47 protein-coding genes and 1 pseudogene are annotated in these 57,671 nt (G+C 68.8%); 27 read left to right on the top strand and 21 right to left on the bottom strand.

All coding sequences use genetic code 11. The features are described from left to right. The first annotated feature begins 35 nt into the window (after window positions 1-35). From QNJ12_RS00245 to QNJ12_RS00200, 10 genes are all read left to right on the top strand, one after another. On the top strand, window positions 36-521 hold the full coding sequence (locus QNJ12_RS00245; RefSeq protein ID WP_300617275.1) for a hypothetical protein: 486 nt from the start codon (window positions 36-38) through the stop codon (window positions 519-521). A 133-nt stretch (window positions 522-654) separates the two neighbouring features. After that, on the top strand, window positions 655-2,346 hold the full coding sequence (locus QNJ12_RS00240) for an ABC transporter ATP-binding protein (RefSeq protein WP_300617271.1): 1,692 nt from the start codon (window positions 655-657) through the stop codon (window positions 2,344-2,346). 38 nt (window positions 2,347-2,384) lie between these two features. Then, window positions 2,385-3,122 (top strand): 4'-phosphopantetheinyl transferase superfamily protein, encoded by a 738-nt coding sequence (locus QNJ12_RS00235; RefSeq protein ID WP_300617483.1) that lies wholly within the window; start codon window positions 2,385-2,387, stop codon window positions 3,120-3,122. A gap of 142 nt (window positions 3,123-3,264) precedes the next feature. Continuing rightward, on the top strand, window positions 3,265-4,410 hold the full coding sequence (locus QNJ12_RS00230; protein ID WP_300617269.1) for an acyl-CoA dehydrogenase family protein: 1,146 nt from the start codon (window positions 3,265-3,267) through the stop codon (window positions 4,408-4,410). Between the two features lie 3 nt (window positions 4,411-4,413). Then, window positions 4,414-5,997: an amino acid adenylation domain-containing protein gene (locus QNJ12_RS00225; protein ID WP_300617267.1), complete on the top strand. Its 1,584-nt coding sequence runs from the start codon at window positions 4,414-4,416 to the stop codon at window positions 5,995-5,997. After that, a complete protein-coding gene (locus tag QNJ12_RS00220) occupies window positions 5,994-6,251 on the top strand; it encodes an acyl carrier protein (protein ID WP_300617264.1) in 258 nt (85 codons plus the stop codon). The genes QNJ12_RS00225 and QNJ12_RS00220 overlap by 4 nt, the downstream gene beginning before the upstream one ends. A gap of 18 nt (window positions 6,252-6,269) precedes the next feature. Continuing rightward, on the top strand, window positions 6,270-7,535 hold the full coding sequence (locus QNJ12_RS00215) for an NAD(P)/FAD-dependent oxidoreductase (RefSeq protein WP_300617261.1): 1,266 nt from the start codon (window positions 6,270-6,272) through the stop codon (window positions 7,533-7,535). A gap of 71 nt (window positions 7,536-7,606) precedes the next feature. Next, the gene (locus QNJ12_RS00210) at window positions 7,607-11,842 is read left to right on the top strand and encodes an amino acid adenylation domain-containing protein (RefSeq protein WP_300617258.1); all 4,236 of its coding nucleotides are present in this window, start codon (window positions 7,607-7,609) and stop codon (window positions 11,840-11,842) included. Next, window positions 11,835-15,830, top strand: coding sequence for an amino acid adenylation domain-containing protein (locus QNJ12_RS00205; protein ID WP_300617255.1), 3,996 nt, complete (start codon window positions 11,835-11,837; stop codon window positions 15,828-15,830). Before QNJ12_RS00210 ends, QNJ12_RS00205 begins: the two co-directional genes overlap by 8 nt. A gap of 187 nt (window positions 15,831-16,017) precedes the next feature. After that, window positions 16,018-16,554, top strand: a complete 537-nt coding sequence (locus tag QNJ12_RS00200) for a hypothetical protein (protein WP_300617253.1) — start codon at window positions 16,018-16,020, stop codon at window positions 16,552-16,554. Window positions 16,555-16,892: 338 nt separating this feature from the next. Here QNJ12_RS00200 and QNJ12_RS00195 read toward each other — a convergent pair whose 3' ends face one another. The 3 genes from QNJ12_RS00195 to QNJ12_RS00185 all read right to left on the bottom strand — a co-directional run bounded on the left by QNJ12_RS00195 (window position 16,893) and on the right by QNJ12_RS00185 (window position 18,275). Next, window positions 16,893-17,087 (bottom strand): hypothetical protein, encoded by a 195-nt coding sequence (locus tag QNJ12_RS00195; RefSeq protein WP_300617250.1) that lies wholly within the window; start codon window positions 17,085-17,087, stop codon window positions 16,893-16,895. Window positions 17,088-17,111: 24 nt separating this feature from the next. Continuing rightward, window positions 17,112-17,429: a PspC domain-containing protein gene (locus QNJ12_RS00190; protein WP_300617247.1), complete on the bottom strand. Its 318-nt coding sequence runs from the start codon at window positions 17,427-17,429 to the stop codon at window positions 17,112-17,114. 171 nt (window positions 17,430-17,600) lie between these two features. Then, on the bottom strand, window positions 17,601-18,275 hold the full coding sequence (locus tag QNJ12_RS00185) for a hypothetical protein (protein WP_300617245.1): 675 nt from the start codon (window positions 18,273-18,275) through the stop codon (window positions 17,601-17,603). A gap of 102 nt (window positions 18,276-18,377) precedes the next feature. Here QNJ12_RS00185 and QNJ12_RS00180 point away from each other — a divergent pair, with 102 nt between their 5' ends. The 4 genes from QNJ12_RS00180 (at window position 18,378) to QNJ12_RS00165 (ending at window position 21,345) form a co-directional block, all read left to right on the top strand. After that, window positions 18,378-18,734: a helix-turn-helix transcriptional regulator gene (locus QNJ12_RS00180; protein ID WP_300617242.1), complete on the top strand. Its 357-nt coding sequence runs from the start codon at window positions 18,378-18,380 to the stop codon at window positions 18,732-18,734. Window positions 18,735-18,786: 52 nt separating this feature from the next. Further along, on the top strand, window positions 18,787-19,758 hold the full coding sequence (locus tag QNJ12_RS00175; protein ID WP_300617239.1) for an SRPBCC family protein: 972 nt from the start codon (window positions 18,787-18,789) through the stop codon (window positions 19,756-19,758). Between the two features lie 267 nt (window positions 19,759-20,025). After that, a complete protein-coding gene (locus QNJ12_RS00170; protein WP_300617236.1) occupies window positions 20,026-20,829 on the top strand; it encodes an HAD family hydrolase in 804 nt (267 codons plus the stop codon). A 93-nt stretch (window positions 20,830-20,922) separates the two neighbouring features. Then, window positions 20,923-21,345 (top strand): VOC family protein, encoded by a 423-nt coding sequence (locus QNJ12_RS00165; protein ID WP_300617233.1) that lies wholly within the window; start codon window positions 20,923-20,925, stop codon window positions 21,343-21,345. A gap of 329 nt (window positions 21,346-21,674) precedes the next feature. On the opposite strand, the gene QNJ12_RS00160 is transcribed toward QNJ12_RS00165, so the two are convergent. The 4 genes from QNJ12_RS00160 to QNJ12_RS00145 form a co-directional block, all read right to left on the bottom strand. Then, window positions 21,675-22,352, bottom strand: coding sequence for a response regulator transcription factor (locus QNJ12_RS00160; protein WP_300617230.1), 678 nt, complete (start codon window positions 22,350-22,352; stop codon window positions 21,675-21,677). Next, window positions 22,349-23,668 carry a histidine kinase gene (locus tag QNJ12_RS00155; protein WP_300617227.1) on the bottom strand — a complete coding sequence of 440 codons (1,320 nt, stop codon included), beginning with the start codon at window positions 23,666-23,668 and terminating at the stop codon, window positions 22,349-22,351. The genes QNJ12_RS00160 and QNJ12_RS00155 overlap by 4 nt, the downstream gene beginning before the upstream one ends. A 110-nt stretch (window positions 23,669-23,778) precedes the next feature. Beyond that, window positions 23,779-24,525, bottom strand: coding sequence for a hypothetical protein (locus tag QNJ12_RS00150; protein ID WP_300617224.1), 747 nt, complete (start codon window positions 24,523-24,525; stop codon window positions 23,779-23,781). Next, the gene (locus tag QNJ12_RS00145) at window positions 24,522-25,472 is read right to left on the bottom strand and encodes an ABC transporter ATP-binding protein (protein ID WP_300617221.1); all 951 of its coding nucleotides are present in this window, start codon (window positions 25,470-25,472) and stop codon (window positions 24,522-24,524) included. The genes QNJ12_RS00150 and QNJ12_RS00145 overlap by 4 nt, the downstream gene beginning before the upstream one ends. Before the next feature lie 343 nt (window positions 25,473-25,815). Here QNJ12_RS00145 and QNJ12_RS00140 point away from each other — a divergent pair, with 343 nt between their 5' ends. After that, window positions 25,816-27,867 carry a hypothetical protein gene (locus QNJ12_RS00140; protein ID WP_300617218.1) on the top strand — a complete coding sequence of 684 codons (2,052 nt, stop codon included), beginning with the start codon at window positions 25,816-25,818 and terminating at the stop codon, window positions 27,865-27,867. Window positions 27,868-27,955: 88 nt separating this feature from the next. On the opposite strand, the gene QNJ12_RS00135 is transcribed toward QNJ12_RS00140, so the two are convergent. Continuing rightward, window positions 27,956-28,156 (bottom strand): hypothetical protein, encoded by a 201-nt coding sequence (locus QNJ12_RS00135; RefSeq protein WP_300617215.1) that lies wholly within the window; start codon window positions 28,154-28,156, stop codon window positions 27,956-27,958. Window positions 28,157-28,246: 90 nt separating this feature from the next. Between QNJ12_RS00135 and QNJ12_RS00130 the strand changes: the two genes are divergently transcribed. From QNJ12_RS00130 to QNJ12_RS00120, 3 genes are all read left to right on the top strand, one after another. Beyond that, on the top strand, window positions 28,247-29,155 hold the full coding sequence (locus QNJ12_RS00130) for an SPFH domain-containing protein (RefSeq protein WP_300617212.1): 909 nt from the start codon (window positions 28,247-28,249) through the stop codon (window positions 29,153-29,155). Between the two features lie 15 nt (window positions 29,156-29,170). Continuing rightward, a complete protein-coding gene (locus tag QNJ12_RS00125) occupies window positions 29,171-29,341 on the top strand; it encodes a hypothetical protein (protein ID WP_300617209.1) in 171 nt (56 codons plus the stop codon). A 119-nt stretch (window positions 29,342-29,460) separates the two neighbouring features. Beyond that, entirely contained in the window at window positions 29,461-30,339 is an 879-nt protein-coding gene (locus tag QNJ12_RS00120; protein WP_300617206.1) for a PaaI family thioesterase, read from the top strand. A 457-nt stretch (window positions 30,340-30,796) separates the two neighbouring features. On the opposite strand, the gene QNJ12_RS00115 is transcribed toward QNJ12_RS00120, so the two are convergent. From QNJ12_RS00115 to QNJ12_RS00105, 3 genes are all read right to left on the bottom strand, one after another. Next, a complete protein-coding gene (locus QNJ12_RS00115) occupies window positions 30,797-32,146 on the bottom strand; it encodes an alpha/beta hydrolase (protein WP_300617203.1) in 1,350 nt (449 codons plus the stop codon). A gap of 153 nt (window positions 32,147-32,299) precedes the next feature. Further along, window positions 32,300-32,980, bottom strand: a complete 681-nt coding sequence (locus QNJ12_RS00110; protein ID WP_300617200.1) for a response regulator transcription factor — start codon at window positions 32,978-32,980, stop codon at window positions 32,300-32,302. Beyond that, on the bottom strand, window positions 32,977-34,137 hold the full coding sequence (locus tag QNJ12_RS00105; RefSeq protein WP_300617197.1) for a sensor histidine kinase: 1,161 nt from the start codon (window positions 34,135-34,137) through the stop codon (window positions 32,977-32,979). Before QNJ12_RS00105 ends, QNJ12_RS00110 begins: the two co-directional genes overlap by 4 nt. A gap of 168 nt (window positions 34,138-34,305) precedes the next feature. On the opposite strand from QNJ12_RS00105, the gene QNJ12_RS00100 reads away from it, so the two are divergent. Next, window positions 34,306-35,061 (top strand): ferric reductase-like transmembrane domain-containing protein, encoded by a 756-nt coding sequence (locus tag QNJ12_RS00100; protein WP_300617194.1) that lies wholly within the window; start codon window positions 34,306-34,308, stop codon window positions 35,059-35,061. Window positions 35,062-35,225: 164 nt separating this feature from the next. Here QNJ12_RS00100 and QNJ12_RS00095 read toward each other — a convergent pair whose 3' ends face one another. The 4 genes from QNJ12_RS00095 to QNJ12_RS00080 all read right to left on the bottom strand — a co-directional run bounded on the left by QNJ12_RS00095 (window position 35,226) and on the right by QNJ12_RS00080 (window position 39,593). After that, a complete protein-coding gene (locus tag QNJ12_RS00095) occupies window positions 35,226-36,278 on the bottom strand; it encodes a mechanosensitive ion channel domain-containing protein (RefSeq protein ID WP_300617191.1) in 1,053 nt (350 codons plus the stop codon). A gap of 194 nt (window positions 36,279-36,472) precedes the next feature. Then, window positions 36,473-37,603, bottom strand: coding sequence for an aromatic ring-hydroxylating dioxygenase subunit alpha (locus QNJ12_RS00090; protein WP_300617188.1), 1,131 nt, complete (start codon window positions 37,601-37,603; stop codon window positions 36,473-36,475). Between the two features lie 335 nt (window positions 37,604-37,938). Further along, the gene (locus tag QNJ12_RS00085; RefSeq protein ID WP_300617185.1) at window positions 37,939-38,874 is read right to left on the bottom strand and encodes a hypothetical protein; all 936 of its coding nucleotides are present in this window, start codon (window positions 38,872-38,874) and stop codon (window positions 37,939-37,941) included. Next, window positions 38,856-39,593: a hypothetical protein gene (locus QNJ12_RS00080; RefSeq protein WP_300617182.1), complete on the bottom strand. Its 738-nt coding sequence runs from the start codon at window positions 39,591-39,593 to the stop codon at window positions 38,856-38,858. Before QNJ12_RS00080 ends, QNJ12_RS00085 begins: the two co-directional genes overlap by 19 nt. Before the next feature lie 225 nt (window positions 39,594-39,818). Between QNJ12_RS00080 and QNJ12_RS00075 the strand changes: the two genes are divergently transcribed. Then, window positions 39,819-42,113, top strand: coding sequence for a hypothetical protein (locus tag QNJ12_RS00075; RefSeq protein WP_300617180.1), 2,295 nt, complete (start codon window positions 39,819-39,821; stop codon window positions 42,111-42,113). A 694-nt stretch (window positions 42,114-42,807) separates the two neighbouring features. Here QNJ12_RS00075 and QNJ12_RS00070 read toward each other — a convergent pair. Then, window positions 42,808-44,028 (bottom strand): HNH endonuclease signature motif containing protein, encoded by a 1,221-nt coding sequence (locus QNJ12_RS00070; RefSeq protein WP_300617177.1) that lies wholly within the window; start codon window positions 44,026-44,028, stop codon window positions 42,808-42,810. 128 nt (window positions 44,029-44,156) lie between these two features. On the opposite strand from QNJ12_RS00070, the pseudogene QNJ12_RS23655 reads away from it, so the two are divergent. Continuing rightward, window positions 44,157-44,599, top strand: a pseudogene (locus tag QNJ12_RS23655) (class I SAM-dependent DNA methyltransferase); the annotation flags it as partial. A 39-nt stretch (window positions 44,600-44,638) separates the two neighbouring features. Here the strand turns inward: QNJ12_RS23655 and QNJ12_RS00055 are convergent. Further along, complete coding sequence (locus QNJ12_RS00055) at window positions 44,639-46,213, bottom strand: long-chain fatty acid--CoA ligase (RefSeq protein ID WP_367281731.1); 1,575 nt, start codon at window positions 46,211-46,213, stop codon at window positions 44,639-44,641. A gap of 125 nt (window positions 46,214-46,338) precedes the next feature. Further along, complete coding sequence (locus tag QNJ12_RS00050) at window positions 46,339-46,599, bottom strand: hypothetical protein (protein ID WP_300617171.1); 261 nt, start codon at window positions 46,597-46,599, stop codon at window positions 46,339-46,341. A gap of 90 nt (window positions 46,600-46,689) precedes the next feature. Here QNJ12_RS00050 and QNJ12_RS00045 point away from each other — a divergent pair, with 90 nt between their 5' ends. The 5 genes from QNJ12_RS00045 (at window position 46,690) to QNJ12_RS00025 (ending at window position 54,325) form a co-directional block, all read left to right on the top strand. Beyond that, complete coding sequence (locus QNJ12_RS00045; RefSeq protein ID WP_300617168.1) at window positions 46,690-48,765, top strand: class I SAM-dependent DNA methyltransferase; 2,076 nt, start codon at window positions 46,690-46,692, stop codon at window positions 48,763-48,765. Next, entirely contained in the window at window positions 48,762-49,976 is a 1,215-nt protein-coding gene (locus QNJ12_RS00040) for a restriction endonuclease subunit S (protein WP_300617165.1), read from the top strand. The genes QNJ12_RS00045 and QNJ12_RS00040 overlap by 4 nt, the downstream gene beginning before the upstream one ends. A gap of 267 nt (window positions 49,977-50,243) precedes the next feature. After that, window positions 50,244-50,804: a hypothetical protein gene (locus QNJ12_RS00035; RefSeq protein WP_300617162.1), complete on the top strand. Its 561-nt coding sequence runs from the start codon at window positions 50,244-50,246 to the stop codon at window positions 50,802-50,804. 222 nt (window positions 50,805-51,026) lie between these two features. Further along, window positions 51,027-52,724: a hypothetical protein gene (locus QNJ12_RS00030; RefSeq protein ID WP_300617159.1), complete on the top strand. Its 1,698-nt coding sequence runs from the start codon at window positions 51,027-51,029 to the stop codon at window positions 52,722-52,724. Further along, the gene (locus QNJ12_RS00025; protein WP_300617156.1) at window positions 52,721-54,325 is read left to right on the top strand and encodes an ATP-dependent helicase; all 1,605 of its coding nucleotides are present in this window, start codon (window positions 52,721-52,723) and stop codon (window positions 54,323-54,325) included. The genes QNJ12_RS00030 and QNJ12_RS00025 overlap by 4 nt, the downstream gene beginning before the upstream one ends. A gap of 134 nt (window positions 54,326-54,459) precedes the next feature. On the opposite strand, the gene QNJ12_RS00020 is transcribed toward QNJ12_RS00025, so the two are convergent. From QNJ12_RS00020 to QNJ12_RS00010, 3 genes are all read right to left on the bottom strand, one after another. Continuing rightward, window positions 54,460-55,266 carry a DUF1828 domain-containing protein gene (locus tag QNJ12_RS00020; RefSeq protein WP_300617153.1) on the bottom strand — a complete coding sequence of 269 codons (807 nt, stop codon included), beginning with the start codon at window positions 55,264-55,266 and terminating at the stop codon, window positions 54,460-54,462. After that, window positions 55,263-55,841, bottom strand: coding sequence for a hypothetical protein (locus QNJ12_RS00015; RefSeq protein WP_300617150.1), 579 nt, complete (start codon window positions 55,839-55,841; stop codon window positions 55,263-55,265). The genes QNJ12_RS00020 and QNJ12_RS00015 overlap by 4 nt, the downstream gene beginning before the upstream one ends. Window positions 55,842-55,951: 110 nt before the next feature. Further along, the gene (locus QNJ12_RS00010) at window positions 55,952-56,962 is read right to left on the bottom strand and encodes a DUF222 domain-containing protein (protein ID WP_300617147.1); all 1,011 of its coding nucleotides are present in this window, start codon (window positions 56,960-56,962) and stop codon (window positions 55,952-55,954) included. Between the two features lie 152 nt (window positions 56,963-57,114). Between QNJ12_RS00010 and QNJ12_RS00005 the strand changes: the two genes are divergently transcribed. After that, window positions 57,115-57,671, top strand: a 557-nt coding sequence (locus QNJ12_RS00005; protein WP_300617144.1) for a type I restriction endonuclease, incomplete at its 3' end; no start/stop codon positions are given.

Genomic DNA, 57,671 nt, shown 5'->3' with positions numbered 1-57,671 from the left:
CCTGATCCACCGGCGCGGCGTGCGACACTCGGCGGGTGGAGCCGGCGACGTCGACGTACGTGGAGCGCCCGCCGACAACAGGGGGCGTGTTCGTCGGCGTCTTCTGGCGCGCGTGGTTGGTCACGATCGCCGGCGGCTTCGCCGTCGGCACGGTCGCCAACTTCGGGTTGATGACGATCGAGGACAGCCTGTCGGTCGGCTCGGCGTCCGCGTTCGGGCGGGTCGGGGCGCTCTTCGGCGCCTTCACCGGACCGTTCCTCGCGTTCGCCGTCGCCGGCGTGGTGGCGCTCTACGCAGTGCCCTACGAGGGTGAGGACGCGACGGTGCGCACCGTGCGCCGGGTCGCGACCGTGCTGGCGGGCTTGTGGGGCGGCGGGTTGCTCGCGCTGTTCTTCGGGTGGGTCGGCTTCCTGTCGGGGGCGCCGCCGTCGCTGATCGTCGCCTGGTGGTCGGCGCCGCTGACGGTCAAGTGGTACGTCGACCGCAACGAGGCCTGGAACGCGTCGATCGGCCGGAACTGACGGGTGTGGCTCGGGTCACCGTCGCCCGGGCATCGCGGCGGGGCGTCGACGAGGGTGTCGAGGCGGGCGGTCCCGGTCGAACAGCGGGGAGCCTGCGGGTGCCCCGAACGGGCGGCAGGTAGAGTTCGCCGCCATGGAGCCCGCAGGGTCGAAGAGCGGGTTGGCCGCACTGGCGCCGTTCCTGCCTCGCAACCATCGCTCGCTCGGTCTCGGTCTCGTGGTCATCGGCGGCGTGGCGGGTGTCCTCGAGGCCGGCGTGCTCGCATCGATCGGCTCGCTCGCCGCCAGCGTCGAATCGGGCGGCGACAACGGTGCCGCCGACCTGCCGGTGCTCGGCAGCCGCTCGGTGGCGGCGCTCGTCATCGGCGGGCTCGCAGCGACGGTCGCAGTGATCGTGCTGCGCGTCGTCGAGGCCCGCGTGATCTCACGGATGGGTGCGTTCCCGATCTCCTGCGTGCGTGATCGCCTGACCCGCGGCTACCTCGACGCCTCGTTCACCCGGCAGCAGAGCGAGCCGGTCGGGCTGACGCAGGACCTGTTGATGACGCATGCAATTCGGGTCGGGCTGGTCGGATACTCCGCCGCCAACGCGATCTCCTCGATCACGATGCTGCTCGTGCTCGCTGTCGCCGCCGCGGTGGTGGACGCCGTGGCGTTCGTGGCGATCGGCCTGATCGCCGGCGTCTTCCTGTTGTTGATGTTGCCCGTGCAGCGGATGGCGCAGCGGATCGGACACGAGCAGGGACAAGCGAGCCTCGACTACGGGCGGAACTCGAACGAGATGTTGAACGCGGCGAAGGAGTACCGCTTCTTCGGCACCGTCGACGACGCTGCGGCTCGCCTCGAGGTCGAGGCCGAACGCGTGTCGCACCTCGCGTACCGGGGCTGGGTGCTGAAGCTGACGACGCCGACCCTGTACCGGTCGCTGGTGTTCGCCGTCCTGCTCGGGGGGCTCGGCGCGTTGCTGACCTGGGGCGACATCCGTCTCGCCGCCGCCACGACGGTCGTGCTGCTGATGGTCCGCGCGCTCCTCGAGAGCCGGACGATCCACGCCTCGGCGCTCGCCGTCCAGGAGTCGCTCCCGTTCGTCCACGAGGTGAACGCACGGCTCGAGCACTACCGGCAGAGCCGGTTCGTCACCGGCGACGTCGAGCTCGCACCTGTCGAGCGGGTCGAGCTCGAGGCGGTCCAGTTCCGCTACGACGCCGCTCAGCCCCCGATCTTCGATCGCGTCGATCTCGTCGTCGGCGCGGGCGAGAAGGTCGGCATCGTCGGGCCGTCCGGCGCCGGCAAGTCGACCGTGCTGGCGATCCTGCTCGGACTGCTCGAACCCGAGGCGGGGCGGGTCACCGTCAACGGCCACGAGTCGACCGACTTCTCGCTGGCATCGTGGTCACGCCAGGTGGCGGCCGTCCCGCAGACGCCGGTGCTGATCACGGCGACCGTGCGCGAGAACATCCGCCTGTTCCGGACGCACGTGACCGACGAATCGATCGAGGAGGCCGCGGCGGCCGTCGGCATCCACGACGAGATCATGTCGTGGCCGCAGGGGTACGAGACGGTCGTCGGCGATCGCGGGGTCCGGGCGCTGTCGGGTGGGCAACGCCAGCGCGTGTGCATCGCCCGAGCGCTGGCCGGTCGCCCGTCGCTGCTGGTGATGGACGAGCCGACCAGCGCACTCGACCGTGCCGCGGAGGAAGTGGTCACGAAGACGATCGACGCGCTCGGTGAGTCGTGCGCGGCGATCGTCGTGTCGCACCGCGAGTCCGCGCTCGCAGCCTGTCCTCGCCTCGTGCGCCTCGAGGACGGCCTCCTGGTCGGCTGACCCTCGCTGTCACGGGCACGCATAGGGTCTGGCCCGTGATGGCGCCGCAGGCGGCCGGCCTGCTCGACGACGACGTGGTGGAGGTCTGGTTGGCGCGTCCCGGCGAGTTCTCCGACCGCGTCGAGCTCGCGGCTCTCGAGCGGTTGCTCGCCGACGACGAACGAGAGCGCCACCGGCGGTTCCGCCGCGAACAGGACCGGCACACGTTTCTCGTCGCCCACGCCCTCGTTCGCACGGTGCTCGGGCGATACACGTCCGTCGAGCCCGCCGAGCTCCGCTTCGTGCTGGAGGAGCACGGTCGCCCGCAACTCGCGCCCGAGCACGGCGGCTCGGTGCGGTTCAACCTCTCTCACACCGATGGGATGGTCGCCTGCGCCGTCACGGTCGGCCGTTCGGTCGGCGTCGACGTGCAGGTCGTCGACGACCGGGTCGCCACGATGGAGGTCGCCCGGCGGGTGTTCGCGCCGACCGAGCTGGCCGATGTCGGCGCGCTGACCGGTGCCGATCGTCGCGAGCGCTTCTTCCGCTACTGGACGCTGAAGGAGGCGTACATCAAGGCCACCGGGCTCGGGTTGTCGACCCCGCTCGACCGGTTCGCCTTCGATCTCGCTGACCCGATCTCGGTGGCGTTCGCCGCCGAGCTCGACGACGATCCGCGTTGCTGGCAGTTCGCCCAGTCGTGGCCCACCGACCGCCACTGCCTGGCGGTCGCCGTGCGCCGTTCGGGTGCTGACGTCGCGCTCCGCGTCCGGGACGCGGCCGCGCTGACGAGCTGAGGGACTCCTCGAGCGGGCGGAGTGGGTGTTCTCTCCCACGAGATTCGCACGAGAGTCGACACCGATGCGACACTGCCTCGCGGATGTGGCAGCTTTCTCGGTTGTCGAGGCGGTCGGCCCCTCCGACCAAAGGATGTGAGGAATGGACTTCGGCTGGACGGAGGAACAAGAGCAGCGGCGCCGCGAGGCGGTCGAGTTCGCCGAGACCCATCTCAACGACGCTTTGATCGCCCGCAACCGCGACGGTGAGTGGTCGTGGGAGGCCTGGCGTGCATGCGCCGAGTTCGGGCTGCTCGGGCTCGCCGTCCCCGAGGCCTACGGGGGCACCGACACCGACATCATGACGACGATCCTCGTCATGGAGGGCATCGGGTACGGCTGCCGTGAGAACGGCCTGCCGTTCGCGCTCAACTCGTTGATGTGGAGCGTGCAGCCCGCGCTCGTGACGTTCGGGACCCCCGAGCAGAACAGCACGTACCTCCCCCGGCTCGTCACGGGCGAGTGCGTCGGAGCGTTCGCCATCAGCGAGCCCGAGACCGGCTCCGACTCGTACGCCATGGCCACCACTGCCGAACGCGTCGACGGCGGCTACGTGTTGAACGGCCAGAAGGCCTACATCACGTTCGCGCCGATCGCCGAGTTCGCGATCGTCTTCGCGTCGACGGCGCCCGAGCTGGGCTCGTGGGGGATCTCGGCCTTCATCGTCGACCGGAGCACCGAGGGCTACACCGCCGAACCCGTCGAGGAGAAGATGGGCCTGCGCACGACGCCGTTCGGCAAGCTGACGTTCGACGGCTGCTTCGTGCCCGAGGAGAACCGCCTCGGGCCCGAGGGTGGCGGTGTCGCCATGTTCACGCGGGCGATGGAGTCGGAGCGGAGCTACGTGCTGGCGAGCCAGCTCGGCCGCATGGAGCGCCAGCTCGACGCGTGCGTCGAGTACGCCCGCGAGCGGCAGGCGTTCGGGCAGTCGATCGGCAAGTTCCAGGCCGTCTCGCACCGCATCGCCGACATGACGGTCCGCCTCGAGACGGCGCGGCACCTGCTCTACAAGGTCGCCTGGCTCGAACAGCAGGGCAAGCCGCTCCTGAAGGAAGCCGCGATGGCCAAGCTCCACATCAGCGAGTGCTTCGTCGAGTCCAGCCTCGACGCGATCAGGATCCACGGGGCGAAGGGCTACGCCACCGAGTTCGAGGTCGAACGAGACCTCCGTGACGGGGTCGGCGGGTTGCTCTACTCCGGCACGTCCGACATCCAGCGCAACATCGTCTCGCACATCACCGGACTCTGAGGGATGGCGGCGGCCCACCTTCCCCAGGTCATCGACGAGTCGGCCGAGCGCAACGCCGACGCGGTCGCCTTCCGCTACGCGGACGAATCGATCACCTACGGCGAGCTGGTTCGCAGGTCGAACCAGCTCGCGAACGTGCTGGTCGCCTCCGGCCTGCGTCCGGGCGAGCTGGCCGGGATCTACATGGACAAGTCGCTCGACACCGCCGTCGCGGTCTTCGGCATCCAGAAGGCCGGCGGTGCGTACGTGCCGCTCGACGTCGAGGCCCCGCCGGCGCGAACGGGCCACCTCGTCCGGGAGTGCCGCCTGCGGCACATCGTCAGCGACGGCCGCAACGTCGACCGGTTGCTCGACGTCGTCGACGGTGTCGACGGCATCGACGCGCCGGTGCACGTCATCGGCCCGGAGACGGCGTCCGTCGGCTCGTCCACGGTGATCGGCTGGAGCGAGGTCGCCCGTGCGGCCGAGACGGCCCCGTCAGCCGGCCCCACCGCCGACGGCCCGGCCTACGTCATCTTCACGTCGGGGTCGACGGGTGTGCCGAAGGGGATCGTGCACACCCACGAGTCGGGCCTGGCGTACGCACGGATGTCGGCCGAGCTCTACGGGTTGCATGCCGGCGACCGGCTGAGCAACTTTCCCCCGCTCCACTTCGACCAGTCGACGTTCGACTTCTTCGCGGGCCCGCTCGTCGGCGCGACGACGGTCATCATCGGCAAGGAGCACCAGCTCGTGCCGGCCAGCCTGTCGGCGCTGATCGAGCGCGAGCGGCTGACGATCTGGTACTCGGTCCCCTTCGCACTGATACGACTGCTGCAGTTCGGGGTGCTCGCCGAACGCGACCTCAGCGCGCTGCGGTGGGTCATCTACGGCGGCGAGCCGTTCCCGCTGAAGTACCTCGCCGAACTGATGGAGCTGTGGCCACACGCCCGGTTCAGCAACTGCTACGGCCCCGCCGAGACGAACCAGTGCACGTACCACCACGTCGATCCGCTGACCGCGCAGGAGCTCGACGCCGACACCGGCGTCCCGATCGGGCGCGGCTGCCCCGGGGTCGAGCTGCGCGTCGTCGATCTCGACGACGACGAGGTCGCACCCGGTGAGCCGGGCGAGCTCCTGATCAGCGCGCCCACGACGATGCAGGGATACTGGGAGGCCCCCGACCTCACCGCCGAGGCGTTCAGGTACCGGCCGGCCAGCACCGAAGCGCCGGACCGTCGCTTCTATCGCTCGGGCGACCTCGTACGTCGAGGGGCCGACGGGCTCCTGGAGTTCGTCGGCCGGGTCGATCGCCAGGTCAAGTCGCGCGGGTTCCGGGTCGAGCTCGGCGAGGTCGAAGCGGTGTTGTTCTCGCACCCCGACGTCACCGAAGTTGCGGTGTATCCGCTGGTGATCGATCATGTCACCATGATCCAGGCCGACCTCGTCCTCCGCGCCGGTGGAGACGTCGATCACATCCGACGACACGCTGCGAGCCGGCTGCCCGCCTACGCGGTGCCGGCCCAGCTCGGCGTCCGCGATCGGCTGCCGCGCTCGCCGAACGGCAAGGTCGACTATCGGGCACTCGCCGCCGGTGCGGCGGGATGAGCCGGCAGGACGCACTCATCGGGTTCATCCGCGAGGCGCTCCTCGGCGGAGCGTCCGATGACGCCGTGACGGCCGACGCCGAGCTGTTGACCACGGGGTTGATCGACTCGCTCGGGTTGATGCGCCTGATCGCCTTCATCCGCAAGGAGTTCGGCACCGACGTGCCCTACGAGGACATCCTCATCGAGAACTTCCGCACGGTGCGCTGCATCGACGACTATCTGACGAACCGACCTGCCGGCGTCGCCGGCTGACGAACAGGGGCAACAACCGTGGCACATGTGGTGATCATCGGAGGCGGACCGGCCGGTTCGGCGCTCGGGAGCTACCTCTCGCTGGCAGGCATCGACAACACCATCCTCGAGCGTGCGATCCACCCCCGGCCGCACGTCGGCGAGTCGATGGTCACGGCGTCGACGAGGATCTTCAACGAGATCGGGTTCTGGGAGACGTTCGACAACGCCGGGTTCGTTCGCAAGTACGGCGCCGCGTGGCACCCGCCGACGGGCCGGGGCGAGTTCGACATCGCCTTCGCGGAGTTCCCGCAAGAGGGCGTCGACGTCGACTACACGTACCACGTCGATCGCAGCAAGTTCGATCTGATGCTCCTGAAGCACGCCGAATCGCTCGGGTCGCGGATCCACCAGGGCGTGGCGGCGCAGCGGGTCGTGTTCGAGGACGGCTTCGCCAGGGGCGTCGAGGTCTGCATCGGCGACCAGCCCGTCACCATCCAGGCCGACGCGGTGGTCGACGCCAGCGGCCGCGACACGTTGCTCGGACGCCAGCTCGGCATCAAGAACCGGGATCCGATCTTCAACCAGTTCGCGATCCACGCGTGGTTCGAGAACGTCGACCGGGGCGTCGAGCGCACCGCCGACTACATCCGCGTCTACTTCCTACCGCTCGAGCGGAGCTGGGTCTGGCAGATCCCGATCACCCCCGAGATCACGTCGGTCGGCGTCGTCGTCCATCGCGACGTGTTCCGCGCCTCCGAGCTGGGCATCGAGGATTTCTTCGCCGAGCAGCTCGGGTCGACGCCCGAGCTGCGCGCCGCGATGGGCAACGCCAGGCGTGTCAACGACGTCAAATCCGAGGGCGACTACAGCTACTCGATGGAGCACTTCGTCGGCAACGGGTACCTCCTCGCCGGCGACGCGGCGCGCTTCGTCGATCCGATCTTCTCGTCGGGCGTCAGCGTGGCGCTCAGCAGCGCCAAGCTCGCGAGCGAGGCGCTGGTCGCCGGGTTCGCCAAGGGCGACGTCAGCGCCGAGTCGCTCCGCGGCTACGAGACCACGCTGCGGGGCGGCGTCGAGATCTGGTACGAGTTCATCCGCCTCTACTACAAGCTGATGCACACGTTCACGTACTTCATCCAGGAGCCCGAGCACCGGCTGCAGGTGCTCGAACTGCTCCAGGGACAGGTGTACGACCGCGACGAGGTGCCCGTGCTGCAGAAGATGCGCGACTTCATCGACGCGGTCGAGCGCTCGGACGGCCACCTCCTCAAGGCCCACCTGACCGACATGCCGATCGGATGACGTCGTTCCTGGATCGGACGGCGACCCAGGATCGATCGCCGAACGCAACCGAGATGGATCCCGTGCGGCCGTTGAGCAGTCGCCAGCGGATGATCTGGACCGCGCAGCAGCTCGATCCCGGCGTCCCGCTGTTCAACATGATCAGGACGTTCACGATCAACGCCGAGCTCGATGTCGACGCGTTCCGCGCTGCGTTCGGGGCACTCGTCGACCGGTGCGACGCGTTGCGAACGGTCATCGACGAGCGTGACGGCACGCCGGTTCAACGCGTCGTCGGCCGGTACGAACGGGAGCTGCCGCTCGTCGACCTCAGCGGCGCGGACGATCCCGAGCTCGCGCTCGCCGAACAGATCGCGGAGCGTGGCGACCACATGTTCGAGCCGGGGGACCTGCTGTTCGACACGGTGCTGTTCAGGCTCGGCCCGGCGCGGTTCGTGTGGTTCCTCAACCAACATCACCTGATCGCCGATGCCTGGTCGGCGTCGCTCCTGCTCCGGTACCAGGCCGACCTCTACGAGCGGGCTCGGGACGGGCGTCTCGACGAGGCGCCGACGTTGCCGTCGTACGGCGACTTCCTGGCTGCCGAGGACGAGACCCTCTCGTCGGACGAGTACGCCGAGGCAGCACAGGCCTGGAGCGACAAGCTGCAGGAGCCGTTCGAGCCGCTGTCGTTCTACGGGCGAGCCTCGGCCGATGCGGGTCCTGCGACGGTTCGCATCGAGGCGGGCATCGACGGGGACCGAGCCGAGCGGCTCGCACGGTTCATGCAACGCCCCGACATCGCCGCGCTCTCGCCCGAGCTGACCGGTCTCCGAATCTTCCACACCGTGCTGTTCGGGCTGCTCCACCGGCTCACCGGTCACGATCGCCTCGCGATCGGCACGCCGTTCCACAACCGGCTGAACGAGCAGTTCCGGCACACGGTCGGCCTGTTCATGAACCTCTTCCCGCTGACCGTCGACGTGCGACCCGACGAGACGATGGCGTCGCTCATGCAGCAGGTCGGGCGGGAGGCGTTCGAGGGCATGCAGCGCGCCCGGTTCCCGGTCTCGGCGGCACACGAGGCGAACGCGTTCGAGGTCGTGCTCAACTACATCCACGCGCCGTTCGAGCGGTTCGGCGACCTCCCGGCCGAGGCACGGTGGCACCATTGCGGCTACGGCGACCCGGCACACGCGATCCGGGTGCAGGTGCTTCCCGACGCCGACCCCGGATCGTTCCGGCTGTATTTCGATCTCAAGGACGGCGTGTTCGACGACGAGCAGCGCGGGCTGATCGTCGATCACTTCTTCCGGGTGCTCGACGCTTGGTTGGACGACCCCGGGACGTCGCTGACGGCGATCGAGCTGCCGACCGGTGACGAGCGGGCGCGGATCCTGGCGAGCAGCACTGTCGACGGTCCCGCGGCGTCCGACACGATCCCGAGCCGATTCGCCGAGCAGCTTGCGCAGCACGCCGAACGGATCGCAGTGGCCGACGACGAGCAGAGCCTGACCTACGCGGAGCTCGACGCACGGGCCGAGCTGCTCGCCGACCGGCTCACTGCGCTCGGCGCAGGGCCCGATCGGGTCGTGGCGCTGTGCTCCGCGCGGACCGTCGACATGATCGTCGGGATGCTCGGCATCCAGAAGGCAGGGGCGGCCTACATGCCGCTGGCGCCCAACGACCCACCGGATCGACGCCGCCGCATGGTGGCGTCGTCGAATTCGGTGGCGGTGGTCGTCCACGAACCGACGGCACACGTGGTGGCCGGACTCGACCTGCCGATCGTGCGGATCGACGACCCGGAACACGGTGCATCTGCAGCGGCTCCACGGTCCGAACTGCGGCCGCACCACCTCGCATACGTCCTCTTCACGTCCGGGACCACCGGCGAGCCGAAGGCCACGATGATCGAGCACCGCAACGTGGTCAATCTCGTCGGCGGGTTGCACGAGCGGGTGTACGGACCGTGCGTTCCGACCGCCGGCGAGGGCCTCCGGGTTGCGCTCGTCGCGCCCTACGTCTTCGATCCGTCGGTCCAGCAGATCTTCGCTGCACTGCTCGGCGGCCACACGCTCGTCATCGTGCCCGACGAGGCGCGGACCGATGGCGATCGGCTCCGGTCGTTCCTCGAGGCGCACCGCATCGATGTGAGCGATGGGACGCCCGGACACGTGATGATGCTCGCCGGTGCCGGAGCGGGTGACCTCGCGTCGCTCCCGGTCCAGCACTTCATCATCGGTGGCGAGGCGCTCGCCAAACCGCTGGTGCGTCGGTTCTTCGACCGGTTCACGACACGGGTACCGGCCCTCACCAACGCGTACGGACCCGCCGAGTGTTGCGTCGACAGCGTCACGTGGAGCGTGACACCCGACAATCTCGACGACTTCGACACCGTACCGATCGGGCGGCCGATGCCGGGAGCATCGGTCTACGTCCTCGATCCCCACGGCAACCTGCAGCCGTTCGGTGTCGCGGGCGAGTTGTGCATCGGCGGGTCCGGCGTCGGTCGTGGCTACGTCGACGGGGACGAGGCCTCCGACGAGCGGTTCGTCGACAACCCGTTCGGGCCCGGCCGGCTGTACCGAACCGGCGACCTCGCCCGCCAGTCGGCCGACGGCGTGATCGAGTTCCTCGGTCGGCGCGACTCGCAGGTGAAGGTCCGGGGCCACCGCCTCGAGGTCGAGGAGGTCGAAGCAGCGTTGCGGCGCTTCCGCGTGCGGCGAACCCACGTCCCGGTCACGAGCGCCGCCCCGGCGGCGCCCGTTCGGTGCAGCGAGTGCCTGCTGTCGGAGCAGCACCCCGGCGTGGTTCTGGACGAGGCCGGCGTGTGCAGCGTCTGCCGCGAGTTCGTCGAGGTCGGATCGGAGGCCGGGCGGTACTTCGGCACGATCGACGATCTCGCCGGACGACTCGCCCGTGCGGCGGACCGCGGAGCGGGTGAGCACGATTGCCTCCTCCTGTACAGCGGCGGCAAGGACAGCTCCTACGTCCTGCACCGACTCGTCGAGATGGGTCTGCGGGTGCTCGCCTACACGTTCGACAACGGCCACATCTCACCGGCGGCGTTCCGCAACATCGAGCGGCAGACCGCTCGGCTCGGCGTCGAGAGCGTCGTGACGGCCGAGGCGCGGATGGACGACATCTTCGTCGAGAGCCTGAACGACGACAGCACGGTCTGCTCCGGCTGCTTCAAGGCGCTGACGACGGCGAGCACCCGGCTCGCCCACGAGCGCGGCATCAACGCGGTCGTCACCGGTCTCTCACGCGGCCAGATCTTCGACACGAAGGTCGCGGGGTTGCTCGGCCAGGGTGTGCGAGACGTCGGCGAGATCGAGGAGAAGCTGCGGCTCTTCCGCATGGCGTACCACGCGAACCGGGATCGCACCGCCGCCCTGCTCGACGTCGATGTCGAAGGCATCGATCTCGACGAGATCGATTTCGTCGACTTCTTCCGCTACGACGACATCGCGACCGGTGGGGTGCGGGCGTACCTGCAAGAACGCGACGCGTACTGGCGGCAGCCCGATGACACGGGCTTCTGCTCGTCGAACTGCAGGATGAACGACATCGGGATCGCCGTGCACTCGGCGGACGAGGGCTACCACAATTACGAGGCCCCGCTCAGCTGGGACATCAGGTTGGGTGTCACCACACGCGAGCAGGCTCTCGAGGAAGTCACCCCGGTGACCAACGTCCGTCACGTCAATCGCGTGCTGGACCGCATCGGGTACTCCGTGCGCGAGATCCACGACGCGGCGGTCGTCGCCCACCCCGACCCGTCCGGCAACCTGCAGCTGTGGGCCTACTTCGTCGCCAGTCAATCGCTGTCGGTCGCGGAGTTGCGGTCGCACCTGGCGCGCGCCCTGCCCGAGTACGCGATCCCCGCGCGGTTCGTCCAGGTCGATCAGATGCCGCTCAACGAGAACGGGAAGATCGACAAGGCGCGCTTGCGGCCCGACGACGATCGACCGACCCTCGGTCACCGACCGGTCCAGCCGAAGACGCCCGCGGAACGGGAGCTCGCAGCGGTCTGGTCCGACGTGCTCGGCATCGACGCCGTCGGCGTCCACGACAACTACTTCGAGCTCGGCGGCGACTCGATCAACGCCATCCAGATCGTCGCGCGGGCGGGTGCGGTCGGATGGCAGATCGCGCCGCGCCAGATCTTCGAGCAGCAGACCGTCCACGGACTCGCCTCGGTCGCCACGCCCGTCGCCGACGACGAGGACTCGCCGGACGACCGTCACGAACCCGAGCCCTTCTCGATGGTCTCGCTCGCGCCCGAAGAGCTCGAACGCCTGGGGAGCCTCTTCGATGAGTGAGCATCAGCTCGACGGCGTCGCCGACATCTACCCGATGGCGCCGACGCAGGCCGGCATGGTGTTCCACACCGTCGCCGACCCCGAGCGGAGCGCCTACACCGTCCAGGTCGTGACGACCCTGCGCGGCCCGATCGTGGTCACCGCGCTCGAGCGCGCATGGCAGTCGATGATCGACCGCCACGACATCTTGCGGACGGCGTTCGTCTGGGAGCGGATCGGTCAACCACTCCAGGTCGTGCGGCGAACCGCCACCGTCGACTTCGCGATCGTCGAGTTGGCCGCGAACGACGAGGCCGGCCGGACCGCTGAGCTCGAGCGTCTGCTCGAGGCCGACCGCCGGCGGGGTTTCGATCTGGATTCGGTTCCGTCGTCCCGGGTCAGGCTGGTGACATCGGGGGCCGACGACCCGACGATGGTGTGGAGCTTCCACCACGCGATGCTCGACGGTTGGTCGGCACAGATCGTCCTCTCCGAGTTGCTCGACGCCTACGGCGCGATCCTCGAGGACCGCGAGTGGACGGCGCCGACGGGTCGACCGTTCAAGGATTTCGTCGCGTGGCTGGAACGCCGCGACCTGGCCTCGTCGGAGTCGTTCTGGCGAGATGAGCTCGCCGGGTTCACGACGCCGACCGCATTGCCGATCCGGCGGTTCCGACGCGAACGTGCCGGACCTGGCGGAGCGCAGCGGCGCACCACGATGCGACAGCTGCCGACCGAGACGGGCGATCGGCTCACGGAGTTCGCCCGGCGGCATCGCCTCACGCTCGCCACGGTCGTGCAGGGCGCGTGGAGTCTGGTCCTGAGCCGGTACAGCGGTGCCCGCGACGTCGTGTTCGGCGCGACGTCGTCCGGGCGGCCGATGGACCTGCCGGGCGTCGAGCAGATCGTCGGCATGTTCCTGACGACCGTGCCCGTCCGGTCGACGGTCGATCCGGCTGACGGCGTGGTTCCGTGGCTGGCACGCATGCAGGCGCACCAGCTCGAGATCGCCGACCACGAGCACACGTCGCTGGTCGAGATCCAGCGATGGTCAGACGTACCGGCCGGCGTCGACCTCTTCGACAGCATCGTCGTCGTCGAGAACGTGCCGAGCGATGTCGCGACGAGCGGCATGGTCGGTGGAACGCGCTACCTCGATGACAGCAACTTCCCGCTCGCACTGATCGTCCTCCCGAGGGACGTGCTCACCTTCAAGCTCGTGAGCGATCCGACGCTGTTCGCGTCCGGTGCGATCGACGCGCTGTTCGGCCACTTGCTCAACGTGCTCGGGGAGATCCTGCAGCACCCCGACGCCACACTCGGCGAGTTGGGCATGGTCTCCGAGAGTGAGCGAGACCGCATCGGCCGGTGGAACGACACCGGGATGACTGCCGATCCCGTGCCATTGGTGCACGAGATGATCGAGCGGGAGGCTGCGGCCCGTCCTGATCGCCTCGCAGTCGCGTGCGCCGGCAGCTCGGTGACGTACGGCGAGCTGGCGCGACGGGCTGACGCGTGTGCACGGGCACTGCGCGAGGCCGGCGTCCGCCCGGGGAGTGCGGTCGTGGTCCACCTGGAGCGCTCGGTCGAGCTCATCGTGTCGATCGTCGGTGTCCTGCAGGCCGGCGGTGCGTACGTCCCCGTGGACCCTGCCTACCCGTCGCGGCAGCTGCGAGAGATGGTCGAGGACTCCGAGGCGGCGTTGATCGTCACGTCGCCGAGCACGGACGGTCGAGACGTGTTCGGCGACACGGAGCTCGTCACCGAGCTGTCCGACGAGTCCGTCCTCCTGCGGACCGGCCCACCGCCGCCCTCCGGCGAGCGGCGACTCGTGACGGTCGACGACCTCGCCTACATGATCTACACGTCCGGTTCCACCGGTCGACCGAACGGCGTGCCGATCGATCACCGCAACCTCCTCCATTCGATGAACGCGCGGTTCGCCTACTACGAGGAGGCGCCCGACGTCTTCCTGTTGTTGTCCTCGCTCTCGTTCGACAGCTCGGTGGTGGGCGTGTTCTGGACGCTGACGACCGGAGGAACGCTCGTCGTGCCGACCCATGAGCAGCAACTCGACGTTCGTTCGTTGCAGCGGCTCATCCAGGGTCACCGGGTGACCCACACGCTGTGCCTGCCGTCGATCTACCAACTCCTGCTCGATCACGTCGACGCCGACAGCCGTGCCTCGCTTCGCACTGTCATCGTGGCGGGGGAGGCGTGTCCGACCGAGCTCGTCGATCAACACGCCAGGTCCAACCCGGGCGCGGCGCTCTTCAACGAGTACGGGCCGACCGAGGCGAGCGTGTGGGCGACCGTCCACCGATGCGACAGCGCCCACGAGCCAGATCGCGTCCCGATCGGGCGGCCGATCGCGAACACCCAGGTCGTGCTGCTCGACAGCGCACAGCAGCTGGTTCCTGTCGGCGTGCCCGGCGAGATCTACATCGGTGGCGGGGGGCTCGCACGCGGGTACCACCGGCGTCCCGAGATGACGGCGGCCAGGTTCGTCGACGTACCGTCCAGCCGGCTCCCACCGACGGTCGCCGCGCCGGGGGAGATGACCCGGCTGTTCCGAACGGGCGACATCGGGCAGTACCGGCCCGACGGTCTCATCGACTTCCACGGCCGGATGGACGAGCAGGTGAAGGTGCGGGGACACCGGGTCGAGCTCGGAGGGATCGAGGAGATGCTCGTGCGCCGACCCGACGTCGTCACGAGTGCCGTCGTCGCACGCAGCAACGACGCCGGGACGTACCTCGTGGCCTATGTCGAGGGCGCGAGTGCCGTTGACGGCCGCGAGCTCCTCGACCATCTGCGAAGCCGACTGCCCGCCTACATGGTGCCGAGCTCGGTGCTCGTCCTGGACTCGCTGCCCCGACTCCCCAACGGAAAGGTCGACCGGTCGGCCCTGCCGGAGGCGGCACCGCCGGCGTCGGCGCCGCCGCTCGGGCCGCGCGACGAGCTCGAACGGACGCTGCATGCCATCTGGAGCGAGGTGCTGCCGGACGCGAACTTCGGCGTCGACGACGACTTCTTCGAGGCCGGTGGCCACTCGATCGTCGCAGTTTCGCTCGTCGAGAGGATCCGCCAGGCGACCGGTCGGGAGCTCCCGTTGGCATCGCTGCTCGAGGACCCGACGATCACCGGCCAGGCGAGGCTGCTCCGGGACGAGGAGCCACCGGCCGACCCGGGTTCGGTGGTGGCGCTCAACCCGGAGGGCTCGCTGCCGCCGCTGTTCCTCGTCCCGCCGGCCGGTGCCACCGCGTTGATCTTCAGGGAGCTCGCACGGCACATCGGCACCGAGCAGCCGCTGTACGCCTTCCAACCACTCGGCATCGACGGCGACGCCGGACCCGAATCGTCGATCGCCGAGATGGCTGCCCGCTACCTCTCCGACATGCGCTCGGTCGAGCCGGCCGGCCCGTACCGGGTCGGCGGGATGTGCATGGGCGCACACGTCGCCTGGGAGATGGCCGACCTGCTCGCCCGGGACGGAGCCGACGTCGACAGCGTGGTCGTGCTCGATTCGACGGCCCCGGACAACGGGCCGGACTGGACGAGGGCTCGTGGCCGCCCGATTCCGATCCGCCTCGTGCGATTCGCAGTACGCGGCGTCCGGAGCGGCACGCTGGTCCGAAAGATTCGTGCCCGTCTGCGGCGTCGAGTGGTCGATCGCCGGGTCGACAGGGCGTTCATCGCCCATCGGAACGCGCAACGTGTCTACGAGGCGCGACCGCTCGACGTCGATCTGCTCCTTGTGCAGAGCGAGGAGTTGGCCGCGGATCCGGACACCCAACAGCGCTGGCGCCGGCTGGCTCGGGGGCGCGTCGAGCAGTTGGTGGTCCACGACACCACGCACTCGGGCCTCCTCTGGCAGGAGCCGCGGGAGATCGAGCGGCTGGGCGTGCGCCTCAAGTCCCACCTGGGCGACGGCCGTGTGGTGCGTGGCGCGACCGACGGATCGGTGCCCGACCGCGAGCTCGCCGAGTCGAGGCGCGGCTCACCGTAGGCCGGGCCCGACGGACTCGCCGGCCACGATCGATCGCATCGTGCACGCGCTCGACGTCCCCGGCCGCGGCGGGCGGCGACTCATCCAACCGCGCCATGCGGTGGGTTCGGCGGGCGCGGCGCAGGTCGCTGCTCGTCGAGACGTCCGGCCCTGGTGAGGACCGGGCCGTTCAGTGCACCATCGAGGGGTGCGAGCGATCTTCGCAACCGCAGCCGCCGTCGTCGTCTCGCTGGCGGTGCTCGTGTGGACGGCTGGGGCGCTCGGCGCGGCGAGTGCCTGGTTCGCGTTCCTGGTGGTCTGGGTGCCGATGGTCGCGGTCGGGCTGCTCAGCCGTGTGGCGCAGTTGCGTCTGCCCGAGCGCTATCACGCGCTCCGACCGTTCGAGCGCGACGGGCGCGTGTACGAACGTGTCGGCGTGCGCCTCGCGAAGTCGGTGTTGCGCAGGGGCCCGTTGGCCGTCTTCAACCCCAAGTTGCACCTGCCGGCTGAACGGACGCCGGCCGAGCTCTCCCGCCTGGCCCAGCGCATGCGCGACGCCGAGGCGAGCCATGCCGTGCTGTTCGTCGCGGAACTGGCGGTGGTGGGGCACGCACTCGCCCGTGGTTGGTGGACGGCGGCGGCGCTCACCCTGCTCTTCGACGTGCTGATGAACCTCTACCCCGTGATGTTGCAGCGGTACAACCGGGCCGGGCTCGCCGACCGGTTCCAGCTCGCGACGGCCTGAGCGCGTCGCCGCTGTCGCCGTCGCCGTCGCTGAGGCGTCGTTCGGGGCGTCGTTCGACATCTCGACGAGGCTGGATCGGGATCTCCGAGCCTGCCGGACGGCGGACGTGCGATCGGTGCCCGACATGGTGGCGACCACACCTCGCAACTCGTGCGGGGCGTGGCCGTCGGTCGGGCAGGGCCGTTGGCGGCCGGTCCGGGTCGCCGGTGACGACTCCGAGGTGATCTCGATGTCGTCGGCGTGTGCGGGGTCGTCTCCGGCTGCGTCGCCGGCGTCGCGCCGGCCTCCTCCGCGGGGTCCCCGTCCGACACCTTCGAGGCGACGTCCGGGTCTCGACCTCAGGGTCGGCCGGCGGTCAGCAGCCGGGCCGGCAGGGTGATGACGGCCCGGAGCGTCTCGAGGATGCCGCTCACCGAGATCCCGACGATCCGGAACGGGAGCAGCAGCAACCACGCGAGCGGGTAGACGATCAGGACGAGCAGTGCCAGCGGCCATGCGAGCACCAGCAGGATGAGCCACAGGATGATGGTCATGTCGGTCTCCGTTTCCGTGACGTCTCAGGCGGCCTGCCCGGCGACGTCGTCGTCGCCGGCATCGGTCGAGTCGGCGGTCGGGCCAGCGGTCGAGTCGGCGGTCGAGTCGGTGGTCGAGCCGCCGGAGCCCTCGTCCTCCCAGGCGCCTGCGGGGGCGGGGTCGACGAGCCACCAGAGGAGCAGGTAGGCGACGAGCGATCCGCCGCCGAACACGAGGGCGGCGACGAACGCCACGCGAACGAGCACCGGGTCGACGTCGAAGTAGCGGGCGAGGCCCGAGCAGACGCCGCCGATCTTCTTGTCGTCGGTGTCGCGGTAGAGGGTCCGGTCGCGGCGTGCCATGGGGGTTCCTTTGTTCGTGACCGGCCTTGCCGGTCGTGTCGATCTCTGTGCGTCGATGGTCGCGCCGCCGGCACGCCGGCACCATGGGGCTACCCGGAAGATCGATGGTCGGGTGCGCCGGACCCGCACGCGTGCTCGGCGACCGTGACGCTGGACGCGGACCCGGGCGAGTCAGTCCTCGGCCACGAGCTGATGGTCGGGGAGGACGAGTTCGGACGGGGTCGCGACGCGGCGCGCGACCTCGGAGATGAGGTGATGGTCACCCCCGATGTACAGGGACCAGAAGTCGACGTCGGTGGCGACGAACCATCGACGGTCGTCGGGCCAGAACAGGTCGGGGCGTTGCCACCTCTCGGGGGACCCAGGTGTGCGCAGCCGTGTCGCCGCGGCGACCGGGCCCGTCACGAGGTAGTAGCTGCGATCCGGCAGCGCGAATCGTGGGACTTCACGCAACGCAGCGCGGGTCGCGGCGTTCCGCCGTTCGTCGTCCTCGCGCAGCCTCGCGCGCTCGCGCTCGAGCGCCTGGCGAGCTGCCTCGTCGAGTGGCCCGGGCAACGCCACGCGCGTTGCGATCCTGTCGAAGCCGTGCCCCTCCCACACGGCGAACCAGGCTCGGTCGGCGTTGGAGGTGTGCCGCTCACCGACCGACGCGATGATCTGGAAGAGGCGCCGATACGCCGACCACCAGTCCTCGATGTCCGGCTCCGGCGCGTCGACGTGGAGGATCGACGCGTAGTGGTTCGGCACGAGCGCGCCGACGGTGCCCCACGATCCCCGGCACGCTGGCGCGAGCCACTCGGAGGCCGCGACCGAGACCGGGGAGACGACGTCATCGCCGAAGATCACCCTGACAAGTTCGCGCGCCGGGGCCGCCGTCGACGCCGTGGTTTCGCATGCGTTCGGTCCGTCGATTGACGAGTGGCTGCTCGGTGGCTAATGTACAACCGAATGGTTGTACGCACCGAACCGCCAGCGCTGTCGGACGCCGAGGTCGACCGCATCTTCCGCGCGCTCGCCGACGCCACTCGCCGCGACATCGTGCGCCGGACGCTGGTCGGCGAGGCGTCGGTCAGCGTGCTCGCCGCGGACTACGACATGAGCTTCGCCGCGGTGCAGAAGCACGTGGCCGTGCTGGAAGGAGCGGGGCTCGTGACCAAGGACCGCCGGGGCCGTGAGCGCATCGTGCGCGCCGACCCGAACCGGATCGCCCGCGCCCGCATCCTGCTCGCCGACCTCGAGGGGCTGTGGCGGGCGCGGTTCGACCAGCTCGACCAGGTCCTCGCCGACCCCGACACCACCCACTGACACGCCGGCCGACCGCCACCCGACATCACCGCTGATCCGAAGGAGCCCGCCAGTGCCCATCACGTCCGTCACCTCCGACGCCAACGCCCTCACGCTCACCGTCGTCGGCGACTACGCCGTACCGGTCGAGTGGTTGTGGGATGCCTGGGTCGATCCGCGCCAGCTCGAGAGGTTCTTCGGCCCACCGGACTACCCCGCGACGTTCACCCGCCACGACATGGTCGTCGGCGGGCGGAGCTCGTACGTGATGACCGGCGCTGCCGGCGTGACCCACGGGTACTGGATCGTGACGGCGATCGATCCCGGCCGGAGCTTCGAAGTGATCGACGGGTTCGCAGGCGACGACGGCAACCCCAACGACGAGATGCCGACGATGACGATGCGGTTCAGCTTCGAGTCGACCGAGAGCGGGTCGAGGTTCGTCGGCGTGACCACCTTCGCGAGCGTCGAGGCGATGGAGCAGCTGGTCGAGATGGGGATGGTCGAGGGCGCGACGGCGGCGTTCGGACAGATGGACGACGTGCTCGCCGACCTGGCGTCGTTCGCCGCGGGCCGCAGCACCGAGTCGAAGATCCTGAACGACACCCAGGTGCGGTTCACCCGCATCGTGCGCGGCTCGGTCGAGCAGGTCTGGCGTGCGCATCACGATGCCGATCTGGTGCAGCGGTGGATGCTCGGGCCCGACGGCTGGACGATGCCGGTCTGCGAGGTCCCGGGCGAGGTCGGGAGCACGTTCCGCTACGGGTGGGAGGCCGAGGACGGCTCGGGCGGCTTCGGACTGGAGGGCGAGGTGCTCGAGTCGGTGCCGCCGCATCGGGAGGTGACGACCGAGCGGATGGTCGGGATGGAGGGCGACCCGGCCACCAACGAGATGACGCTCACCGCGGTCGACGGCGGCACCTTGCTGATGCTCGTCGTGACCTACCCGAGCTCGGAGGTGCGCGATCAGGCCCTCGCCACCGGCATGGTCGATGGCATGGAGTCGTCGTACGCCCGCTTGGAGTCGACGCTCGTCAACGCCTGAGCCTGTCGAGTTGCGTCGGGCACCTGCGGCGGATCGGCCGGGTCGGGCCCGGGGGTACGCTCGTTGCGTGGTACGCGGGAGACGACCAGCACGTGGCGGGCGGTCGCCGGGGGACGACCAGAGCGTCGGCGATGACGACATCGGGACGATCTCCGTCATGCGCGACGTCATGTCCGGTCACGTCGCAGGTACCCAGGCCGAGGGGCCTCAGGACCATCGTGATCGTCTTCGCCGGCTCGGTCTGAGCGCGTCGCCGCGCTGATGGGCATGGGCATCGATCTGGTCGTCACCGACCTGGACGGCACGTTGTGGGACACCGAGGGCGCGCTCCACCCGCGCACCGAGGCGGCGCTCGACACGCTCGCCGAGCGGGGTGTGCCGCTGCTCGTGGCCACCGGTCGGCGGGCGGGCGCGGCCCGGCGGGCGCTCGGCAAGGTCGGCCTCGCGCCGCCGGCGGTCCTCCTCAACGGATCGCTCGGCATCCACCTCGCGACGGGTGATCGCTTCCACCTGGGCGGGTTCGAGACGGATGCGGCGCAGCGCGTGCTGGCCGCGTTCGAGGCGAACGGTGTCGATCCGTGCCTGTACGTCGAGGGGGAGGCGCCGGCGGTGTTCGTGTCGGACACGCCGTCGACGCATCCCGAGCACCTTGCGTCGTTCGGCGACAGCGTCCGCACTGCGTCGCTCGCCGACGTCGTGGCGGCCGAGCGGATCCTGGCGTTCGGCGTCCTCGGCATCGAGCGCGACGTCGGCGAGGCCGTCGTGGCGTCGGTGGGTGACGTCGCCACGACCCATCTCGACGTCGACCGTCACTACGGCGGCGGTTGGCTGAGTGTGGCTCCTCGAGGTGATTCGAAGTGGGACGGCGTGGTGGCGTTCTGCGGTCGGCACGGCCTCGACGCCTCGCGTGTGCTGGCGATCGGCGATGGCGCCAACGACGTCCGGATGCTGATGTCGGCGGCGGTGGCGGTCGCGCCGTCCGACGCACATCCCGACGCGCTCGGCGTCGCCGACCACGTCGTCGCCCCCGCGGCTGATGGGGGGTGGGCCGAGTTGCTCGACCTGCTCTGACAGGCCCGATCCCGGTCCTGCCGGGCGCGTGTCCGGTTGACCCGGGCTGAGTCGTCGACGCGGAGTCGACGGGAATCGACGAGGAGGAACGTCATGGCCGGCGTCGCCACGTATCTGCACCTTCCCGGGACGACCGAGGAGGCGTTCGAGTTCTACAAGTCGGTGTTCGGCACGGAGTACAACGGGGACGGCATCATGCGTTTCGCCGACGCGCCGGCGGCCGAAGGCGTACCCGACGAGATGGGACAGATGGTGATGCACGTCGGTCTGACGATCCTCGGCGATCATCTGCTGATGGGCAGCGATTCGCCCGAGGCCCAGGTCGGCAACCACGTCAGCGTCATGTTGATGCCCGACACGAAGGCCGAGGCCGACGAGCTGTTCGCCAAGCTGAGCGACGGCGGCTCCGACATCCAGCCACCCCAGGACATGTTCTGGGGCGACTACTGGGGCCAGTGCACCGACAAGTTCGGCGTCATCTGGCAGATCGACGTCGACGGTTCGCAGTCGACCTGAGTGACGTGTGGCGCGAGGCCGCCACACCGAGAGACGACCGGTCGGCGGCGACGTGGTGACTGCCTGCCGGCTCTGCGGACCGCGCGACGTACCGGGCGCACGTGGAGCGGCGATCGACCGACTGCACCGGCTCCCCGCCACCGGTGCTGCTCGTTAGTGCCGTGTCCGGCAACGTTTGCACTGTTGCGCGCCGAGTCGAACGTGCCGCTGGCAAGGCACGGCGACGAAGGAAGTGCCGGCGGCCTTGCCGTGCGCACTTTCGAGGAAGCCGGAACGACGCCAGCGGTGCGTTCGGTCGGCGAACAGGGAAGATGTTGGTGGGTGCGGGACTAGTGGCCGATGTCGTGGTGGCCGGGCGTGACGAGGCCGCTCTCGTAGGCGAAGACGACGGCTTGGGCGCGGTCGCGGAGCCCGAGCTTGGTGAGGATGTTGGAGACGTGGCTCTTGACGGTGGCGGCGCCGATGAAGAGCGTCTCGGAGATCTCGGCGTTGCTGGCGCCTCTGGCCAGCTCGGCGAGGACGTCACGCTCGCGGTCGGTCAGGGTGTCGAGGCGGCGGGCGGAGGCGGTGTCGGCGGCGATGGTCTGGGCGAAGCGTCCGATGAGGCGGCGGGTGATCGTGGGGTCGAGGAGGGCACCGCCGTCGGCGACGGTGCGAATCGCGGGAGCCAGGTGCTCGGGCGGGATGTCCTTGAGGATGAACCCGCTCGCGCCGGCTCGGAGCGCTCGATAGACGTACTCGTCGGGGTCGAAGGTGGTGAGGATGACGACCTTGAGCGGCCAGTCGGCGTGGTCGAGGAGGTCGGCGGTCGCGGTGAGCCCGTCCATCTCGGGCATGCGGATGTCCATCAGCACGACGTCGGGCCGGTCTCGGCGGGTGGCATCGATGGCTTCGAGTCCGTTGCCTGCCTCGGCGACGACCTCGATGTCGGGTTGGTGATCGAGGACCAGGGCGAGGCCCCGGCGGACCAGGGCCTGGTCGTCGACGATCGCCACTCGGATGGTCATGTGGGATCCGGTTCGACGGGCAGGCGGGCAGCGACGTGGTAGCGGTCGGGCGGGCGCGGTCCGGCGGTGAGGGTGCCGCCGAGGAGACTGGCTCGTTCGCGCATGCCGGCGATGCCGTATCCGGACTGCGGGAGCGTCGCAGCTGCGGTGGCGGTGGTTGCGATGGTCGTGCCGATGGTGTTGGTGATGGTGTTGGTGATGCCGATGGCGAGCGTGTCGCCGTCGAGCGCAACGGAGAGCTCGACGGTCGGGTCGGGTCCGGCGTGCTTGACGATGTTGGTGAACGACTCCTGGACGATGCGGTAGGCGGAGAGATCGACCGCCCTGTTGAGGTGGTCGGGGAGGTCCGCGAGCGTGAGGGTGACGTCGGCGCCGGTGTGCGAGAGCTGTTCCACGAGTGTGGGGACGTCGTCGAGCCCGGGCTGCGGGCCGAGGCGGTCGCGGTCGTCGTCGGGCTCGGCACCGTCGTGGCGGAGCACGCCGAGGAGATGTCGGAGCTCGCCGATCGCCTTGCGGCCGGCATGCTCGACGTCGCCCATCGCCTCGATGGCGGTGTCGAGGTCGTCACGAGCGATCGTCCTGGCGGCACCGGCTTGCACCGTCATCATCGAGACCTGGTGGGCGACAACGTCGTGGAGCTCGCGTGCGATCCGGGAACGTTCGGCGGCGACGGCCTCGCGCGCGCGGGCATGTTGCTCGGCTTCGAGGCGCTCGGCACGCTCCTGCAGCAAGGCGAGGTAGTCGCCGCGATTGCGAATCCGGCGGCCGACGTACCACGGCAGTCCGATGAAGATCACGGCGGGCCACACGTCGATCCGCTGGTCGCTGTCGATGACGGAGCCGAGGAAGCTGACGGAGAAGGCGGCGGCGAGGACCGCGAGGCTGTGGCGGTGGTCGGTGCTGTGGCGGCCGACGCTGTAGACGGCGACGACCAGGATGACGTCGTGGCCGTCCCCGTAGCCGGCCAGCGCCCAGACGATCATGACGGCGAGCACGGACGCCGTCACCGCAACGGGCCGGGCTCGCCGCCACCACAGCGCGGCCGCGGCGACGGCCAGCAGCACGAACGCACCTGCCGGAAGATCGCCGATCGCCGCGGCGCCGAACGTGTCGCCGTCGGCGAGCTCGCTGACGGCGACCGAGATCACGGCTGCCGCGAAGACGATCACGGCGAGGGCGCCGTCGGCGGCGTGTGGCCAGCGGGTGAACGGCCCGCGGGTGGGGTGGGGTTCGCCCGCGTCGAACCGCGCCGCGAGGGCGGAGATCCGCCGTGGCGCCGGTGCGCCGGTGTCGTGCGGGTGGTTGACGGTCGTCATGGTTGATCTCCACGCTAAACCGGTGCCGGACGCGGGTCATCCCTCCGGAGGCGGAGTCGAGACCCACCTCCGGAGGGAAGTGCCGGCGAGCACGTCGAGGACGTCGAGGCTCACACGACGTCGCGGTGCTGCACCGACCACGCCGCGGCGAGGGCCGGTACGAGGCCCCAGACGCCGATCGCGGCGACCGCGGCGGCGGTGCTGGTGCCGTCGGCGACACCCGACGCGACGAGTGCCAGCGTGGAGGGGACCCAGTCCGCGAAGTCGCTGGCGAGCTGCACGGCGACCGGCGGAGCGATCACGAGTGCGATGACCGCACCGGTGACGGCACCCCCGGTGTTGCGGATCACGGTGCCGATCCCGGCGCCGAGCACGGCGCCGGCTGCGCCGGCCCACGCCGACGCGGCGAGGACCTGCACGAGGCCGGTCGCCGACACCATGAATCCGTAGTCGGTGAGCGGCAGCGACACGGCGACGGCGATGGCGGTGAGGGCGGCGCCGGCCAGACCCAGGACACCACCGCCGGCGGCGATCGCGGTGAACTGGGCGCGCAGCGCGCGTGGTCGATCGGGCGTCGTCAGGTACGTCGCGATGGTGGTGTTGTGGGCGTATTCGCGGGCCGCGGCCGTGGCGCCGAACAAGCCGGCGAGCATCAAGGCGTTGGCGGCGAACGCGATCAGCGACTGCTGGTCGGTGCCGGTGGAGATGAAGGTCTTCGAGCCGTCCATGTCGGTGCCGGCCACGACGGCGACGCCGTTGATGGCGGCGAGCGCGACGAGCACGGCGCCGAACGCGGCGGGCATGCGGGTGCTGGTGAGCTTGCGGAGCTCGCTGTGGATGAGGTCGATCGAGGTCATGACGCGTGTGCCTCCTGTGGGGCGCGGTCGATGTCGGTGCTGTTGTCGGGGTCGTGTGCGGTGAGGGCGAGGAAGACGTCCTCGAGCGAGCCGGCGTGCGGGGACAGCTCGTGGAGCGCGATGTCGGCCGCATGGGCGATGTCGCCGATCCGATCGAGATCGAGCCCGGAGACGACCAGGGTGTCCCGTCCCGAGGGTTCGACGCGGCCGCCGACCGCGGTCAGCCGTTCCGCCAGCAACCGCGGGTGGGGAGTGCGCACCCGGGCCGAGCTGTCGGTGAGCGCGTCGACGGTGCCGGTGGTGACGAGTCGGCCCTGGTCGATGACGACGACGTCGTCGACCAGGTGCTGCACCTCGGTGAGCAGATGGCTCGACACCAACACCGTGTGGCCTCGTGCCGCCCGGCCGCGCAGCAGATCGCGCAGCTCGCGGATGCCCTGGGGGTCGAGGCCGTTGGCGGGCTCGTCGAGCACGAGCACCGGCGGGTCGGTGAGGAGCGCCGCAGCGAGCGACAGTCGCTGCTTCATGCCGAGCGAGTAGGTGCCGACGCGTCGTCTGGCCGCCTCGGGCGTGAGGCCGACGACGGCGAGCGTTGCGTCGACGCGGTCGACGGTCTGGCCGGATGCGAGGGCGAGGATGCGAAGGTGGTTGCGGCCCGAGCGACCGGGGTGGAAGGCGTTCGGTTCGAGCACGACGCCGAGGGTTCCGGCGGGGTCGGGGAGGTCGCGGTAGCGGACACCGCCGATCGTGGCGGTCCCGTCGTCCGGCTCGGCCAGGTCGAGCAGCATCTTCATGGTCGTGGACTTGCCCGATCCGTTCGGGCCCAGGAAGCCGGTGACGCGGCCGGGCTCGACGGTGAAGGTGAGACCGTCCACGACGGCGTTGCCGCCGTAGCGCTTGGTGAGGTTCGTGACGTCGAGCCGGTAGCGGTCTGGTGGGAATGTCATGGCGTTGGTTCCTCCTCTCGTGCGACGTCCTGATCGCTCGCACGGGTCGTCGGTACTCATCACTCAACTCCTGCCACCCACCGTCTGGAACCGGCTGCGAGCGGATCTGCGACTCCGCCTCGCGGCGGAGATGCGGGTGAGCAGAACCCGTCGCGCGACGGGTCTGCCGGCGCCGTGGCCGATCGCGGCCCGTGCGACCCGTCGACCACCGGTCGGCTGCGGGCGTGTTCTCGCGAGGTCGGTGGGAGCACCCCGACACTCGTCCCAGCCGAACCGGCGCGGCCTGCTGGGTTCGTGGTCACCGGGCGGTCGCCGAACAGACTGCGGGGGTCAGGGGGTGCACATGATCCGCGACCGGGTGTTGTCGGTATTGACCTTCGCCGTCGGCGTGGCGGCCACGTTGATGGTCTTCGCGCAGGACCGGCTGTTCGACGCCGACTCGTTCTCGACCACGGTGGCGTCGACGCTGGAGGACCCGGCGATCAACGAGTACCTCGCCGAATCCGTCAGTGAGGCGTTGATCGAGCAGGTGCCTGACCTCGGCGTCGGCGGACCACTGCTGGCGGACGTCACCGGGACGGTGCTGGAGTCCGACGTGGCGGTGCGGGTGGTCGAGCTCGCCGCCCGTGAGGCGCACGAGGCGATCTTCGTGGGCGGCGACGACTCGCTGGTGCTCGAACTGTCGGACCTCGTGGTGTCGATCGACCAGGCGCTGACGGCGTTGAACCCCGATCTGGCGGACGCGATCCCCGACGATGTGCGCTCGCTGTCGGTCGATCTGAGCTCGGGTGAGGTGTCGGCCGGCACGGTGCGACTCGCCGAGCAGCTCCGGCTGCTGACCGTCGTGCTGGTCGTGGCGACCGTCGTGTTGCTGGTCGCGCTGGTCGTGGTCGAGGCGACGCTGTTCCGGGGGCTCACCCGGCTGGGGCTGGCGCTGGGCTCGATCGGACTGTTCCTCGTGGTCGGGCGCGGTGTCGGGGCGACGGTGCTGGCCTCGTACGGAGACACCGACCTCGAGCGCGACGCCCTCGCGGCTGCCTGGAACGTCGTGGTCGGTGACCTCGCGAACTGGGGGTGGGCGCTCGTCGCGGGCGGCGCGTTCCTCGCCGGACTCGGGTGGGCCGTGCTGCACAGCGGTCACCTCGATGCCGCCGCCCGCGACGTCGCAGGTCGCCTGCTCGGCGAGTCGGAGTCGATCGCCCGCAACGTCGCGCGGGCTGGGGTCGCCTTGTTGGTGGCGGTCTGGGCCGTGCTCGAACCGCTGTCGCTGGTGGCCGCGGGCGTGCGGTGCGCGGGATTCGTGCTGGCGGTCGTCGTCGTCGCCCGGCTGGCCGACGGGCTGAGCTTGGCTCGGCGGCTCGCGTCGCTCCAGCCGGAGGACGACGACGTCGTGTCGCTGCGGTCGGTCGGCCGGCGCATGGTCGTGCCGATGGTGACGGTGGTGGGATTCGGGGTGCTGGGCGTGGTGCTGCTGTCACGGGACGACGATGCCTCTGCGCTCGCCGATCCGGACGGCTGCAACGGCCACGTCGAGCTGTGCGACCGGCGGCTCGACGAGGTGACGCTCGCGACATCGCACAACGCGATGTCGTCGACGGCGACCGGGTTCCTGCTGCCGAACCACCTGACGACGATCCGCGCGCAGCTCGACCAGGGCGTGCGGGGGCTGATGATCGACACGTGGTACGGCCGCCGCGCCCCGGACGGGTCGGTGAGGACGAGCCTCGGGCTGGGCGACACCGACACCCTCGACGATGCCGCACGGGCGGCCGCCGAGGCGGCGCGGGAGCGCCAGACCGCCGACCTGGACGACGAGCGGGTGTTCCTCTGCCACAGCTTCTGCGAGATCGGGGCGCTCGACGCCGTCGACGAGCTGCGCGCCGTGCGCGAGTGGCTCGACGACCATCCGCGGGAGGTCCTCGTGTTCGTCGTGCAGGACGCGACCGAGCCGGCTGACACGGCGGCGGTGTTCGAGCAAGCGGGGTTCGGGGATCTGGTGCTCATCCAGCGACTGGGCGATCCGTTCCCGACCCTGGGCGACATGATCGAGTCGGGCCGGCGCGTCTTCGTGATGGTGGAGGAGGACGGCACCGGCGTCGACTGGCTCCACCAGGCGTTCGAGTTCAGCCAGGAGACGCCGTTCGCCTTCGCGGCGCCGGAGGAGTTCTCGTGCATCTCGAACAGGGGGACGCCGACCAGCCCGTTGTTCGTCGTGAATCACTTCATCACCGTGGCCCGACCGAGCAACCAGACGGTGAACGACTCCGACGTCCTGCTCGAGCGAGCCGAGCGGTGCCGCGACGAGCGCGACCTGCACCCGAACCTGCTCGCCGTCGACTTCGTCTCGAAGGGCGATGTCATGGCCGTGGTCGACGAGCTCAACGGCGTCGACTGAGCGCAGGTGGCGTCGCGTCGGCGCAGTGACGCTCGGTCGCCGGCTGACGTGCCATGGGCGACCGGTCGGTGCCGACGAACCGTCGGAGCTACCCGGCCCAGAAGCCCTTCCGCTCGGAGACACCGAGTGCCTTCCGGCACATCGGGCAGGCGTAGACGGTGCGCTTGCCGAACTTGAACTTCGACGATCCGCTGGCGGCCGGGATGGTCGCCACGATCTCTGACAGCTCGCGCCCGCAGTGCGGACACAGCGGGACGAGATCGGGGTCTTCGACGAGGACGACAGACATGTGTGCTCCTTCTCGCGTGTCCTATCAATATGATATCATACTGATAGGTCGTCTCGACACCGGCGAGACCCCGAGCGCGAAGGAGTGACGATGTCCATCACCGAGACCCCCACCTCGATCACCGAGTCGCGCGGCCGGTCGTTCCGCGGCATCCCGTGGTTGTTGGCCGACGTCGTGCTGCTGCCCGCCGCGGTGGCGTGCTTCGTCGTCGGCGGCGTCACCGGCACCCTGCCGGTGATCCTGCTCGGCATCCCGCTGGCGCTGGCGTTCATCGTCGTCCTGCTGGGCTTCTACATGATCCAGCCCAACCAGTCCGCGGTGCTGACGCTGTTCGGCGACTACCGAGGCTCAGATCGCGAGCCCGGCCTCCGCTGGGCGAATCCGCTGTACATGTCGAAGAAGGTGTCGCTGCGGGTGCGCAACTTCACCACCGAGACGTCCAAGGTCAACGACGCCCGCGGCAACCCGATCGAGATCGCAGCCGTCGTGGTGTGGCGGGTCGTCGACACCGCCCGAGCGACGTTCGGCGTCGACAACTTCACCAACTACGTGCACATCCAGTCCGAGTCGGCTGTGCGGCAGCTGGCGCGCTCGTATCCCTACGACGCCTTCGAGGAGCACGACGTGACTACGTTGATCGGCGACACCGGTGAGATCAACCACAACCTCGAGATCGAACTGCAGGAGCGCGCCGACGACGCCGGTGTCGAGGTCATCGAGACCCGGATCACCGATCTCGCGTACGCCCCCGAGATCGCCGAGGCGATGCTGCGTCGGCAGCAGGCGGCGGCCATCGTGGCGGCTCGTGCGAAGATCGTCGAGGGTGCGGTGCTGATGGTGCGCGAGGCGATCGAGGCCCTGGAGGAAGGCAGCGACGAGCACGACTCGATCCCGCTCGACTCCGATCGCAAGGCGACGTTCGCCTCGAACCTGATGACGGTCATCGCGAGCGACCAACCCACGAACCCGGTGGTCAACGTCGGGACGTTGAACCGCTAGTCCGGCGGGCTCGCCGTGGGGCGCGAACGCAAGCAGTACCTGTTGCGGATTCCGCAGGAGCTGTACGACGTCTACGAGGCGTGGGCGGCCGACGAGTTCCGGTCGGTCAACGCCCAGATCGAGGCGACCCTGGTCGACGCCGCCCGTCGGGCGGGCCGGCACGCGCGCGGTTCGGGGGAGGGGTGACGGCCGGTCGGTGGTGGTTGTCTCGACAGCCGTGCGGGTCGGTTCCAGCGGGCGATTCGGGGGAGGAGTGACGGCCGGTCGGTGGTGGTGGTCTCGACAGCCGTGCGGGCCGGGTCCAGATGCAGCTCGCCGGGGATGCGGAGCGCGACACCGTCGCAGACGACGACGCCATGGGCCTCGATCGAGGCCGGGTCGTCGAGGCGACGCTCGAACCGGTCCGGTCGACGCGCGTCGTCGCGGACTCGTTGGGGCAGGATGGGTCGATGACCGTACCGGAGGGATCGTCACCCGCGACCGGCAACACACCCGATCGGCCGCTCGCGGGCATGCGTCACGTCGAGGTTCCCGATGTGGAGCCGACGACAGAGCTCGCCGACCGGCGCAAGGCCGTGGCGGAGCTCGGCGCAGCGCTGCGCGACCTGACGTCGCAGGCGATCGGCAGCGAGGTCGCGGTCGACGTGATGCGGCGGGTCGCCGAGGAGGCACGTGGGCTGGCGGCGGCGCTCACCGAGCGGCAGCGTCGCCCGGACGAGCGGTCCTCGGTCGACGACCTGGGCCGCGGCCAGCGTCCGTTCAACCCGGTCGTGGGGTTGGGCAACCCCGTCGCGCCGCCGATGCGCGTCGAGATCGTCGACGGTGTCGCGATCGGTTCGTGCACGCTCGACTGGCGCTACGAGGGGCCGTTCACGTTCGCGCACGGCGGCGTCAGCGCGATGCTCCTCGACCAGATCATGGGGTACGCCGCGGCGGCGGCCGACCACCCTGGGGTCACCGGCAGGTTGGAGGTGCGCTACCGCTCGACCGTCCCGCTCGGTGAGCCGCTACGGCTCGAGGCCAGGCTGATCGACGTGCTCGGTGTGCGCGCCGCGGTCCGGGGCTCGATCGGTCTGGCGGCCGACCCCGACACGGCGCTCGTCGAGGCCGAGGGACGGTTCCTGGCGCTGCGGCCCGAGCAGGCCGCCCGGCTGTTCGGCGGCGCCGCGGAACCGGCGGACTGAACGCAGACGTCCACGGTCGACGGTCGAGCGCCGACGGTTCAGCGGGCGACGGGGGCGGGATCGCTGGTCGACGACACCCGACACCGGTGGGCGGTGCTCGCCGGGCGGGCTTCGAAGGACGCGAGATCGTCCCGCGACCCCACCATCAGCCACGAGATCACCAGCAGGGCCTGGTCGGGGCCGACGGCGTGGTGACCATCGTCCACCGTCGGCGCCGGTAGTTGGCCAGTTGGCGTCAGGAGGCTGGCCGTGCGCACTTCGGGGTCCGGCGATCGTGCGTCACGCCGGCGGGCGTCGCGCCCGCCGGCGGTGGAGGGTGCGGTTGACCGGCGCAGTGGACCCCGGTGCCGACGCATCGCAGCGGAGCCCACCCGATCCGTGGCGCGACCGATCTCCGCGTGCGGCCCGGATCCCGCGCCGTGGTTCCGGGCCGATGTCGTCTGCCTCAGGTCGACGGCTACAGATGGTCGAGCACCCAGTCCATGATCAGGTCGGCGTCGCTCTGGTCGGGGGCGCAGTGGCCCTCCTCGCCGACGACCACGAGCTCGCCGTGGGTGCTCGCCGCGGTCACGAGCTCCATGTCCTCGAGCGGGGCGACGTCGTCGTCGGCGGTGTTGACGCTGAGGATCGGCACATCGGTCATCGGCCGACCGGTGCCGAGGAGGCCTCGTTCGACCAGGTCGATCTCACCGGTCGCCAGCGCCAGACCCTCCAGATCGCCCGGCTCGAGGCCGGCCCGAACGGCGTAGGTGTCGATCGTCATGGCCGGGAAGGCCGCGTACACCTCGGCCGGGAGACCGAGCGCCGAGGCGACGACGCCGCAACGGTTGACGGCGGCGACGAGGCGATCGCTCTGGTCGATGGCGAGCTCGACGACGGCGGGTCCGCCGCCGCTCATCGACATCGCGGCGACGCGGTCGGGGTCGAGCCGGTCGTCGGCGGCGATCGCGTCGAGCACGGCGACGTGGACGCGGTCCATGTCGGGGTCGAGCACGAGGTCGCTGCTGCCGCCGTTGCCCGGGATGTCGAACGTGATTGTCGCCACGCCGGCCGGGGCGAGGTGATCGCGGAAGTACGGGTAGTGCTCGGTGAGCACGACGTCGATGCCGCCCGTGATCATCATGACCGGGGCCGGGCCGGCGGTCGTGGCGACCGGGGGCAGGTGGAGGAGGGCGGTCACGTCGGCGCCGTCGACGACCAAGCTGATCCGCTCGACGTGGTGCCCGTCGGCGATGGCCGCGAGCTCGTACTGGTGGATCGAGGCGGCGAGCGCGGCGCCGCCGGCGCCGTCCGGATCGTTGTGGGGGTACGAGGCGATCAGTGAGAGCGCCGACGCCTCGCGGTGGTCGCCGCGTGCGGCGGCAGCGTCGGCGGCGGTCGCGAACTCGTACGTCCAGTGGCCGGGGCCGAACGTGTCGATGGTGTCGAGCAGGTCGGGGTCGGTGCGGTTGCCGTTCGCAGCGGCGATCCGGTCGAGGGTGTCGGTGATCGAGGCCTCGTCGGCGCCGAGCCACGTCCACCGGCTCATCCGGATGTCGCGGTACCACTGGCCGTCGCTGGTACGGCTGTCGACGTCGTGGCGAGGATCGTCTCCGGCGGCATCGACGTCGAGGCGATGGTCGGCGAGCTCGTCGAGATCGGCGTCGAGGTCGGCCTCGTGGTCGGCGGTGGCGACGTGCTCGAATGTGTTCTCGACGGCGTCGGTGCCGATCCGTTCGTCGGACCCGACCGTCGCGACTGCGGCGCCACAGGCGGCGACGCCGAGACCGACGGCGGTGGCGGTGGCGAGGATCGAACGCTGCTTCACGGGGTGTCCTTCCGGATCGGGAGCAGCCGCTGGTGGCTGCTGGGTTTCCTCCGATCCTGCGGGAGGGCGACGCCGTCGGCATCGACCCGGGAGAGTGTTCGCCTACTCCCGGCGGAGTACCGCGACGGCGCGCTGCCTCATCCCGGCGGACGGTCAGCGACCCGGCTGCACGAGGCCGGTCTCGTAGGCGATCACGACGAGCTGGGCGCGGTCGCGTGCGTTGAGCTTGGTGAGGATCCGGCTGACGTGGGTCTTCGCGGTGAGCGGGGAGATGTAGAGGCGTTCGGCGATCTCGGCGTTGGTGAGACCGCGGCCGACCTCGACGAGCACGTCGCGCTCGCGGTCGGTCAGGGTGCCGAGCACGTCGTCGCTCCGGTCGGGGTCGGGGCGGGCCGCGAACTCGGCGATCAGGCGCCGGGTGATCCCCGGGGCGATCAACGCGTCGCCGTCGGCGACCACCCGGATCGCGTCGAGCAGACGCTGGGGTGCGGTGTCCTTCAGGAGGAAGCCCGACGCGCCGGCCCGGAGCGCTTCGTAGACGTACTCGTCGAGGTCGAAGGTGGTGAGCACGAGCACCCGGGTCGGTTCGAGCCGCTCGTCGGCAGTGATCCGCCGCGTCGCCTCGATGCCGTCGAGCACCGGCATGCGGATGTCCATCAGGATGACGTCGGGACGGCTCGTGAAGGCCTGCTCGATCGCCTCGAGCCCGTTCGCCGCCTCGCCGACGACCTCGAGGCCGTTCTCGGCGTCGATCAGCGCGCCGAAGCCGCGCCGGACGAGCTCTTGATCGTCGGCGAGCACGACCCGGATCGACCGGCGTGGGTCGCTCGTCATGTGCCGTGACGGTAGTAGGGCACGACGGCGTTCACCCGGAAGCCGCCGTCGGGCGTCGATCCGGCGTCGAGGCGACCACCGACGGACTCGGCACGCTCTCGCATCCCGACGATGCCGACCCCGGTCGACGGCACGGCTCGGCCACTCCCACCGGCGGACGAAGGCTCGTTGCGGACCTCGACGACGACGTGGTCGTCGTGATGGTCGAGGTGGACGGTCGTCGCGGCCGAACCGGCGTGGCGGGCGACGTTGGTGAGCGCTTCGCGCACGATCCGGTGCACGGCGACGACGGCCGCGTCGCTGACGTCGGCGGGGAACGCTCCCGTCGTCTCGGTCGTGACGGGCACACCGGCGTTGACCGCGGCGGCCGCGAACTCGCCGAGGTCGTCCGGGTCGGTCGGCGTCGGGCGGAGCTCGGCGTCGTCGGTCGAGCGCAGCACGCCGACCATCGCCCGCAGCTCCTCGAGCGACGACTTGCCGGTCGTGTTGATGATCTCGAGCGCCTCCTTCGCCTGGCCGGGCTCGCGATCGAGCAGGTGGGCGGCGACGCCCGACTGGATCGCGATCGTGGAGAGGCCGTGGGCAACCACGTCGTGCAGGTCACGGGCGATGCGGAGCCGCTCGGCCTGCACGCGGGCGGCCGCCTCGGTCTCGATGAGCTCGTCGATCCGGTCGGCGCGGGTGCGCATCGCGTCGCCGACGGCGATCGGGAGGAACGCCTGTGCGCCCTCGGCGAGCAGCTCGATCGCGAACCCGTCGTCGCCGAGCAGTGCGGACGCCACCGCCAACACGACGGCCCCGGCCGAGGCGGTGGCCAGACCGACGCGCCGATCACCCTCGCGGGCGACCGTGTAGAGCGCGACCGCGGTTGCCGGGAAGAGCGCGAGGTCGTTGCCGACGTCCCACGTCACGAACAGGCGTCCGGCGATGGTGGCCGCCAGCACGGCCGGCGGGCTCACTCTCCTCGCCGCGACGCAGCCGGCTGCGATGGCGGCGACCGCGTACGAACGACCGCTCGTCGAGCCTTCCTGATCGAGGTCGAACGCCAACGCGCAGACGGCGAACGTGGTGACGACCACGGTGAGGGCGGCGTCGCCGAGACGCGGGTCGAGCGATCCGAGGTGCGTGGTTGCTCGTGCTCGTGTCGGAGTGCTCATCGGTCGGTCCGGGACCCGTGCGATCGCCGTCTGGGAGGACGTCGTTGAGGCGCGGCTCCTCGGACCAAGTGTGACCGACGCTCGGGAGCAGCTCGTACTCCCCGGGATGTATCCGCGAACACCCGGAGGCGGATTCGTGGTGCGGGTGCGTCGCAGACGATGGCGACCATGACCGCTCGACTCGCAGATCCTCCTGCACCTCCCGTCACCGATCCCCTCACCGATCCGGTCGCAGATCTCGTCGCCGGACCAGTGGCGTCAGAACCGCCAGAACGATGGTGGCGCCGGCCGCTGTGGAACCGCTTCAGCGCACCTCAGCTGGTGGTGCTGGTGCTCGCCACGATCGCGCCGCTGGTGATCGTCGGCGCGGTCGGCGCGGCGCTGCTCGGATTGATCTCGGTCGGCGCGATGGTCGCCGTTGCGCTCGCTGCCGGGGAGAACCCGGGCATGATCACGTTCGGCGCGATGTTCCTCGCCTCCCCCGTCCAGTGGTGGACCGGCCGCAGCCAGGTGCGGGTCCGGAAGTACTTGGGGATCGTCTTCTTCCTGCTCGCGCTCAGCAACGGCGTGATGTTCGCGATCGAGTCCGGCGTGGGGGCGGCACTGAGCGCCCCATTCCTCGTGGCCGGCACCGTCGCCCTTGCGTTGGCCGCGCCGCTGTTCGTGACGAGCAACCGGTGGTCGCAGCGGCGACTCGGGATGCGGCGTTGGCGGCTCCTGCACAAGGCGACCTACGTCGTCGCCGTGGCGCTGATGGCGCACGTCCTGCTGATCGGCGACATCGGCCTCGGGTTCGTCCTCATCTCACTCGGCTTCGCAGCTCGCGTCCCCGCGGTGAAGCGCTGGATCCAGCGCCGAGCCGATCGCCGGCGCGGGATCGCAGACCCCCGGCCCGACACGCCGGCCCTGCAACTGGAGCGCTGACGATGGGCGTGCCTTGCGGGGGGACACCGGGTCGCCGATCGACGCTCTTCCTGGGCCTGTGACGCCCGAGCACCCGTTGCGCGGCGGGCAGGGCGTAGCTGGTGCATCTGCCGAGTTCGGCCGGGTAGACCCGGCGAGCGGCAGGAGCCACTGGGCGGGAACCGTCAGGTCGAGGTGGACTTCGGTGTGTCGGCTCCGTCGTTCTCGTCCTCGTCGCCGTCGATGTCGGCCAGCAGCGAACGGGCGAGGTCGCGCCGGCGGAGGAGGGTCGGGTGCACCTCGCCGGCGGAGTCGTCGATGAGCTGCTCGATCTTCGCAAGGGTCGCCAGGAGGATCTCGCGCGACTCGGCCTGCTCGGCCTTGTCGAACAGCATCGCCTCGGGCAGGTCCTCGTGTGCGACCTCGTGGTCGGCCCTGGCGCGGAAGTGCCGGCGTGGGATGAACTCGACGCCGTTCACCTGGCGCTGGTTCATGAACGCGGGCGAGACGATCTCGATGCCGGCCTCGTGGCAGCCGTCGAGCACGGCGCCGTTGAGGTTGGAGCGCACGGTGATGAGCCGCTTGACGTCGGTGAGCAGGCCGGCGCACCGGTAGACGACGGCGAAGTCGCCGAGCTCGGTGATCTGGACGAAGCCCTGCTCGAGCCCGGCTCGTTCGGCGGCGGCGAGCAGGACCTCCTCGACATCGTGGCGGGGCACGTCGTAGCCGAGGCCGACGCTCGTCGAGAGCACGGTGCCGGAGGTGCGGATCGTGGTGACCGGATGGGTCACGAGAAACATGTTGGGCAGCGTGGTGAGGTCGCGGTCCTCGGTCTGCACCTCGGTGTGGAACAGGCCGCGGGCGGAGACCCGGCCGAAGTGGCTGTCGCACCGGATGAAGTCGCCGGTGCGGAAGCCGCGCACCGAGCGCAGCATCATGCCGGCGATCAGGTTGCCGAGGATGGTGGTGGCCGACAGCGCGATGGCGGCGCTGAGCACGATGCCCAGGAGGGCGAGGATCTGGCCGCGCTGGGAGTCGGAGATCGGCATCGCCACGATGGCGGCGACGAGCCCGACGAACACGACGGCGATCGTGGCGACCTGGTTGCGCAGCGCAACGTTGGCGTGAGGGTCGCGGCGAGCCTTGCGACGGATGACCGCTCGCGCGGCCAACCAGACGACGAGCGATCCGACGACGACACCGGCGAGCGGTATGTAGTCGATGACGTTGTCGGCCACTGTGGTCCTCGGATCTCGTCGCCGACTCGTGCCGGCTGACTCGGATCGGAGCGTAGTGCTCGGCGGCCTGTGCTCAGGGGGAGACCGATGCTGCGAGGAATGGCGATGAGGCGGTCGGCTTGGTCGGTCAGCGGACCAAGCGAGTGTGTCTGATCGGCAGCCGGGCTAGGCCGAGTTCGGGATGATCCACACCCTTATGTCGGTTCTTCGAGGAGGGTGAGCAGCGACCGGTGGTAGTGCTGCAGGGCCGGCTCGTTGCGCCCGAAGGTGACGTGGGTCTGGGCGCCGGCGTAGTAGTTGCGCTGGATGCCGGCTGCAGTGGCGAAGTCCTCGGTGTCGGTGACCTCGACGAGGAGGTCGAAGTTGCGTTCCCAGTGCTGGTCGGACCGGGGTGAGTCGGGTGGGACGTAGATGCTGACGGTGAGGTGCGCCTGCTCGGGCGTCGCGCCGGGCCGCGACTGGTAGAGCTGCACGTGGTCCTGCTGGTGGATCAGGACAGTGTTCGGCATCAGGAACCAGAGGATGGTTGCGTGCGGGAAGAGGCTGCGTTGGTCGACCGGCTGCTCGTCGAGTTCGGTGAACGATCGTCGGACCGCGACCAGCCGGCCGTGGAGGCCAGCGGCGTCGAACAGCGCGAAGTCGGAGTGGATCATCGGTGCGAGCGTGTCTCGATGGAGCACCGCGACGTGGTACGCCTCGCAGAACGTGTCGACGGCCAGCTTCCAGTTGAGGTCGCGCGTGAAGGTCCGGGTGCCGAAGTGGCGGTACGACGCGAGGTCGAAGGGGGCGAGCTCGGCGTCGGCACCGGTGAGGGGCTGGTCGGGGATGCTCCCGTCGCGATCGGCGTTGACCCAGATCAGGCCGCCGCGCTCGAGCACCGGGACTCGAGCGAGATCGGCGGCCGGTCGGTCGTCGAAGTGCTGGTCGCCGCGGCGGGCGGCGAGGGCGCCGTCGAGCTCGTACGTCCAGCCGTGGTAGGGGCAGCGCAGCCGGGCGGCAGCACCGCAGCCGTGGGCGACCTCGGCGCCCCGGTGGCGGCAGACGTTGAGCATCGCATGGACGTCACCGCCTGTGTCGCGAGTGACGATCACCGACCGGTCACCGATCTCAACGGTGGCGTGGGTGTTCGGTTCGGGCAGCAGGCCGGAGAGGCCCACGATCGTGGGGGTCGTGACCAGGAGGCGCCGTTCGCGATCGAACCGCTCGCGTTCGGTGTAGGCGGTAGTCGGCAGCAGCATCGAGGTCGGTGCGGTGTCGGTGCCGCGACCGGCCGTGCGGTGGGCCTGGATGCGTTCGATCAGTGCGAGTTGCGTTCGATGGTCCATGGGATGAACGTCTATGTGATCGCGCCGGCCGCGTCGCCGACGAACTGATCGCTCACCGCTGGTGCTGACAACCATGCGCGTTGCGTCAGGGCGAGGAGGGAGCGGACGAGATGATCGGGCCCAGTGCGGTTCCGAGTCGGGCGGTGCGATCAGGCAGCGAGCGCGCCGCGTCTCGATCGGTGCCTGGGCACCCGACCGTCTCAGGTGATCGCGGGTTCGCCAGTTCCCACTCCATCGTCAGCCGAGCGAAGCTACGAGATGTGCCAGGCACAACGCTCTTCCGGACGAGCTCGCCGGCAGATCCGGGAAGTGACGGCGATCGGGATCGGACTTGCTCAGCCGGTGCCGACGGTCTGGATCTCGTAGACCTCGTACGGAATCGTGGTGGTGACGACGATGTCGGGTTCGCGGCCGGTGCGGCCGTTCGACAGTTCCCAGGTGACGTGCCAGGTCACCGTGACACCGATCTCGGTCACGTCGAGGTCATCGGTGGTCGTGTACGTGTAGCCGCAGGGCCCGGCGTCGAGCGTGTCGAGTTGGCTCTCCGGGATCGGGGTCCCGTTGCCGGCGCAGGTGACGGTCTCACCGTTGCCGAGGTCGAACGAAGTGCTCGCCAGCGTGGCGGTGGTGCGGGCCCAGAGCGGGCCGAGTGTCGCCTCGGCAACCACCGGCGGGATCGGCTCGACGCCGAGCCACAGCCCGAGGTTGATCGCAGCGGCGCCGGCGGGGTTGATGGCGGGTGGCGGCACGTCGATCTCCTCGGTGACGGCGACGGTCGTGCGTCGCAGCAGGATCGACGGGTCGGGTGGCGCGGTGGACGTGTAGTCGATCTCCCCGTCGGCGACGCCGTAGCGGGACTTGTCGCCGTGGCAGTCGGCCTTGATGCGCCACTCGAACTCGCCATCGGACTCGTTCCAGCGGTTGAGGACGCCTTCGGCGTAGTAGTAGGTGACGGTGATCCTGCGGGATTCGAAGAAGACCACCTGCAGGGTCTCGTTGACGATCTCGGTGACGCGGTTGTGGATGTCGGCCTCCTCTTCCGATGAGGCCGGGTAGTACCACGAGCACGGCGGTGGCGGAGCGTCTGGCGGGGGCTCGTCGGTCTCCTGCTCGAAGTTCGACACTGTCGCCACGACTGTTGGCGGCGGCTCAGGTGGCGGGGGCCGATCGCTGTCGATCTCGTCGGCTGATGACGGCGTTGCCGTGGCGCCGAGTGCCCCCACGACGGCTGTCGTGACCAGGATGAGGCGCTTCACGACAGTGGCGGACACTCGGTCGCTCCGTCGTATCGTTCGAGTTGGAAGCCGCCGACCTCGATCCACGCGCCATCCGTGAAGACCAGTTCTGCGGTCTCGTGGTAGGCGTTGATCGAGTCATCGATCACGAGGTCGCTTCCGTCCGGATTGCCCTCCGTCTCGACGAAGATGTTCGACCCGATCCGGCAGTACGTCACGGTCGCGCTGATTCGCGCCGCATCGAGCTCAATCGTCTCAGGGATCGGTTCGATCGTGGCAGGAAGGTCGGGGTTGGTGATTGAACGTTGGTTCTCGACCCGATAGCGGGCGATGATGTCCGTCGAGTCGATCAGCAGCTGGCCGCCGCGGACGTCGCCCAGGGCGGCGACCTTCTCGTCGTTGAAGGGGTCGAGCTTGGCTTCGTTGAACACCCGCCAGCTCTCGACCACCGCGTCGAGGACCGCCTGCCGCACCGCCTCGTCGCTCGGATCGGTGGTCGGCGGCGGTGCCGTCGTCGATGGGGGAGGTTCGGTAGTCGGCGTCGTGTCATCCGTCCTGTCGGTCGTCGAAGGCGTCGCGTCGGTCGTCGGGGGCATCGTGACGGGGACACTCGTCGTCAACGGCTCGGTCGGGGTCACGACCACCGTCGCAGCGGTCGTGGACGGTGCCCCGTCGTCGTCGCCGTTGCAGGCCGCCGCGAGCACGACCAGCGTGAGCCCGGCCGCGAGCACACGCGAGCCCGCCGAGCGATCCATCGCACGGATGATACGGCGCGCCCGCACGACAGCATCCGCGAGCGCCATCCGCCCTCGTCGTCGCGCAACTCCGTTCACGAACGCAGTCCACCACGACGTCGCCGATCTGAACATGGAGACGAGTCCCCTGACGACTGCGGGTTTCTTCGGTACGCCCGCCGTCGCCTGACGTACCGGGGAGACGTCCCCATGTCATGCCGGCCGATGTCTGGGCAGACTGCGGCCATGTCCTCGGCTCGTACCGTCGCGTCCCTCATGCTCGCGGGTGCCCTGTTCGGCACTGCGTGTTCGGGAAGCGACGGTGACGCATCGTCCGAGGCGACGCTGGTCTCGGAGTCGAGCGGGCCAGGCGATGATGCATCGCCGAACTCGATCAGCACTTCGCCTGTGCCGTCCGCGACGTCCGAGCCGCAGCAGCTCGCTGCCACGACGACGGCCCGGCCCTCGACCGTGTCGCCAGAGGGCGTTGCGCCGCTCATCGAGGACGTGATGGTCGATCTCGCCGACGTCCGGGTGTATTCGGACTACCAACGTGGTCTGCTCCCGCCCTACGACGACCCGACGCCCGGCGGCGATCCGGCGCCCTACGACGCGACGACCACGGCGTGCGCGTTCAACTGGACCCGGAACTGGGCGGGGGACGAGGACAGCAAGTACCGCTGGCTCGACGTGCGGGCGTGTGAGTTCCCCGACATGGCCGCGGCCGACGAATACGAGGCGGCGTTCATCGAACGGACGTCGGACCTCGAGGCGTTCGGCGATGACTTCGCGGTCCGGGAGCGGTTCGAGGTCGGCGAGTGGGTGGGCCGATACGGCGAGACGGAGCTGCGCGACGCGGGCGAGGTCTTCCGCCGTTGGAACGTCGGGCGGCGCCATGGGCTTCGCTACTTCGAGATGACGGCCAGTGACCAGTTGGTCGACAGCGAGGCGGAGGCGCTCCTCCTGGACCTGGTCACCTTGCAGGATCGGCTGCTGGACGAGTTGGGTGTCGAGCCCGACACGCCTGCGCCGGGCTTCGTCGACCTCGCCGCCCGCGTCTCGCTCGACGATGTCCTGCTCCCGTGGGCCGAGATCGTCGAGCTCGGAGGCGAGGATCCGGTCGACTGGTCGTTGCGATTCGAACACGACCTCCAACACCTCGATGGGACACGCATCGTCGAGGCCGGTCGTCGTCGGGTCGAGTTCCCCAGCGGCGTCATCGTGCTCAGGGCCGAACGCTTCGTCACCATGACCGACGCCGCTGCCGCACTCGTCGACGTCGGGCTCGCCGAGCCGATCGACGGGATCGCCAACGCGTTCATGTCGGCATTCCAGTCCGATGGCTTCGACAGCGTGTGGTTCGTCGCCGGTGACCGCCGGTACTCGGTCGACGTCTCCGAGTCGCTCGCGGCGAACGCCGACGGAGCGTTCGTCGAGCGACTGGTGGCGGCGCTGCTCGAACACCTCGATGGGCTGGGCCTGGCCACCGAACCGGTGCTGCTCCCACATCCGGTGCCCGACGATCCGATGCTCGACCTGGTCCCATTCGCCGTGTTCGCGGAGCTGCCGGAGGAGTGGCAGGTGAGCGACATCGACGTATCGGTCGACCCACTGACCGGTGCTCCCATGGTGAGCATGTCGGTCGAACAGATGCTCGGCCGGCAATTCTCGGCCCGCCGGATGGACGCCGAGTTCGTCATCGGTGTCGACCGCCGCGAGTTCATCGATCGGTTCGTTCCTCACGTCGGTTCGCTCGGGGACGGTGAGTGGCAGCAGCGGGTGGAGGAGGAGTTGGCGCGCTTCGGTGAGGACGGCGAGCTGGAGACCAGATACAGGACGTACTTCGTCCGGCACGACGGCGCCGTGGGTCTCTCCATCTGGCCGGAGAACTCGTCGTCGTTCGATCGAGTCGATGCCGAACGGCCGAAGGACGACGTCTACGCCGACGACATGGAGTTGATGCTCGAGATCGGTCGACGGATCGAGGAGGCGGCGCGCGGTGCCGTTGCTGGCACCGATGTCGATTCGGTCCGCCTGGTCGGTCGGGCCCTCTGGTTGGTCGACCAGCGACTGACGCGCACGTCGGACGCCGACGTCGAGCTGTTCGACAGCTTCGACCTCCCGAACGGGTTCGCAGTGCTCGGTGCGCCGGGTGCCGCGTCGCCCGCTGGCGCGGTGGCGGACTGGTGGCGCCCCACCGATCATCTCGACGGCGACGACCCGGCGGCGGCGCGGTCGTGGTTGCGCGCCACGCTCTTCGCTTCAGCCGCCGATGCCGAGGCGCATCTGTCGTCGGTGCTGGGCGACGCGGCCGAGCCCGTATCGGGCAACGAGCTGGGTGGCACGGTGCCCGAAGAGCAAGGCGGGCTGTTCGCGACGGTGCGGGGTCGCTGGTACTTCGAACTGGTGAACCACAGCCTCGGTCGCGATGCGACCGACCGGTTCGGCACCGACGAGGACCCCAGCGTCTCCCCCTATGAGGTGCTGCGGGCGGCAGCCGCCGAATGGACCGATCCGATCGACCGATCGGGTCTCGCCTGACGAACCCGCCACCCGGCTGCACCAAATTGCGAGATGTGCCAGGCGCAGCTCGCAACTCCTGAGGCAGGATGCGGCGATGGCCAGACCGGAGCGATCGTTGCCGGCTGGCGGCATCCCGCTCGACCGGCAGCTGGCCGGGATGCGAGATGTCGACGTGCCCGAGGTGGAGCTGACCGAGGAGTTGGCGGAGCGCCGGGCGGCGGTGGCGGAGCTAGGCAGGGTGTCGCGCAAGGTCACCTCAGGCGCGTCGGCAGCGAGGTCGAAGCCGCCGAGTTGCGTCGGGTCGCGGGTGAAGCACGCGAGCTCGCAGCGGCACTGGGGAGCGGCAGCGTCGTTCCGACCTGGTCGCCGCCGGCGCGGCTTCGTCGAGGTGGATGGCAACCGCCGCCAAACTGCACCTTCACCGAGGTCACCGACGACGCCGAGCGCGACGGGTGCTGGGAACTGCTGGTCGCCGCCTACCCCAACTTCGTCATTCAAGGGGAGCTCACCGACCGCCGCCTCCAGGTGGCGCTCCCGCGACCCGAAGAGCCGGATCGCCGACCACGGATCCGGCTCGGGAGGCCAGCGAACCCCGGCAAGCCGTGGCGAGCGGACGGGGTCGGCGCGCAGTGGTCGGTCTCGCCGCGCCGGGTGCGGGTCGGGAATGATCGGTGACGCGCGTCTTCGGTTGTCAAGGAGCGTTCGGCTGCGGTCACGCAGCCCGGCGGCTGGGTGGGCCGGTGTTGTGAATGGTGCCGTCGGGGAAGGTGATGGTGAGCTCGCGGTTGGCGCCGAGCGAGACCTGCCAACCGGCGTCGTGGATCTTGGTGTGGTGGTGGGTGCAGACGGGCAACAGGTTGTCGAGGTCGGTGCGCCCGCCGTTTCGCCACCACACGATGTGGTGGAGCTTGCAGCGGTCGTAACGCACGTCGCAGCCGGGGATCGCGCAGCTGGAGTACAGCGCCCGCAGCGCCCGACGCTGGGCTCGGTTGGCGAGGCGGGTGGTGCGGCCGAGGTTCAGTTCGCCCGGTGCGTGGAGCACGACGCGGTTGCGGACGATCACGGTCTCGACCCGGCCGTCGCCCATCAGCTCGGCCAGCACGCGGTGCGGCACCTCGACGGGAATCCCCCAGTCGACCTCGGGCCCGCCAGCGCCGTCGGGCTGCGAGGTGTCGACGACCACCACGTACTCGGGCCGCCCCGGCCGCCCAGTGCCGCCGGCGTCGGTGATCAGGCCCGCCAGCGCCAGAGCGTTCAGGTGTCGCTGCTTCTCGACCGGGTCGGTGGGGCAGGTAGTCGGCGTCTGCTCGGCGAACAGCGCGTTGGTGGCGGCGTCGATCGCAGCCGACAGCTTCACGCCGGTCACCGGGTCGAACCGACCCGACAGGCACCACATTCCCTCGCCGTCGGTCCAACTCCGCACGCTCGTCGCTCGCTGCTGGCGTTCGAACCGGTCGATGCCGTCGTCGCGCTGGATGTTGTTGACCTCCATCGCCAGCCGTCGGCGCCACTCGGCCACCGTTGCGACGGCGGCGATGTCGAGCAGCCCCGTGTCGAGCCGGCCGAGCAGCTCGTCGCGCTGGTCGGCGTCGAGCGATTTGGTGGCCTTGGTGACGGCGTCGACGTGGCCGACGGTGACGCGGGCATCGTCGAGCGCGTCGGCCAGCGACGGCGCCGCGTCCAACGTTCCGGCGCGGGCGGTGTCGTTGATCGCGTCGCGGGTCGAGCCACGCGTGCAGTCGGCGATCGTCTTCTCAGGGAACGACACCTGCGCTGCCAGCAGGGAGGTGAGCGCCGCCTTGGTGCCTGCCAACCAGGCCTCCAGACGGCCCACATCTCGCAACGCCGACTCGAGCCGTTCGGTCGGTGCCGTGCCATCGGTGCGCACGTCGGCCACGTGCCGCACGTGCTCGATGACGGTGCCGATCTCCATGCCGCCCATCTTGACGAGGGGGTGTGACACAGTTTCGAACTGATGTTCGATTCGTCTCAGCGCACGCTCCGTCGTCGGACGGCGGTCGCGGCCGTGTTGTGCCAACACGGCGGCCGTGCCGAACGGCGGCCGGTGAGCACTTCACCCCGCGGGAAGTCATCCGGCTGATGGTGAACCTGTTGTTCATCGAGGACGACGACATCCTCTCCAAGCCGGGTGCCAAGGCGACGTTGTACGACCCGGCGTGTGGCACCGGTGGCATGTTGAGCGTGGCGGAGGACTTCGTCCACAGTCACAACCCGCAGGCCACCCTCACCGTCTTCGGCCAGGAGCTGAACTCGGAGTCGTACGCGATCTGCCGGTCGGACATGATGCTGAAGGGCCAGAACGCGTCGAACTCGAGGTCGGCAACTCCCTCAAGCAGTACGACCCGGACGATCAGGGCGACCAGCACCCGAACGAGCGGTTCGACTACCTGCTCGCCAACCCGCCGTTCGGGGTGGAGTGGAAGAAGGTCGCCGACTCGGTCAAGCACGAGCACGAGTCGCTCGGCCTTGCCGGTCGGTACGGGCCTGCCGCTGCTACGACGGCAGCCCCATACGGCGCAGCGCTACGTGATCGCCGGTTCGCCGGTGCCGACGAACTGGTCTCTCAGTTCGCGCTTCAACACCTTGCCCGTGGCGTTCCTCGGCAGAGCCTCGATGATGGCGATGTCGGCTGGGACCTTGAACTTGGCCAGCCTCTCGGCGCAGTACTCCTGGACCTGCTGGCGATCCAGTGATTCGCCCTCCTTCAACGCGATCACGGCCAGGCCGGTCTCGCCCCACCGCTCGCTCGGCACGCCGATCACGGCCGCCTCCGCCACGGCCGGCAGCTGGTACAGGACGTTCTCGACCTCGGCGGGGTAGACGTTCTCGCCGCCGGAGATGTACATGTCCTTCCAGCGGTCGACGATGTAGACGAACCCCTCGTCGTCGATGCGGGCGGCGTCGCCGGTCTTGAGCCAGCGGCCCTCGAACGCGGCGGCGGTGGCGTCGGGCCGGTTCCAGTAGCCGGGGGTGATGTTCGGCCCGGCGACCCACAGCTCACCGACCTCGTCCGGCCCGCAATCCGAGCCCGACTCGTTGACGATCCGGAATTCGGTGTGCATCAGCGCCTTGCCGGTCGAGCCGATCTTGCGGAGCGCGTCGCTCGGGTCGAGGAAGATGCAGGCGGGGCTGGTCTCGGTCATCCCGAACCCCTGGGCGAGGAGCACGCCCCGCTCGGTCCAGCGTTCCATGATCGTCAGCGCGCACGGTGCCCCGCCGACGCCGGCGATGCGGAGCCGGGAGAGGTCGGTCGTGTCGAAGTCGGGGTGCTGCATCATGAACTGGTACGGCGCCGGCACCCCGAAGAAGTGGGTGATCCCCTGGTCGGGGTCGCCGAGCACCAGCAGCGTCTCGCCCGGGTCGAAGGTCTTGAGGATGACGACGGTGCCGCCGGCGTGGAGCACCGGGTTGCTGTAGCAGTTCAGCCCGCCGGTGTGGAACAGGGGGAGGATGTTGAGGTGGACCGTGTCGATGCCGATCCCCGCGGGGACGCCGAGGTTGACGCAGTTCCAGAAGTTCATGCCGTGGGTGATCATCGCCCCCTTCGGCAGCCCGGTGGTGCCGGACGTGTACATGATCGTGATCACGTCGTCGTGGGTGAGGGTGTGCGGTGTGACGGGCGTGCCGGTGTGTTCGGCGAGGACGGTCTCGTAGGCGCTGTCGGGGGTGCCACCGTCGATCTCGAGGAGGGTGGCGATGTGGCAGCGCTGTTGGAGCTCGGTGGCGGTGGCGGCGAACTCGGTGTCGTGGACGAGCAGCATCGGGGACGAGTCGCCGACGATGTACTCGAGCTCGGTGACGGTGAGCCGCCAGTTGAGCAGGACACAAATCGATCCGGTGCGGGCGCATGCGAACTGGATGTCGAAGTATTCGACGCCGTTGTGGGCGAGCACGCCGATCCGGTCGCCGCGGCCGATGCCGAGCGAGGTGAGGTAGGCGGCCATCGCGTCGATCCGCCGGTCGAGCTCGGCGTAGGTGAAGGTGCGGTCGGTGCCGAGATCGCGGACGGCTTCGTGGTCGGGACGGTTGCGGGCGTGATGCCCGATCCAGTCGTACGCCCGGATCGCCCCGTGCCCGGACGGGCGCGAGGTGGTCATGGAGGCGATCGCCTCGGCCTCGTCGATGAACTCCGTCGAATCCCCTGTCGCCGTCATGGGTGCCCTCTCGTGTGTCCGGGCGATCGTAGTGAGCGCCGAGCTTCAGCCGAGACGGGAGCGAGCCGTCAGAAGAGCAGGCGGGCGGCGGCGAGGGCGACTGCGACGAGGGCGGTGTTGAACGTCACCATCCAACGGATCTGCCGCTCCATCGCCTGCGAGAACTCGACCCGGACGCGATCGCACGCCGCGTCGACGTCGGCTTTGGTCGCAACGTCCTGCCAGGTGACGGGTGGAAGGTGAGCCATGAGCGTGTCTGCGTCGTCGTGTCCGAGCACCGCTTCGAGCTTTCGGTGCAGATTCAATCGGGTGCGGTCGTCGACCGTCATTCGGTTCTCCTCGATCGGTGTGATGCGAGGGGAAGTCGGTACGGCCAACCTACCAGAGGGGTGTCGCGGCCCTGGCCGGGACGTGGCACGATGACCGGCGTGCCGAACGGCGAGGCGATCAAGAACCATGCGGCGTTCATCTGGTCGGTGGCCGACCTGCTCCGCGGCGACTACAAGCAGTCGGAGTACGGCAAGGTCATCCTTCCGCTCACGGTCCTCCGGCGGTTCGACTGCGTGCTCGCCCCGGTCAAGGCCGACATGCTCGCCCGCCACGAGCAGCTCCAGGGCAAGGTCGAGAACTTCGCACCGATCCTCGACGCGATGACCACCACCGACGGGCTCTGGAACATCAGCCCGTACGACATCCCGAAGCTGCTCGACGATCCGGACAACATCCGCGACAACCTCCTCAACTACATCCACGGCTTCTCGCCCGAGGCGAAGGAGATCCTCGAGCGGTTCGAGTTCGCCACCCAGATCACCCGGCTCCACAAGGCGGGGCTGCTGTACCTGGTGCTCGGCAAGTTCGCCGAGATCGACCTCCACCCCGAGCACGTCTCCAACCTGGAGATGGGCTACCTCTACGAGGAGCTGATCCGCCGCTTCTCCGAGCTGAGCAACGAGACGGCCGGCGAGCACTTCACCCCGCGGGAGGTCATCCGGCTGATGGTGAACCTGTTGTTCATCGAGGACGACGACATCCTCTCCAAGCCGGGTGCGAAGGCGACGTTGTACGACCCGGCGTGTGGCACCGGTGGCATGTTGAGCGTGGCGGAAGACTTCGTCCGCAGTCACAACCCGCAGGCCACCCTCACCGTGTTCGGCCAGGAGCTGAACTCGGAGTCGTACGCGATCTGCCGGTCGGACATGATGCTGAAGGGCCAGAACGCGTCGAACATCAAGGTCGGCAACTCCCTCAAGCAGCACGACCCGGACGATCCGGGCGACCAGGGCGACCAGCACCCCAACGAGCGGTTCGACTACCTGCTCGCCAACCCGCCGTTCGGGGTGGAGTGGAAGAAGGTCGCCGACTCGGTCCGCCACGAGCACGAGTCGCTCGGTTTCGCCGGCCGATATGGGGCGGGCCTGCCGCGGATCAACGACGGCAGCTTCTTGTTCCTCCAGCACATGATCTCGAAGATGCGCCCGCCCGAGCAGGGCGGCTCGCGCCTGGCGATCGTGTTCAACGGCTCCCCGCTGTTCACCGGCGCGGCCGGCAGCGGTGAGAGCGAGATCCGCCGCTGGATCATCGAGCACGACTGGCTCGAGGCCGTGGTCGCCCTGCCCGACCAGCTCTTCTACAACACCGGCATCTCCACCTACTTCTGGATCGTCACCAACCGCAAGAGCCCGAACCGCCGGGGCAAGGTGCAGCTCATCGACGCCCGGACGCACTTCACCAAGATGCGCAAGAGCCTCGGTGAGAAGCGCAAGGAGGTCAGCGACGCCCAGATCGCCGAGATCGTCCGCCTCTACGGCAACTTCGACCAGCAGCAGAACGAGGACGAGGCCCGGGTGAAGATCTTCCCCAACGAGTCGTTCGGCTTCCTCCGCATCACGGTCGAACGCCCCCTCCGCCTGAGGTGGGAGGTGACCGACGCGTCCGCGGACGCGCTGCTGTCCGACAAGAAGCTCGCCAAGCTCGACGAGCAGCAGCTCGAGGGACTGGCCGAACGCGCCCGCAGAGGCGCCGGGACAGGTTTCGACAGCGAGGCCGCCGCGCGCCAGGAAGCGAAGCACTGGATGGCCAAGCTCGACCTGTCGGGCAAACCGATCGAGAACGCCATCGTCGACGCCCTGGCCTTTCGCGACCCCGACGCCGACCCGATCACCGACAAGCACGGCCACCCCGAGCCCGACGCCGACCTGCGCGACAACGAGAACGTCCCTCTCCCGCCCGACCCGGTGCGCTACGAACCCGACCCCACCGACCGCCTCGCCACCGACACCTGCGTCAAGGCCGTCGAGCAGTACGTCGAGCAGGAGGTCCACCCCTACGTCCCCGACGCCTGGGTCGACCACACCAAGACCAAGATTGGCTACGAGATCCCCCTCGCGAGGCACTTCTACGTCCACACACCGCCACGGCCGCTCGAGGAGATCGACGCCGAGATCAAGCAGCTCGAGCGGGAGATCCAGGAGTTGCTGCGTGAGGTGACTGAGTGACGACGCTGAAGCGGGTCGCCTCGCTTCGTGCGGGTGGTACTCCGTCAGTCGACGACCCGAACATGTGGAGCGAGTCGGAGGACGATGGCGTCCCTTGGGTGTCCATCGGGGACATGTCCGATGGCAAGCCGGTCTCGGCTACGGCCCGGCGTGTCTCTGAGCGCGGTGTCGAGTCAAAGCGGCTGCCCATCGGGCAGCCTGGCACACTGCTGTTTGCGATGTACGCGAGCGTCGGCGCGGTGGGCCGTCTCGCCACCCGGGCGACCTGGAATCAAGCGCTGCTCGGCATCGCACCACGGCCGGGCCTGAGCGATGAACGATTCATCCGGTACTGGCTCGAGCACCTTCGCCCATCGCTTGGCGGGCTGACTCGCAGCAACACGCAGGACAACCTCAACGCGGAACAGGTCGGGAACTTCCCCTTCCCAGACATGCCGCTGGCCGAGCAACGGGCGATCGCCGACTACCTGGACGCCGAGACCGCCCGCATCGACGCCCTGATCGCCAAGAAGCAACAACTAATCCACCTCCTCGAAGAACGGCGGTGGAGGACCTTCGACGAACTGGCCGCAGAAGGTGCCTCTGACCTGGTGCCGCTGCGGCGGATGCTGACCTTCCTGACGGACGGACCGTTTGGCAGTGCCTTCAGCTCCGCTGACTACGTGGACTCCGGGATGGCCGTGATTCGCCTCGGCAACATCGGCTTCGCCGAGTTCCGAGGCGACGAACTGGTGTACCTCCCACTCGAGCGCCAACCGGAGTTCACCAGGTATCGGGTGCGCGAGGGCGATCTGCTTGCCGCCGCGCTTGGTGACGAACGGAACCACGCCGGTCGTGCTTGCGTGGCGCCCGATCTCGGCCCGGCAATCGTGAAGGGCAAGTGCTTCTGCGGACGCGTCGATGGCCGAGTCGCTGACCCGGAGTACGTGGCACTGGCGTGCTCTTCCCCGAGCGCTGCCGAGCGCTTCCGCCTCGGTGCCCAAGGGTCAACCCGTCAGATGATCAACCTGGAGATCTTCAAGTCGCTTCGTGTCCCGCTTCCATCGGTCGATCAGCAACGGCGAATCGTCGCTGATACTCGCGATGCGTGGCGGATCCTGGATGGGACGGTCGCGACGCTGACCAGGCATATTGGCCTCTTGGCCGAACGCCGTCGGGCCCTCGTCACGGCCGCCGTGACGGGCGACCTCGGCGCGCCGCACTCTGCATGAACGACACTTGGTCCAGCAGGCTGCTTCCGGGCGCCTTAGGCGTCGCGGGAGCTCACCGAAAAACTCGAGAGGCCCGGGGACAATCCCCGGGCCTCTCCCGAAAGGGCCGTATAAGAGCCCTAGCTGCAGCGGTGACAAGCAGGCATTGGTGGACTGCTTGACCACATGTGATTCCTCATCACAGAAACCTCCTTGGTTTCTCTGCAGCCAGGGCTTCTCCCGGGCTGGCCTCAAGTAAAGCACGACCGACCGTCTACGGTCAACGACGTGACGGCGGATCCGACAGTCGTTGCGGCAGTGATAACGGCGGGGCTCGCCCTTGTCGGAGTTCTGGTTGCTGCCCTGATGCGGTGGCGTCAACCCGCGCGCAATGCGCATCGAGATGGCCTCGGACCATCTCTCCAGCAGCTCGCTAGGGACATCAGTGGCATCATGGCGACCTCGACGACCTACCTACGGCGTGTTGAACGCGGTCAGGACACCTCCGAGTGGATCGCCCGGATGCGCATTCATCGCGACGCCCTGAAGCGGATGCGCACTGAGCTGCGCTACCACCTCGCTGGTCTCGATGACGGACTTCACTTCATGACGCGAGTCGGTGACTACGTTCAGCACTACAAGTCCGACCCGGCCACGGGGCAAAAGTTTCTTGACCGTGCTGATCAGCTACGAGTTGCGCTCGACAAGGCGATTGCCTATGCCTACTCCGAGGGCCGCACACCGTCTCGTCAACGCCGGTGGGCCGTAAATCGGCGAGTCCGGGACGCTCAGAAGTTCCACGACGCATGGATGGAGCGAGAGGACCTGGGTTCTTCCTCGGCCAACTAGGCAAGGAGCTGCGGTGCGCATCACGGCCGACCGTGCACCGGCTGGGGCGCCGCTATCAATGCCTCGGTCGTTGCCGTCGCTGAGCTCGGCGACCCCTGAAATGCAGGCGCCTGGGCGGCCTAGCATCTCTTAGTCTTTGCACACACGCGTCAGACGAGAGCGGGGACGGGACCTGTGCAAGTTCTACGAGTTTCGCTGCGGCGGTTCCGAGGGTTCGAGGACTTGACGTTCTGGCCTGATGGTCACGTCGCCTTGGTCGGCGAGCCGCGAGCCGGCCGCTCCGATCTGCTCGAAGGGCTCCGACGCGTTCTCTCCTCGGACGCAATCCGATACACGACGCCTTCAGAACTCGACTTCTGGATGACGACTACAGAACAACGGGCCGAGGTGGAGGTTGTGCTCGGAGATCTTGGCTCGGAACTCGAACAAGACTTCATCGATCATTTGGAAGCATGGGACCACGAGCAGTCCGACCTTTTCGGTTCGCGTCCTCCCACCGAAGCGGCCTCATCTGCCGAAGTGGAGTGGGTACTTCGGCTGTGCTACCGCGCGGAGTGGGATGCCGATCAAGAGCAAGCTACCCACTGGGTCGACTTCCCCGACGAGAGCGACCCTTCCGCTGGGACATTCGTGAGGGTGCCGAAACGTCTCCACGACCGGCTTCCCGTGACGGTCGTCGAGAGCAGGCGGCGGCCGCTGCGGCTGCATCCTCGGGCTGACTTTCGGAGACTTCTCGACAGCGTTGGAAGCCGAACCATTGCGGATGACTTCGACAACCTTGTTGACTCAGTTGCTTCAGCCGGTGAGGTGCTTGCGAAGTCAGCTGATCTCAGCAGCCTGGTGGGAGAGGTGCTTACGCCGGTGGCGGGACCGCTCGGGATTGATGCTGACGATGACGGTTTGGTCCAGTTCGTCCCCGAGGGCGGCTCGTTGTCGGGGTTGCTTCGAAGCCTTCAGCCGGCGATCGATCTCGGGCCGCCGGGGCACTTGCCGCTTCATCGCCATGGTGCAAGCTCCACAGCCCTGGTACAGGCTGGAGAAGCGATAGCGGCGCTCGGACAGCCAGGCATGGTGTTGCTGGTTGATGACTTCGGGGAGGACCTAGACCCCATCAGTTCTGAGCACCTATCTGCAACACTTCGCCGTCACGCTGGTCAGGCGTGGATCTCAACGCGGCGTTCGTCCTCGCTGGGCGTGTTTCGCGTCGAGGAGATTGTCAGGCTCCATACCAAGTCGGGTGGGCGGCTGGCGTCGCAGCTGGACCCGCCCACGACGCGGGCTGAGCGGATCGCAATGAGACATTTGAGCATGCAGCTGCTCCCCGCTGCGTCTGCCGCAACCGTCGCGATCGTAGAGGGACCTCATGATCGCGCGGCGCTTGATGCGCTAGCGCGGCGCAGGTTCCTAAGGTCGGGCGAGCCGCTTCCTGCCAGTTTCGGCATCGCGATTGTGGATGCTGGCGCAGCGGATGGTTCCGGTGGCGCGTCTTCGGTTGTTCGACTAGCGGGCTTGGCGCGGAACCTCGGGTTTCACACGGTCGCAGTCATCGATGGGGATCCTGGCAAGGCCGGCGAGCAGGCTCTGGCCGACGCCGAAGCAGCAGCCGATTGCGTCGTGAGACTGCCCGACGGGTTCGCGGTCGAGCGAGCGATCGTGAGTGCGCTCGACGACGGAGTCCTCACCAAGACCCTGAAGATGGTGTGTTCGGCTACCGGAGCACAACCGCCCTCGGGCCTTGACGAGCTTTCGGGACGTCCGCTCGGCAAGGCAGTGGAGAAGGCGCTCAAGAGCAGCGGGGGTCTTCACGCACAGTTCGTGGAACTCCTACCTAGGGGCAGAGTGCCACCTCGGTTGCGTGCAGTGCTCGAGAAGATCATCGACGCCGGCAGGCAGCGCCTGGAAGGCGTCGAGCAACTGTGAATCGGTCGGATCTCACGGCCAAGCAGCGCGAAGCGGTCGACGCACGCGAGAACGCCCTCCTAGTGATCGGTGGAGCGGGCACCGGAAAGACGTCGTTGGCGCTCTGGGCAGCTCGCACCGAGTTGGAGCGGCCCGAGAACGCCGGTAGCCGAGCGCTCTTTCTCACGTTTTCCCGAACGGCCGTCGACCAGATCGCAACGAGGTCGAAAGCTGTGGTCTCCGGCATCGAGAGTCGGATCGAGGTGTCGACGTTTCATTCATTCGCTTACCGCATCCTGAGACGTTTTGGGCACCTTGCGGGCGTCACCGAGCGCAATCCGACAGTTCAGTCTGCCTCCGAAGCGAAGCTCCTTGGCCAGTCAGTGGACCGACTTGTCTACGACGACCTGATGCCCTTGGCACTCCGTGTGCTGGAGACACCCGCTGTTGCGGGCCTGTTCGCTCAACGGTGGTGCATGGTGGTCTGCGATGAGTTTCAGGACACAGGGGATGAGCATTGGGACTTGCTGAGCATGCTCCGGGTGTCTTCGCGCTTGATGCTCCTTGGCGATGAGCATCAGTCGATCTTCGGGTTCCTCGCTCACAAGGGAGTCCAACCCGGACGGATCCGCGACACAGCTACGTTGGTCGACCGAGTTGTCGAGCTCGAGCAGGTCTCCCATCGCGATCCAACTGGCGCGATCCCAGCGCTCGCGAGCTCAATCCGAGAGCGGCGATTTGGTGACGAATCAGTTCGCGACGCGATCGCCGAGGGTCGTTTGCGGATTCACTCTGGTGTTGAGGACGACGGAGTCGTTGAGCTGATCGGGGGCACGCTCGACGGGGCCTGGCAACGCGGGTGCCGCACATTCGGGGTGTTCGCCCACAGCAACCAAAGTGTCGCCGAGCTCTCGTTGCAGCTCGCCGACGCGAATGTCGAGCACGAACTCGTTGGACTGCCCGATGCGGAGGCCGACGCGCTCTACGCGATGCTTGCCTCCACACGCTACGCCTATCGCGAGGCCGAATGGCCGGACGTCAAGGTCGCACTAGGTACGTTCCTAACCGCGAGCACCCGTGGCAGCCCGCCGCCGCTGGCTCATGCTCTCGCGTCCGACACGCCATTGCCGTCGGCGCTCGAGGAACGCCTGGATGGCGTCATGGCCAGTCTTGTCAACGCTGCGGAGGAGTCGCTCGCAGAGGTAGCGGCGGTGGCCGCCGAGGCATGGACGTCGCTCGGCGTCGTCGCCGGCAATGCGCCGTGGGAACGGTCCGCACCTTCGTTCATCTCACTCTGCAAGCGCACCGAAGGTCGGGGGGAGCGGCACCTAGACGACTTGGCCGCAGCAATTGGCCAGATGCGAGCGAGCGCCATGTTCGACAGTCGGAGAAGGCGCTCCCCCGCCGTACAAGTCATGAACCTCCACCAAACGAAGGGCCGCGAGTCGGACGCTGTGGTGATCCTGTTCAGCGACAGCGACTTTCACGGCAGGGAGGTCGAGCCATTTCCTGAGGCATCACGCCTGTTGTACGTCGTACTCACCCGTGCGCGAAAGGAGATCACGGTGATCCTGGGGGGCGACCCCCACCCACTCGTTGCACCGTTCGGATCTCTGACGTAGCCCCAGCGGCCACCCACAGGCAGGAGGTCGAAGCTCACCGGCGACTCGTGGGGTCCCTGCCTGATCAACCCTCACGTGTGTGCAAACGACCTCGGGGTTTGCGCTGCTCCACTCTGCTCGGCGTGGAAGAGGCGTCAAGCGGCGGCTAGCTCAACGCCCAGCTCTTCGAGTCTTCGCTCGGCGGCTCGCATCACGAAGCGCGTCTGTTGATCGACGGGGAGTGATACGACATTCTCATTGCCGAGTCGGAACGCTGCGCGATCGATCGCACGTGACCTGAGGTTGCGGTGCAGGATTAGCGGCTGCAGATCCAGACTCCAGTCGCGGTACTGATCGGCGATGATCACCGTCTGATTGATCTTGTCGTCGCTGGCAGCGAAGAAGGCGGCCACGGGCGCTCGCTCGGATGGAATCCAGAGGTCGGTGGGGAACAAGCGCTGCTGATCTTCGGGCGGGTTCCAGTTGAGCTGGGCCCGATCGCCGAATCTGAGACGCTGCTGCACGCGCGCTCTGGCCGTCGTTCGGAATCTCTCAGCGCCGAGATCGACTCGGCGCTGGATCTCTGGGATCGCATGAGCTTCCGCAAGCATGTGAACGAACCCGGCGATGTCTTCGACCGTCGGCGGCGAGTCGAGTTCCAGCGCAAACGCCGAGCCGTCCCACTGGCCACGGAATCGCGTGCCAATCCGATCGAGGATGACGTGGCGGCCCTCCGTCACGTCGAACCCCTCGATATCGAACCAAGATTGGGTGTGGCCAAGGTCCGAAACGATCCAACGGTCGTCTCTTCGCTCGACGACCACGGTCATGCCGTCGCCGTCAGGCCTGTAGAAGGGTGTCACCACTGCGGCGGAGCCCCCATCGATCTCGACGACGTCGAACTCGCGACACCAGGCTTGCTTGAGCTGATCAGCCCAGGAAGTGCGTTCAACGATGCTCATGGCAGGGCCCTCGGCCACCCATCTTGACGATCGGGTGCAACATTCAACGGTAGCTGACCACTGGAGACGTTGGCACGACGGGCGAACACCCGAAGCGCATCGACGAGGGAGGTGACGGGTCTCGTCCGTAGCGCGAAGCCGTCGTGAACGACTGCCCTCCCAGCCTGTTCGGCACGGAGGTACCGCTCTGTGGCGTAGTGCGCGTGTGCGGTCATGGGCGGGATGTAGCCGACTGCCTTGTCGAGCTTGTTTCTGTGGTCCGGGATGTGCGGACCGTTGATGCGCAGCAACCTGGCGTCGTCCGGCTGGTACTGCTCTTTGGCCTGCAGGATCACTGAGAAGTCCGTTGGGTGCCGGGGCCCGACCCGGACGATCACCGTCAGGTTGTACGTCCGCCCACCCGCGGAAACTGTGGCCAAGGGGACCTTCGTATTCGGCGGGTCTGTGTTCGCGTCCACGGCCTTGAGAACGTCGTCGGTGAAGATGCCGTTCCAGGCCTTGGGCGCGCTACGAAGCTGACTGATGACGGCACGGTCCAGGTGATCTCGGGTGGCCACTGTCGTCAACTCTGGCATACGACCAGGGCAGACCTCGCTGTGATCCGCCACGTCTTCGCGGACGTAACGCCGAACGTTGACCGGCCTACTCCAGGCCGGCCGGCATGTCCGCAGCTGCGCGTAGCTTCTCACGCAGCCGCCCTCCGTTCGTGTCGGCGCTGATGGCACGGGGCGCAGCGCAGTTCTAGTTCGTCCACGACGGTATGGCTGGTATGGGCGAAGTCGGGGACGTGGTCGTACTCGAGGAGCATCGTGGCTCCGCAGTCGACGCAGACCCGGTCGCGTTCCTTCACCACCCGCTTCTGGCGGGCGCTTGGGTGGCGTCGCTTGGCGCTGGCGTTGATCGGGCGGTTCTCGGCGTCGTGGATCAGCGCCCGGATGAACGCGTCGGGCGCAATCCGTTCGACCACGCTCATCGGCACTGCCGTACCGTCGTCGAAAGTGGCGCCGTCCTCTCGGACGTGCACGATCACTTCGGTCGTCACGTCTCCCGCTCCAACCTGCAGTAGGTGTTCCAAAGCATCGGCGTACTGTTTGGCGAGGCTCGGCCATTGCTCGATCGCAGTGGCGTTTGGCCTTGTGCTCATCACGTGGGTGGTGAGCCGGCTGATCAACACACCGGCGACCAGTGGTGGGAGCCGGGCCGAGAAGGTGACCATGCCGTCGGGCTCGTTGCGCCACGTCACTGATCGCTGCTCGTGCTGCAGCCGTTCGAGCTTGCGGTCGTCGCTGTTGCGGTGCATCCACGCTGCGATCGCCCGCGGCAGCGCGCCCGCGGGCACGTCGACGGCAATCGCCGCCAAGTGCTGCTCGTTCGCGGGTGTGGCGACCCGCGACAGGGCGCGCACCTTGCTGTACGACAGCTCGTCGGCTTCGAACAGGTCAGCGATCACCTTCAGCGAGTGCAGCTTCCGACCGATGCGGATCCACTCCCTCGCCGTACAGACTTCGATGTCGGCCACTGCGGCGATCCAGTGCGCCGCCGACACGGCGGCGGTGGCCATCCACTCGCCGGAGTCGGCGAAGTCGGCGGCCAAGCCGATCACCGTTCGCTGGCTGGTGGACCAGGTGGTGAGGGCGTCGTTGAGGTCACGCGTCAGCGGAAGCGTGGGTAGGACGGAAGATGTGCGAGCAGCCATGGTCGGCCTCCAGATGATCTGGTGGTTCGGACCGCCCGTTCAGCGAGGGGCTTGGTCGAGCTCGCTCGACCTCAGCGTAATCAGGGGCTGTGACAGAGTTACCGGGTCGACGCGTCCGCGGGCGCGTGGGCGCCCCGGCTACGTTCGGAGAGGTGGCGGGTCCATCGGAGCAGGCCTTTGAGACGGCGATCTGCGACTCGCTGACGTCCGCAGGCGGGTACCTTACGGCGAAGGTTTGGAACGCTGCTGATCGGGATGATGACTTCTCGGCTGATCTGGCGCTCGACACGGCGGAGTTGTTTGCGTTCATCGGGGCGACGCAGGGTGAGGAGTGGGAGAAGGTCCGCAAGTCGCACTCGTCGGCTGATGAGGCGCAGCGGGCGTTCGCTTCGCGGGTGGCCAAGGAGCTCGACAGTCGGGGGACGGTCGATGTGTTGCGGCACGGGGTCGTGTACGCCGGGCACGAGAAGGCCGAGTTCCGGCTCGCCTACTTCCGGCCGGCGTCGGGGCTCAACGCTGATCTCGAAGCCAAGTATCAGGCGAACCGGCTGACCGTCACCCGGCAGCTGCCGTACGACCCGTCGTCCACCAAGACGGTCGACGTCGGGTTGTTCCTCAACGGCATCCCGGTCGCCACCGCGGAGATCAAGAACCACCTCACCGGGCAGACCGCCGAAGACGCCAAGGCCCAGTACCGGCGCGACCGCGA

This window comes from Ilumatobacter sp., assembly GCF_030065885.1.
GTDB lineage: Bacteria > Actinomycetota > Acidimicrobiia > Acidimicrobiales > Ilumatobacteraceae > Ilumatobacter.
Note: the sequence above shows the minus strand (reverse complement) of the source record. Positions and strands in the feature narration are given on the sequence as shown.

Excerpts from the sequence above, each read along its gene's own strand:
- QNJ12_RS00240 (WP_300617271.1), top strand. The coding sequence starts at position 655 with ATGGAGCCCGCAGGGTCGAAGAGCGGGTTGGCCGCACTGGCGCCGTTC.
- QNJ12_RS00235 (WP_300617483.1), top strand. The coding sequence starts at position 2,385 with ATGGCGCCGCAGGCGGCCGGCCTGCTCGACGACGACGTGGTGGAGGTC.
- QNJ12_RS00230 (WP_300617269.1), top strand. The coding sequence starts at position 3,265 with ATGGACTTCGGCTGGACGGAGGAACAAGAGCAGCGGCGCCGCGAGGCG.
- QNJ12_RS00225 (WP_300617267.1), top strand. The coding sequence starts at position 4,414 with ATGGCGGCGGCCCACCTTCCCCAGGTCATCGACGAGTCGGCCGAGCGC.
- QNJ12_RS00220 (WP_300617264.1), top strand. The coding sequence starts at position 5,994 with ATGAGCCGGCAGGACGCACTCATCGGGTTCATCCGCGAGGCGCTCCTC.
- QNJ12_RS00205 (WP_300617255.1), top strand. The coding sequence starts at position 11,835 with ATGAGTGAGCATCAGCTCGACGGCGTCGCCGACATCTACCCGATGGCG.
- QNJ12_RS00195 (WP_300617250.1), bottom strand. The coding sequence starts at position 17,087 with ATGACCATCATCCTGTGGCTCATCCTGCTGGTGCTCGCATGGCCGCTG.
- QNJ12_RS00190 (WP_300617247.1), bottom strand. The coding sequence starts at position 17,429 with ATGGCACGCCGCGACCGGACCCTCTACCGCGACACCGACGACAAGAAG.
- QNJ12_RS00180 (WP_300617242.1), top strand. The coding sequence starts at position 18,378 with ATGGTTGTACGCACCGAACCGCCAGCGCTGTCGGACGCCGAGGTCGAC.
- QNJ12_RS00170 (WP_300617236.1), top strand. The coding sequence starts at position 20,026 with ATGGGCATCGATCTGGTCGTCACCGACCTGGACGGCACGTTGTGGGAC.
- QNJ12_RS00165 (WP_300617233.1), top strand. The coding sequence starts at position 20,923 with ATGGCCGGCGTCGCCACGTATCTGCACCTTCCCGGGACGACCGAGGAG.
- QNJ12_RS00160 (WP_300617230.1), bottom strand. The coding sequence starts at position 22,352 with ATGACCATCCGAGTGGCGATCGTCGACGACCAGGCCCTGGTCCGCCGG.
- QNJ12_RS00155 (WP_300617227.1), bottom strand. The coding sequence starts at position 23,668 with ATGACGACCGTCAACCACCCGCACGACACCGGCGCACCGGCGCCACGG.
- QNJ12_RS00150 (WP_300617224.1), bottom strand. The coding sequence starts at position 24,525 with ATGACCTCGATCGACCTCATCCACAGCGAGCTCCGCAAGCTCACCAGC.
- QNJ12_RS00145 (WP_300617221.1), bottom strand. The coding sequence starts at position 25,472 with ATGACATTCCCACCAGACCGCTACCGGCTCGACGTCACGAACCTCACC.
- QNJ12_RS00140 (WP_300617218.1), top strand. The coding sequence starts at position 25,816 with ATGATCCGCGACCGGGTGTTGTCGGTATTGACCTTCGCCGTCGGCGTG.
- QNJ12_RS00135 (WP_300617215.1), bottom strand. The coding sequence starts at position 28,156 with ATGTCTGTCGTCCTCGTCGAAGACCCCGATCTCGTCCCGCTGTGTCCG.
- QNJ12_RS00130 (WP_300617212.1), top strand. The coding sequence starts at position 28,247 with ATGTCCATCACCGAGACCCCCACCTCGATCACCGAGTCGCGCGGCCGG.
- QNJ12_RS00120 (WP_300617206.1), top strand. The coding sequence starts at position 29,461 with ATGCAGCTCGCCGGGGATGCGGAGCGCGACACCGTCGCAGACGACGAC.
- QNJ12_RS00110 (WP_300617200.1), bottom strand. The coding sequence starts at position 32,980 with ATGACGAGCGACCCACGCCGGTCGATCCGGGTCGTGCTCGCCGACGAT.
- QNJ12_RS00105 (WP_300617197.1), bottom strand. The coding sequence starts at position 34,137 with ATGAGCACTCCGACACGAGCACGAGCAACCACGCACCTCGGATCGCTC.
- QNJ12_RS00100 (WP_300617194.1), top strand. The coding sequence starts at position 34,306 with ATGACCGCTCGACTCGCAGATCCTCCTGCACCTCCCGTCACCGATCCC.
- QNJ12_RS00090 (WP_300617188.1), bottom strand. The coding sequence starts at position 37,603 with ATGGACCATCGAACGCAACTCGCACTGATCGAACGCATCCAGGCCCAC.
- QNJ12_RS00080 (WP_300617182.1), bottom strand. The coding sequence starts at position 39,593 with ATGGATCGCTCGGCGGGCTCGCGTGTGCTCGCGGCCGGGCTCACGCTG.
- QNJ12_RS00075 (WP_300617180.1), top strand. The coding sequence starts at position 39,819 with ATGTCCTCGGCTCGTACCGTCGCGTCCCTCATGCTCGCGGGTGCCCTG.
- QNJ12_RS00070 (WP_300617177.1), bottom strand. The coding sequence starts at position 44,028 with ATGGAGATCGGCACCGTCATCGAGCACGTGCGGCACGTGGCCGACGTG.
- QNJ12_RS00055 (WP_367281731.1), bottom strand. The coding sequence starts at position 46,213 with ATGACCACCTCGCGCCCGTCCGGGCACGGGGCGATCCGGGCGTACGAC.
- QNJ12_RS00050 (WP_300617171.1), bottom strand. The coding sequence starts at position 46,599 with ATGACGGTCGACGACCGCACCCGATTGAATCTGCACCGAAAGCTCGAA.
- QNJ12_RS00045 (WP_300617168.1), top strand. The coding sequence starts at position 46,690 with ATGACCGGCGTGCCGAACGGCGAGGCGATCAAGAACCATGCGGCGTTC.
- QNJ12_RS00020 (WP_300617153.1), bottom strand. The coding sequence starts at position 55,266 with ATGAGCATCGTTGAACGCACTTCCTGGGCTGATCAGCTCAAGCAAGCC.
- QNJ12_RS00015 (WP_300617150.1), bottom strand. The coding sequence starts at position 55,841 with ATGCCAGAGTTGACGACAGTGGCCACCCGAGATCACCTGGACCGTGCC.
- QNJ12_RS00010 (WP_300617147.1), bottom strand. The coding sequence starts at position 56,962 with ATGGCTGCTCGCACATCTTCCGTCCTACCCACGCTTCCGCTGACGCGT.